The following is a 40,733-nucleotide window of genomic DNA, read 5'->3' on the forward strand; positions in this document are numbered from 1 at the left end:
GGGGTTTTTGGTTTTTCTGGGTTTTTTTTAGTACGGCGAGTTTAATTTCCCCACCCCGCCCCGGGCCCGCCGGGGGGGCCGCGGGGGGGCCGGCGGGGGGGCGGGGCCCCCGCCCCCGCGCCACGGTGGGGGCGTGCAGACGTTCCTCCCGTACCCCGACTTCGCCCGCTCCGCGGCCGTGCTGGACGCGCCCCGGCTGGGCAAGCAGCGGGTGGAGACCCTGCAGGTGCTGCGCGCCCTGGAGCTGCCCGACTACGGCTGGGTGAACCACCCGGCGGTGCGCATGTGGCGCGGGTGCACCCCGGCCCTGGTCTGCTACGGCCTGGCGTGCGTGGACGAGTGGACGCGCCCCGGCCGCGCCGACTCCACCCGCCGGCTGATCGGCGAGTTCGCCCCCGAGGTGGTCGGGCGCCCGCAGGCCGAGCTGGCCGCCGAGGGCCTCATGCCGCCGTGGCTGGGCGACGAGCGCGTGCACCTGAGCCACCGCTCGGCGCTGCTGCGCAAGGACCCGGCGACCTACCGGCCCCTCTTCGGCGACGAGGAGCCCGACGACCTGCCCTACCACTGGCCCGACCCGCCCTCGCTGGAGCCGCGCCCGCGCGCCGGCGGCCGGCTGGTGTGGGTGGTGCGCCCCTCCGGCCCCGAGGCGCTGGCGGAGTTCCTCGCCGACGGCGTGGTCGGGCTGGGCACCGAGTCCGGCATCGACGTCGACGTGCGCCTGGCCGAGGAGGGCACCCCGCTGCGCCGCCTGCTCAAGGAGGTCGCCCCCGGCAAGCGCCCCGGCAAGGACCTGCGCGTGCTCGACACGTTCGTCCACGAGCTGGTGCCCGGCGACGAGGTCGCCCTGCCCGTCGAGCACGAGCGCGCCCTGCTGCTGGGCGAGGTCCTGGGTGAGTACGAGTTCGACGGGCGCAGGGGCGTCACCGCCCGCCACCGCCGGCGGGTGCGCTGGGGCGGGCGCGTGGAGCGCTCGGAGGTGCAGCCGCCGGCGATGCTGCAGGACCCGCGCCGGCTGTTCTGCGTCGACGTCGCCGCGTGAGCACCGCCGCGGGCGGGTAGGGGGCGCTCATGGCCGACACCGCCCTGCTCGACGTCGACGGCACCCTCGTCGACACCAACTACCAGCACTCCCTCGCGTGGTTCCGGGCCTTCCGCCGCTACGACCTGACCGTGCCCGTCTGGCGCATCCACCGCGCCGTCGGGATGGGGGGCGACCAGCTCGTGCCCGCCGTGGCCGGCGACGCCTTCGAGGGCGAGCACGGCGACGACGCGCGCGAAGCGTGGGAGGAGGAGTTCGACCGCCTGCTGCCGGAGGTGCAGCCCTTCGACGGCGCGCGCGACCTGATCGTCGAGCTGGGCCGGCGCGGCTGGGAGGTCGTGCTCGCCTCCTCCGGCGAGGGGCGGCACGTCGACGCCTTCCTGGACCTGCTCGACGCGCGCGAGCTGTGCGAGGCGTGGACGTCCTCCGACGACGCGGAGTCCAGCAAGCCCGCCCCGGACCTGTTCCAGGTGGCGCTGCAGCGCGTCGGGAGCACCTCCGGCGTCGTGCTGGGCGACTCCACGTGGGACGTCGAGGCCGCCGCCCGCGCCGGCCTGCCCGCCGTGGCGCTGCGCACCGGGGGCTACTCGGTGGAGGAGCTGCGCGGGGCCGGGGCGACGTCGGTGCACGACTCGATGCGCGACCTGATCGCCGCGCTGGACACCACCGCGCTGGCCGCGCCCTCCTGAGCGGGCCCACCCCACCGGGCCCACCCCACCGGGCCCACCCGACCGGGCCCCACCCGACCGGGCCCACCCGACCGGGCGCGACGGGCGCCGGGGCCCTTGCCCCGGCGCCGCCCGGCCCGCTACCGTCCCTGCTCGATACGCATCGACGGCGAGCGTGGGGGGAGGTCGGCGTGGCTCGGGTCCCGACCAGCAAGGACGTGGCGCGCATCGCCGGCGTCTCGCAGAGCACCGTCTCGTACGTCATGAGCGGCAAGCGGCCCATCTCGGAGAAGACGCGCCGCCTCGTCGAGGACGCCATGGCGCAGCTGACGTACCAGCCGCACGCCGGTGCGCGCGCGCTGGCCGGGCGGCGCACGAACGTGGTGGCGGCGGTGGTGCCGTTCCGCAGCGCGCCCAGCGCCCACAGCCTCATGGCGTTCGTGGAGGAGATCGCCCTGGCGGCGCGCGCCCACGACTACGACCTGCTCATCGTCACCGCGGACGAGGGCCCCGGCGCGCTGCGGCGCGTGGCCGGCAGCGCGCTGTGCGACGCGGTCGTCGTGATGGAGGTGCGCACGCACGACGAGCGCGTGGAGGTGGCGCGCTCGCTGACGCGCCCGTCGCTGTTCATCGGCTTCCCCGGCGACGCCGAGGGGCTGCACTGCATCGACTTCGACTTCGAGGGCGCCGCGCGCCTGCTGGTGGCCGAGCTCGCCGGCGTCGGCCACCGCGAGGTCGCCGTGCTGGGCTGGGAGCCGGACGCCCAGGAGCGCGGCATCAACTACCTGTCGCGCTTCCGCGGCGCCGCGCAGGAGGAGGCCGACGCCCGCGGGGTGCGGCTGCGCTGGTGCGTGGTGCCGGCGGGGCAGGAGGGCGTCGAGCGCGCGCTGGCCGACGTCCTTGACGGCCGGCGCGCGGGGCCGCCGGGCCTGCTGGCCGCCACCGGCGCGCAGGAGGCGGTCAACGCCCTGGTGCGCCGGGGCCTGGTGCCCGGGCGCGACGTGGACCTCGTGGCCCTGTCCACCGACGCGGAGGCCGAGGCGCAGCAGGTGCCGCTGACGGCGGTGTCCACGCAGCCGCGGGACGTCTCGCGGCGGGCGATGGAGTGGCTGTTCTCCCTGATCGACGACCCCGCCCAGCCCGGCGAGCTGCGCCGGGTGCCGGCGGAGCTGACCCGCCGGCGTTCCGTGCGCACCGGGCCCACCGGGCCCACCGCCGGCTGACCGACCCCTCACCCCCAGCGGGGGAGGTGCACGACCTCCATCGATACGCATCGACGGAGACGCGAGCAGGACCGCACGCCCACGACGCCGTGGGCAGGAGGAGGACGACGTGGCTCGACGAGGAACCGTGCGCGCCGGCATCGCGGCGCTGGCGCTGCTGCCCCTGGCGCTGGGCGCCTGCGGCGGCGGCAGCGGGGGCGGCACCGCCTCCGGCGACCCGAACACCCTGCGGGTGCTCGACTACCACAACGACGAACCGAACAAGACGGTGTGGCAGGGCCTGCTGGACGACTGCGGCACCGAGGTGGGGGTGAGCGTCGAGCGCGAGTCCGTGCCGGGGGAGACCCTCATCTCCAAGGTCCTCCAGCAGAGCTCCTCGCGCACGCTGCCGGACGTCCTCATGCTGGACAACCCCGACCTGCAGCAGATCGCCGCCACGGGGGCGCTGGCCCCGCTGGGCGAGTACGGCGCCAGCACCGAGGGCTACGCGCAGGGCGTCGTGGACGCCTCCACGTACGAGGGCGAGCTGTACGGCCTGCAGCCGGTGACGAACACGATCGCCCTGTTCTACAACGAGGAGGTCTTCCAGGCCGCGGGGCTGCAGCCGCCCACCACGTGGGACGAGCTGAAGACCACCGCGCAGGCGCTCACGCAGGGCGACCAGTACGGCATCGCGTTCTCGGCGATGAACAGCTTCGAGGGGACCTGGCAGTTCCTGCCGTTCATGTGGTCCAACGGCGGCGACGAGCGCGACATCGCCACCCCCGAGAGCGAGCAGGCGCTGCAGCTGTGGGTGGACCTGGTCTCCTCCGGCTCGGCCTCGAAGTCGGTGGTCACCTGGGGCCAGGCCGACGTGGCCGACCAGTTCAAGGCCGGAAACGCGGCGATGATGGTCAACGGCCCGTGGAACTTCGGCTCGCTCGCCGAGAACCCCGACCTGAAGTACGGCATCGTGCCGATCCCCGCCCCCACCGCCGGCGGCACCGTGGTCTCGCCCTTCGGCGGGGAGACGTGGACGGTGCCGCGCACCGGGGACGAGGACAAGCAGGCCAAGGCCGCGGAGTTCGTGCAGTGCCTGAACTCCGACGAGAACATGGTCGCCGCCGCCGTGGGCACGAACACCGTGCCGACCAAGCCGGCCCTGACCGAGCAGGCCGTCTCGCAGGTACCCGCCCTGGCCTCGTTCGCCGAGCAGGTGCCCGACCTGCGCTCGCGCACCGGTGAGCTGGGCGAGGAGTGGCCCGACGCCGCCACGCGCATCTACACCGCCGTGCAGAACGCCCTCGTCGGCGGCATGAGCGCCGCCGACGCCCTGCGGCAGGCCCAGGATGGCTGACGTCCGCGCCGCGGAGCGGGTGGCCGGCCGGCCGGGCGCGGCGGGGACCCCCGCCGCGCCCCGGCGGGCCCGGCGCATCACGCGCACCCGCCTGGTCGAGGCGGCGTTCCTGGCGCCCGCGGTGGTCTACCTGGCCCTCTTCTTCGGCTACCCCGTCGTCAAGAACGTCGTCATGGGGTTCCAGGAGTACGGCGCCTCCACCTTCTACACCGGTGAGGCGCCCTGGGTGGGCCTGGACAACTACGCGGCGGTGCTGTCCTCGGCCGTCTTCGATCGCGCGCTGCTGAACACCGTGCTGTTCACGGCCGGGTCCATCGCGGGGCAGTTCGTGCTGGGGCTGGCCATCGCCGTCTTCTTCCGCCGCAGGTTCCCGCTGTCGGGGTTCCTGCGCTCGCTGATCCTGCTGCCGTGGCTGATCCCCATGATCGCCGCCACCGCGGTGTGGCGCTGGATCCTGGATACCGACCACGGGGTGCTCAACCGGCTGCTGGGCCTGCTGCCGCTGGTCGAGGTGCGCCCGGACTGGCTCACGAGCACCACGCTCGCGCTCGTCGCCGTCATCGGCGTGAACATCTGGCTCGGCATCCCCTTCAACATGACCATCCTGTACGGCGGCCTGCAGGAGATCCCCGACGAGCTGTACGAGGCCGGGGCCCTGGACGGGGCGACCGGGTGGCGCGCGTTCCGCCACATCACCTGGCCGGTGCTGCGGCCGGTGGTCACCGTGGTCCTCGTGCTCGGCGTGGTCTACACGCTGAAGGTGCTCGACGTGATCCTCGGGCTCACCAACGGCGGGCCCGCGAACTCCACCCAGACGATCGCGACGCTGTCGTACGAGGTGTCCTTCCGCCAGTTCGACTTCGGGCAGGGGGCGGCGCTGGGCAACGTCCTGGTCCTGCTCTCGCTGGCCTTCGCCGTGGTCTACCTGCGGATGAACCGCCGCGCCGTGGACGAGTGAGGAGAACCGTGAGCACCGTGAGCACCGCCACGACCCCCGCGCCCACCGGCGCCCCGCCCCGCCGGCGGCCACCGCGCCGGGCGGGCCACACCGCGATCGGCGTGGGCATCGTCGCCGTGATGCTGTTCCCGCTGTACTGGATGCTCAACGTGTCCCTGCAGCCGGCCGGGGGAGCGGTGGCCACCCCGTGGCTGCCGTTCGACCTGACCCTCGACGGCTACGCCACCGCGGTCCGCGAGCAGAGCGGCAACCTCGTCACCAGCCTGCTCGTGGGCCTGGGCAGCGTGGTCTTCAGCCTGCTCGTCGCCACGCCCGCCGCCTACGCGATGGCGCAGTTCCGGCTGCGCTGGGCGACGCCGGTGCTCTTCGCCGTGCTCATCACCCAGATGGTGCCCGGCATCGTGGTGGCCAACGCGCTCTACAGCGCCTACAGCGACCTGGGCCTGCTCAACACGGTCGGCGGGCTGGTCCTGGCCGACTCCGCCGCGGGCGTGCCGTTCTCCATCCTCGTCATGCGCGCCTTCATGGCCGGCATCCCGCCCTCCATCGTGGAGGCGGCGTACGTCGACGGCGCCGGCCACGTGCGCGCGTTCGTGTCCGTGGTGCTGCCCATGGCGCGCAACGCGCTCATCACCGCCGGGCTGTTCACGTTCCTCTTCGCGTGGGGCGACTTCCTGTTCGCCCTGACGCTGACCACCACCGAGGACGTGCGCCCGGTCACCCTGAGCCTGTACACCTACGTGGGGAGCTTCGTGAACGACTGGTCCCCGATCATGGCGACGGCCGTGCTGTCGTCGCTGCCCGCCATCGCCCTGCTGCTCGTCGCCCAGCGCTACGTCGCGACGGGCGTCACCGGCGGGGCCGTCAAGTCCTGAGGGACGAGCCGGACCCGCGAGAAGTCCCGAGGAGGACCCGTGAACAACCCCGTCCGCGTCACCGTCTGGGGCGAGAACCGCCACGAGCAGCTCGAACCGGAGGTCGCGAAGCGCTACCCCGACGGCATGCACGGCGCCGTCGCCCAGGGGCTGGAGGCCCACCTGGGCGAGCGCGCCGTGGTGCGCACCGCCACCCTGGACGAGCCCGAGCACGGCCTCACCGAGGAGGTCCTGCGCACCACCGACGTCCTCACCTGGTGGGGCCACGCCGCCCACGAGGAGGTCTCCGACGAGGTCGTGGAGCGGGTGCACCGCCACGTCCTGGCCGGGATGGGCCTGGTCGTCCTGCACTCCGGCCACTGGTCGAAGATCTTCACCAAGCTCATGGGCACCTCCTGCACGCTGCGCTGGCGCTCCGAGCACGACCGGGAGCTGGTGTGGACGGTGGACCCCACGCACCCCATCGCGCAGGGCGTGCCGCAGCCGCTGATCATCGAGGAGGACGAGATGTACGGGGAGTTCTTCGACGTCCCCGCCCCCGACGAGGTCGTCTTCATCTCCTCCTTCTCCGGCGGGGAGGTGTTCCGCTCCGGCATCACCTACAGGCGCGGCCACGGCAAGGTCTTCTACTTCCGCCCCGGCGACCAGGACTTCCCCACGTACTTCCACGAGGACGTGCGCAGGGTCATCGCCAACGGCGTCGAGTGGGCGCGCACGGTGCGCCCGGAGCGGACCGACCCGGTGCTGCTGCGCTACGACACCGGGGACTTCTCCACCGGCCACGGCTACGGCGGGGCCCTGGGCGAGGACGCCCAGCAGGCGCAGCAGGAGCGGCAGGCGCAGCAGGAGCGGCAGGCGCAGGGGGCCGGCGCGTGAGCGCCCCGTTGCGCGTCGTGCTCGTCGGCGCCGGCGGCATGGGCCGGGCCTGGCTGCGCACGGTCCTCGACGACCCCGACGTCGAGCTGGCCGGCGTCGTCGACCTGGACCTGGACGTGGCCGCGGCCGCCGCGGCCGCGGCCGGGGTGCCGGACGTCCCGCTGGGCCGCGACGCCGTCGAGCTGGCGCGCGCCACCGGCGCGGAGGCGGTCGTCAACGTCACCGTGCCGCGCGCGCACCACCCGGTGACCACCGCGGCGCTGTTCGCGGGCCTGCCGGTGCTGGGGGAGAAGCCCGTCGCGGAGGACGTCGCGCAGGCCCTGTCGCTGGTGGCGGCCGCGGAGGTGAGCGGGCGGCTGTTCGTCGTCAGCCAGTCGCGCCGCTACAACGCGCACCTGCACGCCTTCCGCGAGCAGGCGCGCGTGCTCGGCGAGCTCGGCGTGCTGACCACGGAGTTCTTCAAGGCGCCGCGCTTCGGCGGCTTCCGCGAGGAGATGGACCACCCGCTGCTGCTGGACATGGCCATCCACCCCTTCGACACCGCCCGCTTCCTGCTGGGCGCCGAGCCGGTGTCGGTGTACTGCGAGGAGTTCAACCCGCCGTGGAGCTGGTACGGCGGCGACGCGGCGGCCACCGCGGTCTTCGAGATGACCGGCGGCGTGCGCTACGTCTACACCGGCAGCTGGTGCTCGCCGGGGCAGGAGACGTCCTGGAACGGGGCCTGGCGGCTGTCCGGCGCGGCCGGCACCGCCCGCTGGGACGGCGAGGCGCCCCCCGTGCTGGAGACCACCTCCGGGGCCGAGCCGGCCCCCTCGGCCGACCCCGGCCTGGAGATCGCCGGCTCGCTGCGGGCGTTCGCGCGCGCCCTGCGCACCGGCACCGCCCCCGCCTCGGGGGAGGTGCACGAGAACGTCCTGAGCCTGGCGATGGTCGAGGCCGCGGTGGCCTCGGCCGCCACCGGGGCGCGGGTGCTCGTCGACGACGTCCTGGCCCGCGCCCACGAGCGGGCGCTGGCGGCCGAGCGGCGCGAGGACGTGCGGGCGGTGCTGGCCTCGTGGACCTCGGTGCGCGCGGCGCTGGCCCCGGGCGCCGCGGCGCCCGCCGCGCAGGGCGCCCCGCGCCCGGCCGCCTGAGGAGCCCCTCGCGCCCCGGCCGCGCCCCGGCCCCGCCCCTCGCGGGGGGCCGGGGCGGGAGGGGGGGCCGGGCGGGGACGCGCCCGGGAGGGGTGTACCCGGGAGTGAACCGGGTCAGTACGATCGCGCTGACGACGAGGAGGTCCCGGGTGTCCGACCCTGCAACCAACGAACTGCCCGAGCTGGGCGTGGCCGTCGTCGGCCACTCCTTCATGGGCGCCGTCCACTCCCACGCGTGGCGCACCGTCGACCACGTCGGCGAGCCGCGCTTCCGCACCCGCCGGGTGGCCCTGGCCGGCCGCGACGCCGGCCGCGCCGCCGCCGCGGCCCGCCAGTTCGGCTGGGAGGAGGGCGTGGACGACTGGCGCACCCTCATCGAGCGCGACGACGTCCACGTGGTCGACGTGCTCACCCCCGGCGACAGCCACGCGGAGATCGCCATCGCCGCCCTCGAGGCCGGCAAGCACGTGATCTGCGAGAAGCCGCTGGCCAAGACCGTCGAGGAGGCCGAGCGGATGACCGCCGCGGCCGAGGCGGCCTCGGCGCGCGGCGTGCGCAGCATGGTGGCTTTCAACTACCGCAAGGTCCCCGCGATCGGGCTGGCCCGCCAGCTCGTCGAGACCGGCCGGCTTGGCGAGGTCCGCCAGGTGCGCGCGCTGTACCTGCAGGACTGGATCGTCGACCCGGAGTTCCCGCTGACCTGGCGGCTGCAGAAGGACCGCTCCGGCGCCGGCGCGCTGGGCGACATCGGCTCGCACATCATCGACGCCGCCCAGTTCATCACCGGGCAGAAGCTCGTGGGCGTCAACGGCACGGTGGAGACGTTCGTCAAGCAGCGGCCCGTGGAGGCCGCGCGCACGGGCGCGCAGACGGGCCTGGGCGCGCAGGCCGGCACCGAGTACGGCGAGGTCACCGTGGACGACGCGGCGGTGTTCTTCGGCCGCGGCGACGGCGGCGCCCTGATGACGTTCGAGGCCACCCGCATGGCGCTGGGCCGCAAGAACGGCATGCGCATCGAGGTCAACGGCTCGCGCGGGTCCCTCGCCTTCGACTTCGAGTCGATGAACGAGCTGCACTTCTTCGACGGCGACCTGCCCGCCGCCGAGAACGGCTTCCGCCGCATCCTGGCGACCGAGCCGGAGCACCCGGGGGTGTCGAACTGGTGGCCGGCCGGGCACGGCCTGGGCTACGACCACCCGTTCGTGCACGAGCTGCAGGAGTTCCTCGGTGCCATCGCCGACGGGCGCGACCCCAGCCCCTCCTTCGCCGACGGCCTGCAGGTGCAGAAGGTGCTCGAGGCCGTGCAGCGCAGCGCCGAGAACGCCTCCGCCTACACCGAGATCTGAGGAGCCGACGATGCCTCGTCCCGTGACCCTGTTCACCGGCCAGTGGGCCGACCTGCCCTTCGAGGAGGTGTGCCGGCTCGCCTCCGAGTGGGGTTTCGACGGGCTGGAGATCGCCACGTGGGGCGACCACCTCGACTCCACCCGCGGGGCGGTCGACGACGACTACGTCGCCGAGAAGAAGGCGGTGCTGGAGAAGCACGGCCTGCAGGTGTGGACCATCTCCTGCCACCTCGCCGGCCAGGCGGTGTGCGACCTCATCGACGAGCGGCACAAGGACATCGTGCCCGCGGCCGTGTGGGGCGACGGCGACCCCGAGGGCGTGCGCCAGCGCGCCGCGGAGTACGTCAAGGACACCGCCCGCACCGCGGCCAGGCTGGGCGTGAAGACCGTCACCGGGTTCACCGGCTCCTCGATCTGGCACACGGTGGCGATGTTCCCGCCCACCCCGGAGTCGATGGTGGCGCGCGGCTTCCAGGACTTCGCCGACCGCTGGAACCCCATCCTCGACGTCTTCGACGAGGTGGGCGTGCGCTTCGCCCACGAGGTGCACCCCAGCGAGATCGCCTACGACTACTGGACGACGAAGCGCGCGCTGGAGACCATCGGCCACCGCCCCGCGTTCGGGCTGAACTTCGACCCGAGCCACTTCGTGTGGCAGGACCTCGACACGGTCGGTTTCCTGCGCGACTTCGCCGACCGCATCTACCACGTGCACTGCAAGGACTCCAAGAAGCAGCTCGACGGCCGCGCCGGCCGGCTGGGCTCGCACCTGCCGTGGGCGGACTCGCGCCGCGGCTGGGACTTCGTCTCCGTCGGGCACGGCGACGTGCCGTGGGAGGCGATCTTCCGCCAGCTGAACCAGATCGGCTACGAGGGCCCCACGAGCGTGGAGTGGGAGGACGCCGGCGTGGACCGCCTGCGCGGCGCCCCCGACGCCCTGGCCTTCGTGCGCCGGGTCGGCGAGCTCATCCAGCCGCCCGCCGCGGCCTTCGACGCGGCCTTCAGCTCCAGGAGCTGAACCGCCCCCGGTGACCGCGGGCACCACTCGCGGTCACCGGGCGCAGTCCTGCCACTTCGGTGTGGCGTGGGTCACAGCCACCGTGCGGGCGTTGCGCGGACTGCTTGTGTCGATCCCATGACGACGTCCCCCCGCCGCCACCTCCGCCGCCTGCGCCCCCTGCGCACCGCGGCGGCCGTCCTCCTCGCGGCCGCCCCCGCCGCCCCCGCCGTCGAGCTGCTGCGCTCCCCCGACGCGCCGCCCGCCACCGGTGCCCAGCTCGTCCTCGAGCGCACCAACGCCGCCCGCGCCGACGCCGGCTGCGCGCCGCTGACCGAGAGCGCAGCCGTGACCGCCACCGCGGCCGCCCACAGCGCCGAGATGGCCGCCACCGGGGTGCTCACCCACGTCGGCCTCGACGGCAGCTCGCACCGCGTGCGCCTGGCCGCCGGCGGTGTGCAGGCCCCGCGCACCGCCGAGAACGTCGCGCAGGGCTACGACGCGGCCTCGGTCGTCGACGCCTGGCTGGCCAGCCCCGGCCACCGCGCCAACATCCTCGACTGCACCCTGACCCTGGTGGGCATCGCCGAGGCCGCCGGCACCGACGGCCCCTACTGGACGCAGGTCTTCGCCGGCTCCTGAGCCGGCGCCCGAGGGGCGCCGCGGCGCGGGCCGGGGCATGCTGCCGGTGCGGCCGCGCGCCGCGGGAGCCGGGCGCCGAGGTGCTGCGTCGGACCCGGGGCGCACCCCGCGCGCCGCGGCCGGAGCCTGGGAGGACGACGTCGTGTCGGGAGCGCAGTGGTGGCAGCAGTTCGCCACCCCCCTCGCCGGTGCGCGCCCCGCCGCGCCCGCCGCCCCTCCCGCCGCGCCCGTTCCGTCCACCGCCGCGCCGGCCGCGGCGCCCCCGGTCGTGCGCGCCGCCGCCCGGCCCGCCCGGCGACCGCGGGCACCGCGCGGGCTGCGCGCGCTGCAGGCGCTGAGCGCCGTCCTGGGCCTGCTGCTGCTCGTGCAGCTCGCCCTGCTGGGGTTGCGCGCCGCCGGGGCCACCGAGGTGCTGCTCGGCGCACCCGCCGGCGCCGGCGCCCCCGCGGCGGTGGGCGCGGCGGTGGGTCCGGCCCCCGCGGTGGGCGCCGAGCGGGGCGGCGGCGCCCGCGCGCAGGGGGCCGCCCTGGCCGAGCTGCAGCGGCTGCGCGAGCAGGGCCTGGCCGGGCACGCCCCGCGCGGGCAGTGGGCCGCGCAGCTGGCCGCCAAGAGCGTGGGCACCACCGACGCCGGGCAGCGCGCCGCCAACGGCAGCAGCACCTTCTACGCCGCCGACATCCTCGCCCAGTCCCGGCAGCTGGCCTCGGGCCTGGCCGGGCCGGACGTCTTCGTCCTGGCCAGCACCGACTTCGGCGAGCGCGCCGTCGACGCGCGCGGCAACCCGTTCTGGACGACGTTCGCCGCCGGGCCCTTCGCCGACGCCGGGGACGTGCGCGCCTGGTGCGACAGCGTCTTCGCCGCCGTGCCCGCCGGCGAGCGCGCCAACGCGTGCTTCCCGCGGCAGCTCACCGCCCCCTGAGCCGCCCCCCTGAGCCGCCCCCGGGCCGCCCCCTCACAGCGACAGGCTGGGGTGCAGCTGCGCCACGGTCCAGGTGCGCCGGCGGTGGCAGGCCAGCACCGTCACGCCCAGCGCGAGCACCGCGAAGGCGACCAGGACGGCCGCGTCGAGCAGCACCGGGCCCGCCGGCCCGCCGGCGACGAGGTGGCGCAGGCCGTCGGTGGCGTGGGTCATCGGCAGCCAGGGGTGCACGGCCCCGAAGAAGGCCGGGGAGGTGCCCACCGGGTACGTGCCGCCCGCGGAGGTCAGCTGCAGCACCAGCAGCACCAGCGCCACCAGCCGCCCGGCCCCGCCGAGCAGGGCCACCAGGCACTGGTGCAGCGCCGTGGACGTCACCGCCACCAGGGCCGCGAACGCCACCGTCGCCGCCGGCGCGGGCGAGGAGATCCCCACGCCCAGCAGCAGCACCGCCACGAGCACGACCGCCTGCAGCACCCCCAGCAGCGCCCCGGGCAGCAGCCCGGCCAGCGCGGTGCGCAGCGAGCCGGCCGTGGAGGCCAGCGCCCGCGGCGAGACGGCCCGCAGCACCATGTACGTGACCATGCCGCCCACCCACAGCGAGACGGGCACGAACAGCGGCGCCAGGCCGTCGCTGTAGCGGGGCATGGCGTGCTCGCGCACCCGCTCGGCCACCACCGGGGTGGCCGCCACCTCGGCGCGGCGCCCGGCCTCGGCGGCGGTGGGCGCGGGCACCGCGTCGCGCCCCTCGCGCAGCCGGTCGGCCAGCGCCGCGGCGCCCCCGGCCAGCCGCCCGGTGCCGGCGGCGAGGTCGTCGGCGCCGGTGCGCGCGCGGGAGGCGGCGCCCAGCAGGTCGCCGGCGCCGTCGTCGACGCGGGCGGCGCCCGCGGCCAGCGCGTCGGCGCCGTCGGCGGCCGCGCGCGCCCCCCGCTCGAGGTCGCCGGTGCCGGTGGCCAGCGCGGCGGCGCCGTCGGCGGCCGCGGCGGTGCCGTCGCGCAGGGCGGGGGCGGCCCCGGCCAGCGCGGCCGCGCCGCCGGCGACCTCGGCGGCCCCGTCGGAGACCCGCCGCGCCCCGGCGGCCAGGGCGTCGACCTGCCCGCGCACCCGGTCGGCGGCGGCCGTCAGGTCGGTGCCGGCCAGCGCGGCGCGCAGCTGCTCCAGGCGCGCCACCGCGGCGGCGAGGTCGGCGTCGCCGGGGTCCGCGGCGGCCAGCGCGCGGGCGCGCACCAGCAGCTCGTCGACGGCGGGCAGCGCGGCGGCGGCGTCGGCGCCCAGCTCGTCCACCTGCTGCGCCGCGGCGGCCAGCTCGCCGGTGGCGCCGGCCAGCCCGTCCGCGCCGGCGGCCACGGCGCCGGCGCCCTCGGCCAGCCGGGCGGTCCGCGCGGGCAGGTCCGCGGTGCCCGTGCGCAGCCGCTCCAGGCCGGTGCTCAGGGACGCCGCCCCGGCGGCGGCGCCGCCCGCGCCCTCAGCGAGGTCCGCGGTGCCGCCGGCCAGCTGCGCCGCGCCGGCGCGCAGCGCACCGGTGCCGTCGGCGAGGTCCGCCGCGCCGCCGCCCAGGGCCCCCAGGCCCACCACGAGCGAGCGGGCGCCGTCGTCGGCGGCGCGGGCGCCGTCGGCGAGCTCCCCGGCGCCGTCCGCCGCCTCGCCCAGGGCGTCGTGGACCGGGGTGAAGGAGACGAGCACGCCCTCGACGTAGCCGCGCGTGACGCCGGTGGCCACGTCGGTGCGGATCGAGGCGGTGACGCTGTTGACCACCTGCCCGACGACGTAGTTGCCGGCGTCGTCGGTGGTCACGCTCAGGCGCGCCTGCCGCGGCTCGTCCCCGCCGGCGGAGGCCAGCGCCTGCGAGAAGCCCTCCGGCACGCGCAGCACGGCCGCGTAGGTGCCGTCCTCCAGCCCGCGGCGCGCCCGCTCCTCCGTGGCGCTCTCCCACGTGAAGCCGGCGTCGGCGTCCGGGCCGGTCAGCGTGCGCACCAGGTCCGCGCCGGCGTCCACGGTGCGCGCGGTGCCGTCGGCGCCGGTGACCCGCGCGGGCCGGTCGGCGTCGACGACGGCGGCGCGCAGGTCGCCCAGCCGCCCCACCGGGTCCAGGTTCGCCGCCAGGTACAGCCCGCCGTAGACGAGCGGCACGAGCACGACCGCCACCAGCGCCAGCCGGGTGACCAGCGCGCGGCGGAAGCGGGCCAGCTCCAGGCCGGGCAGGGAGAAGACGGGCATCACAGGTCCTGGAGGTCGAGGAGGACGGTGCCGCCACCGGCGCCGTCGGGCAGGTCGGGGTCGGGCAGGTCGGGGTCGTCGGTGCAGCTGGCCACGACGGTCAGCGGCTCGGGGGAGGTGCGCTGCAGCGCGCCCAGCGCCCGCCACGCGCGGCGGCGGTCGTCCGCGCGGCGCAGGGCGTCGACGTCGTCGACGACGAGCAGGGCGGGCCGGCCCACCAGGGCCAGCACGACGCCCAGCGCCAGGCGCTCCAGCGCGTCGAGGTCGCTGACGAACGCGCGGCGGTGCAGGACGGGCGCGGGCCCGCCGGCCCGCGGGGTTAGCGCCACGACCCGCTCGACGCGCTCGAGCTGCGCCTCGACCTGCGCGCGGGTGGCCCACGGGCGCCACCACGGCTGGTGCAGCACCACGCGCTCGGCGACGTGCTGCTCGACCGTCAGGGCGTCGTCGAGGTCGTTCACGCCGCGCACCTCGGCCAGCGCGGCGCGCCGGCGCACGGCCGCGGCGCGCGCCGGCAACGGCTGGCCGAGCACCCGCAGGGAGCCGGCGGTGGGGCGCATCCGCCCGGCCAGGGTCAGCAGCAGCGAGGTCTTCCCGCTGCCGCCGCCCCCGCGCACCACGAGCAGCGAGCCGGCCGGCACGTCCAGGTCCACGCCGGCGAAGACCTCGCGGCCGCCGCTGCGCAGGCCCAGGCCGCGGGCCCGCACGGCGGCCGCGCCGTCCGGGGCGCCGTCCGGGGCGCTCACCGCGGCACCCCCGCGCCGCCGGCGCGCTCGCCGGGGGCGGGCTCGCCGGAGGGCGCGGAGAACGCCTCCAGCACGGCGGTGACCAGCCGCACCTCGAAGGCGCGGTCCGGGCCGCGCCCGCCCGCCGGCCCGGGGGAGGCGCCGGGGGCGGTGGCGCCCTCGTGGGCGGCCAGGACGGCGCGCGCCAGCTCGCCGGCGCCGGTGGCCGGGCGCCGCCCGGCGCGGGCCAGGCCGTCGGCCAGCAGCGGCGCCAGCCCCTGCAGCAGCCGCTCGCGGGCGCTGGCCAGCACCTCGGCGGCCGCGGGGCTGCGCAGCGCCTGCGCGGAGAACTCCGCGCGCACCGCCCGCCACGGGGCGTCCACCGGCAGCAGCTCCAGCACGCGGGCGACGAGACCGGGCAGCGGGCCGGGACCGGCGGGGTCCCCGGGCACCCCGGACGCCCCGGGCACCGCAGGCACCTCCGGGCCCGCCAGCTGCGCCTGCACGTGCTCGAGCACCCGCGCGGCCCGCCGGGCGTACAGGGCGGCCACCACCTCGTCCATGCTCTGGAAGTTGGAGTAGAAGGCGCCGCGGGTGTAGCCGGCGCGCTCGCACACGCCCTCGACGCTGCTGCGGGCCAGGCCCTGCTCGGCCAGCAGCTCCAGGGCGGCGTCCAGCAGGCGCGCGCGGGTCTGCTCGCGGCGGCGGGTGGTGCGCGGGCCGGCGGTGCGCGGCGGGCTCGCGGCGGCGTCGGTGGTCACCGCGCGAGCCTAGCCCCCGCCGATGCAGAACGTATCCGATGCACCGTGCACGCGACGGGCCGCGCAGGGCCCCGGGGGGCTCCCGCACGTGCAGGACCTGTGCGCACCCGCCCGTTCGGTCCGGGGACGTCGCCGCGTCTGCCTAGGCTGGTCCCGCGCAGCGCGACGGGGGTCGCGCGGGGGTGAGCGGGGGACGAGCACGTGCACGAGCGGGTGGACCGGCCGGCGGAGCAGGACACGGCGCCGGGCCGGCGGCACGGACCCCGGCGGCGCACCCGCGCGCTCGTGGGCCTCGGTGCCGGCGTGGCCGTGCTCGCCGGCGGGTACGCCGCCGCGGCGCTGGCCCTGGGCGGGCAGGCCCCGCGCGGCACCACCGTGCTCGGCGCCGACGTCGGCGGCCTGGACCGCGCCGGCGTCGAGCGCGCGCTGGCCGCCCCGGTGGCCGCCGTGCGCGCGCAGCCGCTGCCCGTGCGCGTCACCGGCGCCGGCGAGGTGGTCGAGGCCACCGTCGACCCCGCCGCCAGCGGCCTGGACGTCGACGTGCCCGCCACCGCCCGCGCCCTGACCGGGCCGGCCTGGCACCCGCGCGACCTGTGGCGCCACGTGGCCGGCGGGCGGGCCGAGCGGCCCGTCACCGACGTCGACCCCGCCGCCCTGCGCGCCGGCCTGCAGCCGCTGGCCGAGCGCGTCGAGCGCCCCGCCGTCGAGGGCGCCGTGGTCTTCGAGGTGCGCCCGGGCGCCGCCGGCGCCCCGCCGGCGGTCGTGCCGGTGCCCACCGAGCCGGCCGCCGGCCGCGCCCTGGACACCGCCGGCGCCGCCGAGGCCCTCGCCGCCGCCTGGCCGGCCGCGCAGCCGGTGCAGGTGCCCGCCCGCGCCGTCGAGCCGCAGCTGGAGCCCGCCGACGTCAGCGCCGCGGTCGAGGAGCTGGCCCGCCCGGCGGTCGCCGCCGACCTCGTCGTCGCCGGCGGCGGGCGCGAGGCGGTGCTCACCCCCGCCGCCCTCGCCCCCGCGCTGGCGGTGCGGGCCGTGGACGGCGAGGCGCGCCTGGTCGCCGACGGCGCCGTGCTGGAGGCCGCCGTGCTGGCCGCCGACCCCGCCTTCGAGGCGCCCCCGCAGGACGCGCGCATCGAGGTCGTCGACGCCCGCCCGCGGGTGGTGCCCTCCGTCGACGGCACCGACGTCGAGCCCGCCGCCCTGGCCGCGGCCGTCACCGACGCCCTCACCGCCCCGCCCGCGAGCGCCCCGCCCGCGAGCGCGCCCGCGGGCCCCGCGCCGGCGCCGCGCCGCGCCGAGGTCCCGCTGGTGGCCGGCGCGCCCGCGCTGAGCACGCGGGAGCTGGAGGAGCTCGGCGTCGTCGAGCAGGTCTCCACCTTCACCACGAACCTCACCGCCGACCGCGGGCGCACCGAGAACATCCGCATCGCCGCCGCCGCGGTGGACGGCACGCTGCTGCGCCCGGGCGAGGAGTTCTCCCTCAACGACACCGTCGGCCAGCGCACCGCCGCGCGCGGGTACAACCGCGCCCCGGTCATCTCGAACGGGCGCCTCGTGGACGACTACGGCGGCGGCGTCTCGCAGCTGTCCACCACGCTGTTCAACGCGGTGTTCTTCGCCGGCCTGGACGAGATCGAGCACAAGCCGCACTCGTTCTACATCTCCCGCTACCCCGAGGGGCGCGAGGCGACGATCGACTGGCGCAGCATCGACAACCGGTTCCGCAACGACTCCGGCCACGGCGTGTTCATCACCGCCGGCATCAGCGGCAACCAGCTGACGGTGTCGATGTACGGCACGAAGCGCTGGGACGTGCGCGCGGAGAAGAGCCCGCGCTTCAACGCGCGCGCCCCGCGCACCGTGTACGACACGGACTCGGACTGCTCGCCGCAGTCGGCCAACCCCGGCTTCGACGTCACCGTCACCCGCGTCATGACGCCGGTGGGCGGCGGTGCCGAGCAGCGCGAGAGCTGGACGACGCGCTACAACGCGCAGAACCGCGTCGTGTGCGGGCCGGACCCGGCCACGGTGCGCCGCGCGTCGCCCTCGCCGTCCGCGTCGCCCTCCCCGTCGGCGTCGCCGGCGCCGAGCGCACCGGCCCCCGCCCCGGCGGCGCCGCCCGCCGGGTGAGCCGCCGGGTGAGCCGGCGGGTCGGCCGCCGGGTGGGCGGTCGGGCGGACCGCCCGGTGCGCGGGGCGGGGTGTTGGATGGCGCGGTGAGCACGCACCGCCTGGACCCGCACCCGGACCTCCTCACCGACGTGTTCGACCCCTCGCGCGCGCCGGTGCTGACCGTGCGGCCCGGCGACGACCTCGTCGTGCGCACCCTGGACTGCAACGGCCACCTCGGGCGCATCACCGGCGGGGAGGACCCGCCGCGCGCGTTCGCCTCGCGGCGCGGGCACTGCCTGGCCGGGCCGATCGCGGTCGAGGGCGCGCGCCCCGGCGACGTGCTGGCGGTGACGTTGCGCTCCCTGCGCACCGACGGCTGGGGCTGGACGGCCGCCGGGACGCCCACCCCCCTCAACGAGCGCCTGGGCACCACCGAGCCCACCCGCCTGCTGTGGGAGGTCGACGACGAGAGCGGCACCGCCGTGGACGCCGACGGCTTCCGGGTGCGCACCGCGCCGTTCCTCGGGGTGGTGGGCACCACGCCCGCCGAGCCGGGGGAGCACTCCACGATCCCGCCGCGCCCGGGCACCGGCGGCAACGTGGACTGCCGCTCCCTGGTGGCGGGCAGCACGCTGTTCCTGCCCGTGCAGGTCGACGGCGCCCTGCTGTGCCTGGGCGACGGGCACGCCGCCCAGGGCGACGGCGAGGTGTGCGGCACCGCCGTGGAGTGCGGGATGACCACGGAGCTGACCGTGGACCTCGTGGCCGAGCCCGCCCTGCCCGGCGTGCACGCCACCACCCCCGAGGGGCGCATCGCGTTCGGCTTCGACGCCGACCTCAACGCCGCCACCGCCGCCGCGCTCGACGCGATGACCACCTGGATCGCCGCCGACCTCGGCGTCGGGCGCACCCGCGCGCTGGCGCTGGCCAGCACCTGCGTGGACCTGCGCGTCACCCAGGTCGCCAACGGCACCTGGGGCGTGCACGCCCTGCTGCCGCACGGCGCGCTGACGCGCGGCTGACCCGCGCCCGGCCCCGCCCGGCCCCGCCCGGCCCGCGCCCGGGGCGCCGGCCCTTCCCCCGCGCCCCGGCGCCTGCCACGCTGCGACCAGCGCCCCCCGCGGGGCCGCCGCGGGCGGCCGGGGGGCGGGACGGAGGTGGTCGCGGTGACGCTCTTCCTGCTCCTCGTCGTGGTGGTCCTCGTCGTCGCGCTCGTGGCCCGCTGGGCCGGCAGCGCGCCCGCCCGGCGCGTGCGGCACGACGACACCGGCGCGTGGGGCGCCGGCTACGGCGCCGCCTGGTGGAGCTCGGACGGCGGCCCCTCCGACGGCGGCGGGTTCGGCGGCGGCTTCGGCGGCGGCGGTGGTGGCGGAGGGGACGGTGGCGGCGGCTGCTGAGCCGGCGCCTCAGCCGAGCAGCGGCTCCGGGCGCGCGCTCGCCCGCCCGCCCGCCGTGCACGGCCCCCCGCCCGCGGGGGTCACTCCTCGGGGGGGACGGGCCACAGGTCCAGGTCGACCCGCAGGCCGGGCAGGGCCCGCTCCAGCTCCGCGCGCAGCCGCTCGCCCTCGTGGGCGTAGCGCTCGCACGAGTGCGGCGAGTCCCACCCGCACAGGTCGGCGGGGTGGTGCTCGTCGAAGTAGGCCTGCCAGCGCAGCAGGCCCGTGCGCAGGGTCTCGTCCAGGCCGAGGTCGTCCAGGTGGGTGGTCGACAGCACGAAGGCGCCCACGTCCGCCGGGGCCCACACGGGCGTCGGTGCCTGGTAGTCGCTCATGAGGCGCAACCGCTCGAACACGACGTCGAGGGTAGGTCCTGCCGGCGCGCCGGCGAACCGGGCGGTCCCGGACCACGGCCGGGCCGCGGGCGCTCAGCGCAGCGTGGTGGTCACCTCCCCGGTGGACGGGCGCAGCACCAGGTGCCCGCGCTCGAAGTCCTGGCGCACCCGGTCGGCGCCGTCCTCGCGCTCGGGACCCACCGGGTAGCCCAGCGGCCCGGCCTCCCAGCCGGAGGCGCCCCACGCCTCCAGCAGGCGCCCGGCCACCCGGTGCGCCCCGGTCGGCTCCGACCAGTACACGGTGCCGTGCTCGAAGCGGCTGAAGCGCCCGCGCCCGTCGGGGGTGGGCAGCTCCCCGCTGACGGGCAGCCCCAGGGGCCCGGCCTCCCAGCCCAGGCGCTCCCACGTGCCGCGGATCGCGCCGAGCACCGCGTGGGCGCCGGTGGCCGGCGACCAGTACACCGAGCCGCGCTGGAAGTGGGTGAAGCGCGCGCGCCCGTCGGGGGTGCCCAGCTCGTCGGTGACCGGGTAGCCCAGCGGGCCGGTCTCCCAGCCCAGGCGCTCCCACGCGTCGCGGACCGCCCCGCGCACCTCGTGCGCGCCGGTGGCCGGCGACCAGTACACCGAGCCGCGCTCGAAGCGGTTGAAGCGGCCCTCGCCGTCGGGGGTGACCCGCTCGTCGGTCAGCGGGTAGCCCAGCGGGCCGGTCTCCCAGCCGGTGCGGGCGAACACGTCGCGGATCGCGCCGTGCACCTCGTGGGCGCCGGTGGCGGGGGAGGCGTGGATCGAGCCGCCCTCGAAGTGCTGGTAGCGCCCGTCGCCGCGCGCGGTGGGCAGCTCGGGGGTGCGCGGCTCGCCGAGCACGCCGCCCTGCCCGCCCAGCGCGGTGTAGCGGCTGCCGATGGGCGTGCAGTCCTCCAGCGAGGGCGCCCCGTGGCTGCCGGTGCGCTGGTCGGTGGCGCTCGTGGTGGAGCAGTCCCACGCCGGGATGCGCCACGGCGGGGTGCAGGTGACCACCCGGCACCACACCGGCCCGGTGCAGCGCACGTCCTGGCTGCACTGCCCGTAGCGGAAGCGGTTGCAGCACACCTTGCGCTGGTCGCACTGACCGGCCGGGCCGCACCCGCACGAGCACGACGTGCAGCCCTCCGCGCAGAACGTGCTGCGCCCGCTGCACCCGCACGAGCAGTAGCTGTGGCAGTCGACGTAGTAGCGCGCCCCGCCGCAGCAGAACCCCGACCCGTCGGACTTCCACCACCCGCCCACCAGGCTGCCCGGCGGGCACCGGTTCACCCCGCCGTTGATGGTGGCGCAGAAGACCGTGTAGCCCGACGAGCAGGTCGAGTCGATCCCGCACACCGCCGCGTACGCGCTGACGGGGCGGGTCAGGAACCCCCACGGGCCCACCGCCACCGCCGAGCCCACCACCGCGGTGCGCGCCAGGAACCCGCGCCGGCTGGTGCGCGCGGCCAGCGCCCCGGCCAGGCGGTCCACGACCGCGCCCAGCCTGCCCGTGCCGCCGCCCACCGGCGGCGCGCCCGCCGCGCTCGTGGCCCCCGCCGTCCCCCCGGCCTGCGCGGCCGTCCCCTCCAGCACCGTCACGACTCCACCCCCGCCTCGAGCACCAGCGTCGCCAGCACCTGCCGCAGCCGCGGCAGCAGCTCCACCCGGCGCGCGTGGCTGCCCAGCACCACGTACAGGCAGAACGCCCGCCCGCCGACCTGGAAGAACCACTGCGCCCCGGACTGCCCCGCGATCGTGCGCTGCAGCTGCGCGGGGTCGAAGTCCGCCGCCGAGGGCCGCGGCAGGCCCCGGTCGGCGAACAGCGCCGTCGAGCACGCCGCCGGGTCGTGCTCGAACAGCGAGACGAACAGGTCCTCCGAGCTCAGCAGCGCGGTCACCCCGCCGCCGAAGTCGCCGCGCTCGCGCGGCAGCGGCACCGTCGCCGCGTGCAGCACCGGGCGCACCCGCGCGCCGGGCGCGTGCTCCTCCCCGCTGCGGCGCGTGATGCGCACCTCCCACCCGGCCGGCGCGTCCACGCCGATGCCATGCGCCTTCAGCTCCACCGCGACCCCCCGCTCGACGCCGAACCGCTGCTCACGCTGTCCTCCTGCTCATGCGGTCGCCAGGGCCGCGACCTGCGCCGCGGCGGCCAGGGCGAGGGCCCCCGAGGTCAGGGCCGCCGCCGCGCGCGCGGTGCGCGCGTGCCGCTCCAGGCGCCGGTGCGCCCGGGTCAGGCGCTGCGGCGTGGTCACCGAGCGCAGCGCCAGCACGGGCAGCGCCCGCACCGCGCCGAACGTCAGCCCCACCGCCGCGCCCGCGAGCGGGCCGCCGGCCAGCACCGCCAGCGCCAGCGCCGCGTACAGCACGGGGGAGGTGACGATGGTGACCACCCCGACGCCGAGCTGGGCGCCGTAGCCGACCCCGTAGACCCAGCCGCGGTAGCGGTGCAGCCAGTCCTCGTCCACCTGCCGCCGCCACGTCGGCAGCTGCGGCAGCCGGCCCGTCTCCACCGCCACCGACACCGCCGCGAACACCGCCAGCAGCGCCGTGGCCGCCAGCGCCGCGGCCCGCCGCTCCAGCGGCAGCAGCGCCCCGGCCAGCCCCAGCAGGGCGCCCAGCGCCAGGCCGCCGGCGGCCGAGCCGGTCAGGTAGGCCGCCACCGTCACCGGCCAGCGGCTCGCGCGTCCCCGCTCGCCGAGCGGGGTGATGCTCGAGAGCATCGACTCGCCTCAAGGCGACCAGGTCGAGCGCAGCGCCGCCACCGTCGCGGTGGGCAGGCCCACCAGCAGCGCCCAGGTGCCCGGGTCCACGCGCGGCCCGCTCAGCCCCGCGCCCGCGGCGCGTCGCCCGGGGCGCTCAGCTCGTCGGCGGTCAGGTCCAGGCTGGGGTGGCCGGGGACGATGCCGGCGGCCAGCAGCTCGCGGTCGGCGCGCGCCTCGCGGTGGGCGCCGTCGCCGGCGTCCTCGCCGTGCGCGCCGTGGTCGTGGCCGTGCGCGTGGTCGTGCCCGTGGTCGTGCCCGTGGCCGTGCTCGTGGCCGCGCCGGGCCAGGGCGCCGTCCCCGGTGGCCTCGCCGACCAGGCGCTCCACCTGCTCCCACGACGTGGCGCTGCCCTCGCCGGAGACCCGGCCGGTGGCGCCGTCGACGAGCACGAAGTACGGCGAGCCGGGCACCTCGTAGCCCTCCCACGCCGAGGTGGACATCACCACGTCCAGCCCGTCCCCGGCCAGGCGGCGCACCGCGCTGGCGCTCTCGCGCTCGGCGCCCTGCGTGAGCACCAGCAGGCGCGCGCCGGCCGGCAGCCCGGCCCCGCCGGCCTCGCGGAAGCGGTCCCAGAACCCGCGGCAGGTCAGGCAGCCGCTGGAAAGGAACGCCAGCAGCGTGCTCGCCCCGGTGCCCACCGCCACCTGCGCGGCGTCGCCGTCGGGCGTGCTGCCGCTGACGTCCGGCGCCCGGGTGCCCGTGACCCCCGCGGGACCGACCACGCCCGGACCCATCCCGAACGGCACGTCCACCGGCCCGGCGCTGCGCGGGGCGGTGTCCTCGCGCCCGGCGCCCAGCGCGTGCAGGGAGCGCAGCACCTCCGCGTGGCTGCGCAGCAGGCCCACCACGAGCAGGCCCAGCAGCGCCACGGCCAGCGCGAGGGCGATCACGACGGCGAGCAGGACGGTGGTCACGAGGCCCTCCCGGGGGCGGTGCGCAGGGGTCGGCGCGCGGCGGCCAGCCGCGGCAGCGCGGTCAGGGACAGCAGGGCCAGCCACGCCACGAGCGCGGTCAGGCCCGCGGCCGCGGCGGCGGCCGGCGCGCCGGCGGCCAGCAGGCCCGCCGCGCCGGTGGCCGCACCGCCCGCGGTGCCGGCGACGGCCGTGCCGGCGCTCGCGGCGGCCAGCAGCGCGGTGACGACCACGTGGGTGCGGGTGGGCGGCAGGTCCGGCTCCCCGAAGCAGCCGCACGAGCTCAGCGGCGCGTCGCGCACCAGCGCCACCACGACGAAGGCGGTGAAGCCCGCGTACGCCGCGGCCACCGCCCACGCCGCGCCGGGGGCCCCGGCCAGCGCCGCCAGCGCCAGGGCCACCTCGCCGGCGCCCAGCAGGCGCACCGCGCCGGTGCCGGCGGGCAGGTGCTGGGCGCGCAGCGCCCGCGCGGTGCCGTCCGGGCGGCGCAGCTTCGCCACCCCCGCCACCAGCAGCAGCGCGCAACCCGCCAGGTGCGGCAGCAGCGTCGCGGTCACAGCGGACACGTTGTGTGACGAGCGGGTGCGCGGTCAAGCGCTTCGGCCACACTGGCGCGCACCACCGGGTCCGAGGGGACCCGCACCGCAGCAGGAGGACCCCGTGCACGACAGCGACCCCACCGCCCCCGGCAGCGTCGCGGCGGGCACCGCGCCCGGCCCGCACGGGCCCGTCGAGGTGCGCACCTACCGCCCGCGCGGCGAGCCGGTCTCGGCGTTCGTGTGGGCGCACGGCGGCGGGTTCGCCGCCGGCGACCTGGACATGCCGGAGTCCGACGCGGTGGCGCGCAGCCTGCAGGACGCCGGCCACCTCGTCGTCGCCGTGGGCTACCGCCTGGCCGGCGAGGGCACCCGCTGGCCGGTGCCCTCCGACGACGTGCTGGCCGCCTGGAGCTGGGGCCGCGAGCTGGCCGCCGCCTCCGGCGTGCCCGCCTCGCGCACCTTCCTCGGCGGCGCCAGCGCCGGCGGCAACCTCGCCGCCGGGGCCGTGCTGCGCCTGCTCGACGTCGGCGGCGACCTGCCCGCCGGGGTGGTGCTGGCCTACCCGACCCTGCACGCGGTGCCGCCGGTGGCCTCCGCGGCCGCCCGGCACGCGGCGGCGACCCTGCCGCCGGGGGAGGAGCGCTGGGAGCCGCCGGCGGTGGCCGAGATGTACACCCGCTACGTCGGCGAGGGCCTGGACTCCGCGCCCGCGGCGGTCACGCCCGGCACCGCCCCGCTGGAGGGCTTCCCGCCCACGTTCGTCCTCGTCAGCGAGGCCGATGGGCTGCGCGGCTCGGCAGAGGAGTTCGCCGCCCGCCTGGTGGGCGTGGGCGTGCCGGTGACGTGCGTGGTCGAGCCCGGCACCCGCCACGGGCACCTGAACCGCCCCGAGGAGCCCGCCTGCGCGGCCAGCCTGCGCCGCGTGGACACCTGGCTGCGCACCGCTCCCGACCTCACCGGCCCGGCCTGAGCGGCGCGGGCGCCCCCGCGGCCCGGGCCCGCCGGGCGCGCTGCGCCGCACGGGTGGGGCGGCGCGCGCGGGGGTGCGCCCGGCGCCGCGGCGGTGCTACCCATCAGGGGTGAGCCGTCGCCTCCTGCTGACCCGATCGCTGCTGCGCGGCGCCTGGCTCGGCGGTGGGCTCAGCGCCGTGGCGCTGAGCTCGCTGTGGGCGCTCGTGGCGCTCGGCGGCGTCGCCGGCCCGGTGCACGAGGTGCCCGCCGCGCTGCTGCCGGTGCCCGTGGCGGCCGCGGTGCCGCTGGGCGCGGCGCTCGGCGCCGCCGCCCGGGTGGGCGCGGCGCTGGTGCTGCTGACCTGGTCGCGCGGGCACCTGCGCGTGCACCCGGCGCGGGTGGTGCTGGCCGCGCTGCTGGCCCGCGACGCGCGACGGCGCCCCGCGCGCTGAGCGCGGGGCGCCGTCCGGGCGTCAGGAGCGGGTCAGCGCCCGGTCACCAGCGGCCGTGCACGTGCTCGGCGACGAGCTCGTCGTAGACCGCGCGCACCGCGCGCTGCTGCTCGTCGGTGGGGGCGGGCAGGTCCGCCGCGGAGGCGTTGCGGCGGGCCTGGTCGCCGTTGCGCGCGCCGGGGATGACGACGCTGACGCCGGGCTGCTCGACGATCCAGCGCAGCGTGAACGCGGCCAGCGGAGCGTCGCCGGCGACCTCGGCGAGCCGGCGCGCGGCCTGCACGCCCACCTCGAAGGGCACGCCCGCGAACGTCTCGCCGATGTCGAACGCCCCGCCCTCGCGGTTGTAGGTGCGGTGGTCGTCCGCGGCGAACGTGGTGCTCTCGTCGTACTTGCCCGACAGCAGCCCGGAGGCCAGCGGCACGCGCACCACCACGCCGACGCCGGCCTCGGCGGCGGCGGGCAGGAACTCCGCGACCGGCTTCAGGCGCAGCGGGTTCAGGATGATCTGCACGCTGGCCACGTGCGGGCGGGCCACGGCGGCCAGGCCCTCGGCCACCGTCTCCACCGACACCCCGTAGGCGGCGGTGCGCCCCTCCTGCACGAGGGTGTCCAGCGCGTCGAAGACCGCGTCGGTGGCGTACACCTGCGACGGCGGGCAGTGCAGCTGCACCAGGTCCAGGGTGTCCACGCCCAGGTTCTCGCGGCTGCGGTCGTTCCAGGCGCGGAAGTTCTCCAGCGAGTACGCCGCCGGCTCGTGCGGCTGCGCCCGCCGGCCCGTCTTCGTCGCCACGGTGACGCCGCTCGCGCCGCTCTCGCGCAGGAACCGGCCCACCAGCTGCTCGCTGCGCCCGTCGCCGTACACGTCGGCGGTGTCCAGGAACGTCACCCCGGCGTCGACGGCGGCGGACAGCGTGCCCAGCGCGTCGTCCTCGTCGACCGAGCCCCAGTCGCTGCCGAGCTGCCAGCAGCCCAGCCCCACCACGCCGACCTGCCGGCCGGTCCTGCCCAACGTCCTCGTCTGCACGCGCCGCACCCTACGCACGCCGCGGACCGGTCGCAGCGCGGGCCCGCCGCCGGGCGGGTGGGCGCGGGCGCCCCCGTGAACCCGCGCCGCCGCCCCGCCGTTGAGGGGGCACGACCGCCGACGGACAGGGGAGCGCCGTGACCACGACCCGCACGAGGGACGACCGACCGTCCGCGCCGGACCCGCGCGGGCGCGCCCGCCGCCGGCCGCGGCGCGCGCTGCTCGCGGCCGTGGTGGCGCTGGCCGTGCTGGCGCTGCTGGCCGTGCTCGTCGGCCCGCGCCTGTACGCGCGGGTGCGCGCCGACGACGCCGCCGCGCCGCTGAGCGCGCCCGCCGCGGCCGGTGCCGCCGCGCCCGCCGCGCCCACCGCGGCGGCCACGGACCCGGCGCTGGAGGGCGCCTGGACGGTGACCGGCGGCACCGCCGGCTACCGCGTCGACGAGGTCCTCAACGGCCAGGACGTCACCGTCACCGGCCGCACCGAGCGCGTCGGCGGGCAGCTGGAGGTGCGCGGCGGGCAGCTGACCGCCGGCACCGTCACCGTCGACCTGGCCAGCGTGAGCACCGACTCCGGCGCCCGCGACGGGCAGTTCCGCCGGCTGCTGGGCGTGGAGGCGGACCCCACCGCCGAGTTCTCGCTGACCGCGCCGGTGCCGCTGGGCGGGCTGGACGTCGGCTCGACGCTGGCGGTGACCCTGCCGGGCACCCTGGCGCTGAACGGGCGGCAGGTGGCGGTGCAGGTGCCCGCGACCGTCGAGCGCACCGCGCCCGGCGCGGTGGACGTCACCGGCGCCGTGCCGGTCACCTGGGCCGACCTGGGCGTGCAGGCCCCCGACCTGGGCTTCGTCTCCGTGGAGGACACCGGCACCGTCGAGTTCGCCGTCACCGCCGCCCCCGCCTGAGCGCACCCCGCCGGGCGCGCCCCCGGCCGTGCCGGCGCGCCCCGCCCTGCCCGTGCCGGTGCGCCGCGCCCGGTCCGCCCGAGCGGCTGCGGCCCGGGCACGCCCGCCGTAGGTTCGTCCCGTGCAACCTGCAGCGGGGGGCGGGGCCGGTCTGCCGCTGCGCGTCCTGGGGCGGCTGCCCGACGGCGTCCTCGTGCTCGACCCGCGCGGCTGGCGCGTCGAGCTCGTCAACGACGCCGGCGCCGCCCTGCTCGGCGTGGACCGCGCCGCGCTGGAGGGCCGCTCGTTCCCCGAGCTGCTGCCGGCGGCCGTCGGCTCCCCCTTCCACGAGCAGCTCGAGCGGGCCCTGGCGGGGGGCGCCGCGGTGGACTGGACCGGGCCGCTGCCCGGCGCCGGCGTCGACGTGCGCCTGCACGCGCGCCCGCTGGGCGAGCACGTGCTGTGCTCCTTCCGCGACGTCAGCCGCGAGCAGGCCCTGCAGGCCGAGCGCGACCGGCTGAACGCCTCGCTCGGGCGCACCGTCGAGCGCGCCACCCACCTGCTGCGCATCTCCGAGGCGCTGACGGTCACCACCAGCGTGCAGGACGTCGCCCGCGTCGTGGTCGACACCGCCCGCACCGTCTTCGGCGCCGCCCACGCGGCCCTGTCCGTCGTGGACACCGAGCGCGCGGTGCTGCGCACCCCGTTCCTGGACGAGCTGGTGCCCGGCGGGGTCCAGCAGTGGCAGGACCTGCCGCTGGACGGGCCCGGCCCGGGCACCGCGGCCCTGCGCGAGCAGCGCCCGCGCTACGCCGACGGCGAGGAGCTGCGCGCGCGCTACCCCGAGCTGCGCGCGCGCTGGGACGCCGCCGACGTGGGGTACCTGGCCACCGTGCCGCTGGTGGCCGGCGGTCACGGCATCGGCCTGGTGACGGCGGTGTGGCCGCCCGGGCAGCGCCTGGGCACCGGCCAGCGCTCGCTGTTCGAGGCGGCCGCCTCCTACGCCACCCAGGCGCTGCAGCGCGCCCTGCTGCTGGCCGAGCGCACCGAGGTGGCGCGCACCCTGCAGCACGCGCTGCTCACCGCGGACCTGCCGCAGCCGCCGGGCCTGCGCCTGGCCGCGCGCTACCTGCCGGCGCGCGTGGACGCGCACGTGGGCGGCGACTGGTACGACGCGCTGGCGCTGCCCGGCGGCACCACGCTGCTCGTCGTCGGCGACGTCACCGGCCACGACGTCGTGGCCGCCGCCGCGATGGGGCAGCTGCGCGTGGCGCTGCGCGCGCTGGCCGTGGACCGCGACGAGTCGCCCTCGCAGCTGCTGGAGCGCCTCGAGGCCGTCGTCGGCGCCCTGGGCGGGGAGCCGATCCTGGCCACCTGCGTGGTCGGGCGCGTGGAGGTCGCCACGGGCGGTGCGGGAGGTGCGGGCGGGGCAGGCGGAGCGGGTGGTGCGGTGCGGCGCGAGCTGCGCTGGGCCAGCGCGGGGCACCCGCCGCCGCTCCTGGTGCACGCCGACGGGCGCGTGGACGTGCTGCGCACGGAGGGCGACGTGCTGCTGGGCGTGGGCGACGGCCACCCGCGCAGCGACCACCGCGCCGAGCTGCCCGACGGCTCGACCCTGCTGCTGTACACCGACGGCCTCGTGGAGCGGCGCGACTCCGACCTGGACGCCGGGGTGGAGCGGCTGCGCGCCGCGGCCGCCGCCGTCACCGGCGCCGAGGACCTCGGCGCCGCGCTCGACGAGCTGCTGGCGCGGGCCGAGCCCGCCGGCGGCGACGACGTGGCCGTGCTCGCGGTGCGCTTCGCCCCGCCCGGCTGAGCGCCGCGCCCCGCGCGGCGCCTACGATCGGCGCTCGTGAGCGAGCAGGACGCGGACGACCCCGGCACCCCCGAGCGCGGCGGGCCGGTGGTCTTCGAGGGCCGCACCGGCACCGCCCACCCGGTCACCACCTACGGCACGCCCGTGCTGCACCGGCGCTGCACCGAGGTCACCGCCTTCGACGACGCCCTCGTGCAGCTCGTCGCCGACATGTTCGCCTCCATGGCCGCCGCCGACGGCGTGGGCCTGGCCGCCAACCAGATCGGCGTGGACGCGCGCGTGTTCGTCGTGGACTGCCCCGACGAGGACGGCGAGCACGTCGTCGCGCACGTGGTCAACCCCGTGCTGCACCTGCCCACCGGCCGCGGGCGGCGCCTGGACCTCGACGACGAGGGGTGCCTGTCGGTGCCGGGGCAGTACGCCGAGCTGGCCCGCCCGGACCGCTCGGAGGTCACCGGCGTGGACGTGCACGGGCGGCCGGTGCGCATCGTCGGCACCGGCCTGCTGGCGCGCTGCCTGCAGCACGAGAGCGACCACCTCGACGGCGTCGTCTACGTCGACCGCCTGCCCGCGGGCGAGCGCGAGGCGGTCCTCGCCGCCGCCGGCCTGCCCGCGGCGGTGCAGCGGTGAGCCGCACCGCCCCGGTCGTGCTGGGCATCGAGACCAGCTGCGACGAGACCGGCGCCGGCCTGGTCTCCGAGGGGGTCCTGCTCGGCGACGCGCTGGCCTCCAGCATGGACGCGCACGCCCGCTTCGGCGGCGTCGTGCCCGAGGTCGCCGCCCGCGCCCACCTGGAGGCGATGGTGCCGGTGGTGCGCCAGGCCCTCGACGCCGCGTCGCTGGACCTCGCCGACGTCGACGCGGTGGCCGTGACCGCCGGGCCGGGGCTGTCCACCGCGGTGCAGGTCGGGCTCGCCTCCGCCAAGGCGCTGGCCTTCGCCCTCGGCAAGCCGCTGTACGGCGTGCACCACCTCGCCGGGCACGCCGCCGTCGACGTCCTCGAGCACGGCCCGCTGCCGGCGCGCTGCGTCGCGCTCGTCGTCTCCGGCGGGCACACCTCCCTGCTGCTGGTGGGCGACCTGGCGCGCGACCCGGTCGTGCACCTGGGCGACACCACCGACGACGCCGCCGGGGAGGCGTTCGACAAGGTCGCGCGCGTGCTGGGCCTGGGCTACCCGGGCGGGCCGGCGATCGACCGCGCCGCCCGCGGCGGCGACCCGCGCGCCATCGCCTTCCCCCGCCCGCTCTCGCGCCCGTCCGACCCGCCGTACGGCTTCTCCTTCTCGGGGCTGAAGACGGCCGTGGCGCGCTGGGTGGAGGCGCGCACCGACGCCGGCGGCGAGGTGCCCGTGGCGGACGTGGCCGCCTCGTTCCAGGAGGCCGTGGCCGACGTGCTGACCCGCAAGGCGGTGGCCGCCTGCCGCGAGCACGGCGTGGACGCGCTGCTGCTCGTGGGCGGCGTGGCGGCCAACACGCGGGTGCGCGCGCTGGCCGAGGAGCGCTGCGCCGCGGCGGGCCTGCAGCTGCGGGTGCCGCCGGTGCGGCTGTGCACCGACAACGGCGCCATGATCGCCGCGGTGGGGGACTTGCTCGTGCGCGCCGGGGCGCCCGCCTCGCCGCTGTCGCTGGCCGCGGACCCCTCCGCGCCGCTGACCGGGGCGCTGCTGGCCGGCCCCTGGGGCTGAGCCCCGCCCGGACCCGCCCGGACCCGCCCGGACCGACCCGCCTCGACCCGCCTCGGCCCGCCTCAGACGCGCGAGGCGCGCTTGGCGTCGTACATGCGCGCGTCGGCCGCCGCCAGCACCTCGTCGGTGCTGGTGCCCGGCCCGCCCAGCGCGGTGCCCGTGCTCACGCCGACGCGCGCGCGGTGCCCGCCCGCCAGGGGGACCTCCGGCACCAGGGCCGCCCGCACGCGCCGCGCGAGGTCGTCGAGGACCTGCGGCCCGGCCCCGCGCGGCACCAGCACCGTGAACTCGTCGCCGCCCTGGCGGGCGACCACCCCGCCCTCGCCGGCGCACGCCTGCAGCCGCTGCGCGACGGCGATGAGCAGCTCGTCGCCGGCGGCGTGCCCGAGGCCGTCGTTGACCGCCTTGAAGCCGTCCAGGTCGCAGAAGACCACGCCGACCTCCGGGCCGGGGGCGTCCCGCAGCGCCGCCTCGAGCCGGGCGGTGAACGCTGCGCGGTTGAGCAGGCCCGTCAGCGCGTCGTGCTCGGCCTCGTGCTGCAGCAGCGCCTGCCGGTGGTGGCGCTCGGTGACGTCGTGCAGGTGGACGACCACCGCGCCGATGGCGTCGTTGCCGGTCTGGTCGCGCAGGGCCGCGGAGAACCAGCGCTCCTCGCCGTCGCGCGCGCGCAGCCGCAGCTCGACCCGCACGCCGCCCTCGCCGCCGGCCAGGCACCGCTCGAAGCGGTCCAGGGCCTCCGCCCGGTCCTCGGGGTGCACCAGCTGCGCGAAGGGCCGGCCCAGCAGGTCCTCGGCGGGCACGCCCCACTCCTGCGGCCCCGACGGGCTGACGTAGGAGATCGTCCCGTCCCGGCGGATCGTGGCGAAGACCTCCCGGGAGTCCTGCACGAGGGCGCGGAACCACGCCTCCGCCGAGCGCAGCTCGGCCAGCAGCGCCCGCCGCCGGTCCTCCACGCGGGCCAGCGCCATCAGCCACAGCAGGGAGGCGGCGGAGGTCAGCACGGCGATGCCGGTGGACGTCGCCGGGGGCACGGAGCTGGGCAGCACCCCGGTGAGCACCAGCGCGTGCTGGGCCACGACCAGCACCGCGCCGGAGGCCGCCACGGGCCGCCACGCGCGCCCCCCCACCTCGTCGACGTGCGGCGCCCCGACGAGCAGGGCGGCCAGCGGCAGCAGGAACGTGGTGCCGCTGCAGGCGGTGATCACGGCGAACAGCGACATCGCCGACGCCACCCGCAGGCCCAGGCGCCCGTGCGGGTCCGGTCCCGACAGCAGCCGCTGGCCGCGGCTCTGCGCCGAGGCGCCCAGCAGCGCGCACGCGCCGACGAACACCCACCCGGGCAGGACCAGCGCGCCCAGCCGCGACAGCAGCAGCGCGACGGGCGCGGCCACCGCCGACACCACGGCCAGCGCCACCAGGGGGTGCACGTCGGGGGCGAAGGGGGTGACGGACCCGGCGGTGCGGGGGTGCGCGGCAGCGCCCTGCACGTCCCACCCCCCGTCCCCGGCGGCCCGGCCCGCGCCGTCGCCCCCCTGCACCCATCGGGAGGCGGCGCCGCGACCTTGACCCGCGGCACCCGCCCGCGCCCCGCCGGCCCCCTCAGGCGCCGTCGCGCGCGGCCAGCTCCTCGCGCAGCCGGCGCACCTGCTCGGCCAGCTCGGCGACGTCCGCGCGGGTGGCCTCGGCCTGCTCGCCGGAGCTCTCGCGCACCTCGTCGAGGAACCACGTCGCCAGGGAGCCGGTGACCACCCCGGCCAGCGCGATGCCGCACAGCATCAGCCCCACCGCCACGACCCGCCCGGTGGTGGTGACGGGGGAGTAGTCGCCGTAGCCGACGGTGGTGATCGTCGTGGCCACCCACCACAGCGCGTCGGCGAAGGTGGTGATGCTCGCGCCCGGCGCGGCCCGCTCGGCCTCCAGCACCGCGCAGGCGGCGCAGAAGCCCACCAGGACGGTCGAGGCCGCCACGTACGCGCCCACCCGCCCGCGCAGCCGCGTGCCGGCCCGGCGGTGCAGCACCTGCAGCACCTGCACCAGGCGCAGCAGCCGCAGCGGCTGCAGCATCGGCAGCACCAGCAGCAGCAGGTCCAGCGGGTGGGTGCGCAGGAAGGTGCCCGTGCGCGGGCTGAGCACCAGGCGCGCCGCGTAGTCGGCGGCGAAGGCCACCCACGTCAGCGCCGTGGTCGCCCGGCACGCCGCGCGCAGCTGCGCGGACAGCTCCGGGTGCAGGACCGGCAGCGCGTAGGCCGCCAGCCAGGCGGCGGCCACCAGCACCGACAGCCGGTCGCTGCGGTCGGCGTAGGCGGCGTAGCGGTCCTCGCGGCGGGTCGGCAGGGGCGTGCTCACCCCGGCTCACTACCGGCGCGCGGGGGCGGCTGTCCACCGCGGGGCCCGGCGGGCACGGCGCGGGCACCACCCGGGCACCACGTCCGCACCCCGTTCGTTCACGGCCCGAACGCACGACCCCCACCCGACGGGAGCGAGACGACCGGTGGCCATCGACTACTCCAAGAAGCGCGGCGAGCCCGAGCAGCAGCCCGAGCAGCCCCGGCAGCCCTCCGGCGGGCTCTCGCTGAGCAAGGTGACGCTGACCAAGGCCGCCCCGAAGGTGTCCCTGACCAAGGGCGCCGGCGGCGGCGGGGTCGTCGACGTGCGCCTGGCGTGGAACGCGCGCCCGGCGCAGGCCGCCCCCTCCGGCGGGTTCCTGTCCAAGCTGCGCCAAGCGGCCACCGGCTCCGGCGGCGGCATCGACCTCGACCTCGGGGCGCTGTACGAGTTCGCCGACGGCTCCAAGGGCGTCGTGCAGGCCCTGGGCAACGCCTTCCGCGACCGCGGCCCGGGCGAGCCGCTGGTGTGGCTGGACGGCGACGACCGCACCGGCGGCGGCGGGGAGAACCTGCACGTCGACCTGCGCGACCCCGCCCGCATCAAGCGCGTGCTGGTCTTCGCCTTCATCTACGAGGGCGTGCCCAACTGGGCCGCCGCCGACGGCGTCGTGACCCTCAAGCCCGTCGGCGGCCCCGAGGTCGAGGTGCGCCTGGACGAGCACGACGACCGCTCGCCCATGTGCGCGATCGCCCAGATCGTCTCCGACGGGCGCGAGGTCTCCGTGCAGCGCGAGGTGCGCTACGTGCAGGGCGGGCAGCAGGCGCTGGACGAGGCGTACGGCTGGGGCATGCGCTGGCAGACCGGGCGCAAGTGACCCGCCGCCGCTGAGCGCCCGCGCCGCCCCTGCCGCGGGCCCTCAGGCCCGCGGCAGGGGCAGCTCCAGCACGGTGCGCCCGGCGTCGTCGACCACCTCGAAGGCCGCCGCGTCCGCGCGCAGCACCGCCGCCTGCATGTCGCACGTCAGCTCGCGCGCGCCGACGCCGAGGAACTCCCCGGCGGGGCTGCGGGTGCCGTCCACGGTGCGCACCAGCGCCCGGTAGGTGCGCCCCTGCTCGAAGCCGGCCGCCTCGAAGGTGACCTCCACGCCCCAGGTGTGCGGCACGACGACCGCGGGGCCGGCGGGCGTCAGCTGCCCGGCCACCACGGTCAGCGGCAGCCGCTCGATCACCACCCCCGGCGGGGCCGGGGCCGGGGCCGGTGCCGCGACGGGCGGGGCGTCCGGGCGCGCGAGCGCGTAGGTGGCGCCGCCGGCCAGGACCGCCGCCGCGGCGGCGGAGGCCAGCGGCACCAGCACCGCGCGCCGGCGCGAGCGCCTGGCCTCGCGGCGCTCGCGCGCCTCGCGCAGCACCGACTCCCCGCGCACGGCGTCGAGCACCCGCTCGCCCAGCTCGCGCGGCGGCGCCGGCGGCCCGGGCAGGCGCGCGGGGTCCACCAGCCGCAGGTCGCCGGCCAGCGGGGCCAGCTCCGCCAGCTCCGCGCGGCAGGCGGCGCAGCCGTCCAGGTGCGCCTCCAGGCGCACCCGGTCCTGCGGCGGCAGCAGCCCCAGCGCGTGCAGGCCGAGCATCTCGCGCAGTTCGCGGTGCGCCCCGGCGTCGCTCACGGCTGCACCCCCATCTCGTCCATCGCCACCCGCAGCGCCTTCAGGCCGTAGAACACCCGGCTGCGCACGGTGCCCACCGGCACGCCCAGCTCCGCGGCCACCTCGCCCGGCGGGCGGTCCTTCAGGTACGTCTCGACGATCGCGGTGCGGTGCTCGGCGGACAGGCGCCGCAGCGCCTCCTCCACCACCCAGCCGCGCAGCAGCCGTTCACCGGGGTCCTCCACCGGCTGCCCGGCGCCGTCACCGGCCGCGTCGGCCACGTCCGCCACGAGCGCACCCTGCCAGGGCCGGGCCCCGGCGGCGCGCACGTGGTCCAGCACGGCGTTGCGCGCGATGGCGAACAGCCACACCCGCAGGCTCGCCAGCGCCGGGTCGTAGCGGTCCGCCGCGCGCCAGGCGCGCAGGAAGGTCTCCTGCACGACGTCCTGCGCGGCGGCGGCGTCGCCCAGGCTGCGCAGCGCGAAGCGGTGCAGCTCGGCGCCGTGGGCGGCGTAGGCGCGCGCGACGTCCGCCTCCGCGCGCAGCCCCTCCGCGCCGGCGCCGGCGTCGGGGCGCGCCGCGGTGCGCTCGCGCCGTCCGTGCCGCAGTGCCACCGCGCCTCCCCGTCCGTCCCGCGGCCCGCGCCGCGCCGTGCCGTGCCGTGCCGTGCCGTGCTGTGCTGTGCCGTGCTCCGCCTGCCCCGCCCCGCGGGTGGCCCGGCAGCGCCCCTCCGCGCCGCCGGACCACCCTGCTCCACCCCTGCTGCGCCCCTCCTGCGGAGCGCCGGGGTCAGCGCAGCTGCAGCGCCAGGTCCGTGACGGGGGCACCGACGCGGCCGGTGGCCGTGGCCTTCCCGGTGAGGACGTCGACCCGGTGCACGGTGGAGCGGCCGGCGGCCCCACCGGTGCCCGGCACCACCGCGTAGCCGGTGGTGCCGGCGATGTCGAAGCCGGCGTCGCCGGTCACGTCCACGCCGAGGGCGCCGGTGGCGGACAGCGTGCCCGCGTTGGCCGGCGCCTGCACCGCGACCTGGTCGGTGGCGGCGTTCAGCACGAACAGCGTCGTCGCGGTGGCCGCGTCGAGGTCGTTGTTGGTGTAGGCGGCGCCGACGACGCCGGTGGTGGTGCCCGCCGCCGGCGGCGAGCTCAGCGGGGTGTCGGCGACGGTGGCCGCCCCCGGGGTGGCGAACGGCTGGCGCAGGTTCTGCCCGGTGTCGCTGACCACGCGCAGGGCGTTGGCGGCCGGGTTGAAGTCCACGCCGAAGGCGGTGCCCTCCAGCGGCACGCTCAGGCGCAGGGCCAGCTGCGCGGTGCCGCGGCGCGCGTCGAGGACGTACACGCCGCCGCGGTCGCCCACGCCGTACACCTGCCCGTCCTGCACGCGCGCGTCGATGCCGACGAGCTCGGTGTCCTCCTGCAGGCCCGTCAGCGGGGCGCTGCGGCGCACGTCGCCGGGGCGGTCGACGGAGAAGGTGACGAGCTGGGTGCCGTCGACGAGGCCGACGGCGCGCAGGTCGCGGCCGCGCTCGGCGCCGCCGCGGCGGTCGTCGGCCGAGGCGGCGGCGGTGGGGACGAGGACGGCGGCGGCGACGGCGGCGGCGACGGCGGTTCGGGTGCGCACGGTGTTCCTCCTGGGGTCGTGCCCGGCCTCCGCGCCGGGCTCGCCCGTGCTTACGCGGCCCGCGCCGCCCGCGTTCACCGCCCGGCCGGCCTTCCTGCGGCGCGACGGGCGGGGGGACGGCGGGCGATAGCGTGGACGCCCGTGACCACCGCGGCCCGGACCTCGCGCAGCACCTCCTCCGGCCCGGCGGTGGCGATGGTCCTCGGCGCGGCCGCCAGCGTGCAGGTCGGCGCGACCGCCGCCAGCGCGATGTTCGAGGCGGTGGGCGCCGTCGGCGCGGCTGCGCTGCGCCTGCTGCTGGCCGCCGCGGTCATGGCGCTGCTGGTGCGCCCGCGCGCCTGGCGCTGGACCCGGCGCCAGCTGGGCCTGTCGGCCGCCTTCGGCGCCGTGCTGGCCGCGATGAACACCTCCTTCTACGCGGCCCTGACGCACGTGCCCCTCGGGGTGGCCGTCACGTGCGAGTTCCTCGGGCCGCTGACGCTCTCGGCGGTGCTCACCCGCCGGCGCCGCGACCTCGTCTGGGTGGCGCTGGCGCTGGCCGGCGTGCTGCTGCTGGGCCTGGGCGGGGACGGGGAGGGCAGCCGGCTGGAGCCCGTCGGCGTGCTGCTGGCGCTGCTGGCCGGGGCGTTCTGGGCCGGGTACGTGCTGCTGAGCGCGCGGGTGGGCGCCGCCGTGCCCGGCCAGGGCGGCCTGGCCGTGGCCAGCGTGGTCGCCGGGGCGCTGGTGCTGCCGCTGGGCGCGGCCGGCGCCGGCGCGGACCTGCTGCACGGGCACGTGCTGGCGCTGGGGCTGGTCGCGGCGCTGATGTCCTCGGTGCTGCCGTACTCGCTGGAGCTGGTGGCGCTGCGCCGCCTGCCCGAGCGCACGTTCGGGGTGCTGCTGAGCCTGGAGCCGGCGATCGCCGCGCTCGTGGGCTGGCTGCTGCTCTCGCAGGCCCTGCCGGCGACGTCCGTGCTGGCGATCGCGGTGGTGGTCGTCGCCAGCGCCGGGGCCACCGCCACCGGCGAGCGCGGGCACGTCCCCGCCGATCCCGAACCGCTCGCCCACGCGCGCGGGCGGGACGGCTAACCTCCACAGCAGCCGCGACCGGCGGCCGCACCGCACGTTTGTCGAGGAGGACGACGATGACCACCACCGAGGGTCCCGCCGTGCAGACGGTCGCCCCCGACCCGGAGTTCGCCGCCGGGGCCGTCGCCGGGGCCGACCTCTACGAGCGCGCCGCCGCCGACCGCCTCGGCTTCTGGGCCGAGCAGGCCCGCGCGCACGTCACCTGGGACACCGACTTCGAGCAGGTGCTCGACTGGTCGGCCGCCCCGTCCGCGAAGTGGTTCGTCGGCGGGCGGCTCAACGTCGCGGTGAACTGCGTGGACCGCCACGTCGAGGCCGGCCTGGGCGAGCGCGTGGCGATCCACTTCGAGGGCGAGCCGGGCGACTCCACCTCCGTCACGTACGCGCAGCTGCAGGAGCAGGTCTCCCGCGCCGCGAACGCGCTGGCCGCCCTGGGCGTCGGCCCCGGCGACCGCGTGGCGATCTACCTGCCGATGCTCGTGGAGTCGGTCGTGGCGATGCTGGCGTGCGCGCGCCTGGGCGCGCCGCACTCGGTGGTCTTCGGCGGCTTCTCCGCGGACGCGCTGCACTCGCGCATCGTCGACGCCGAGGCGAAGGTCGTCATCACCTGCGACGGCAGCTACCGGCGCGGCAAGCCCACCACCCTCAAGCCCGCCGTGGACGCCGCGCTGGCCAAGGGCGCCCCGAGCGTGACGAACGTGCTCGTCGTGCGCCGCAACGGCGAGGCCGTGGACTTCACCGACGGCCGCGACGTGTGGTGGCACGAGGCGCTGGCGGCGGCGAGCCCCGTGCACGAGGCGCAGGCCTTCGACGCCGAGCAGCCGCTGTTCATCCTGTACACCTCCGGCACCACCGGGAAGCCCAAGGGCATCCTGCACACCTCCGGCGGCTACCTCGTGCAGACCGCCTACACCTTCCGCAACGTCTTCGACGTGCGCCCCGAGCGCGACGTGTACTGGTGCACCGCCGACGTCGGCTGGGTCACCGGCCACAGCTACGTCGTCTACGGCCCGCTGGCCAACGGCGCCACGCAGGTCGTCTACGAGGGCACCCCCGACACCCCCGACAAGGACCGCTGGTGGTCCCTCGTCGAGAAGCACGGCGTGACGGTCCTGTACACCGCGCCCACCGCGATCCGCACCTGCATGAAGTGGGGCGAGGAGTACCCCGCCCGCCACGACCTGTCCTCCCTGCGCGTGCTGGGCAGCGTGGGGGAGAACATCAACCCCGAGGCGTGGAACTGGTACCGCCGCGTCATCGGCGGCGGGCGCACCCCGATCGCCGACACCTGGTGGCAGACCGAGACCGGCGGGCACATGATCGCCCCGCTGCCGGGCGTGACGACCCTCAAGCCCGGCAGCGCGCAGGTGCCCGTGCCGGGGATCTCCGTCGAGGTCGTCGACGACGCCGGCGAGCCCGTCGGGCACGGGCAGGCCGGCTACCTCGTGGTCACCGAGCCGTGGCCGGCGATGCTGCGCGGCATCTGGGGCGACGAGCAGCGCTTCAAGGACACCTACTGGGCGCGCTTCCCGGGCCGCTACTTCGCCGGCGACGGCGCCAAGCGCGACGAGGACGGCGACATCTGGCTGCTCGGGCGCGTCGACGACGTCATGAACGTCTCCGGGCACCGCCTGTCCACCGCCGAGATCGAGTCCGCGCTCGTCTCGCACCCGGCCGTGGCCGAGGCCGCCGTCGTCGGCGCCACCGACGAGACCACCGGGCAGGCCGTCGTCGCGTTCGTCATCCTGCGCGGCGGGCACGAGCAGGGCCCGGACACGGTCGCGCAGCTGCGCGACCACGTCGGCAAGGAGATCGGCCCCATCGCCAAGCCGAAGTCGATCATGGTGGTGGCCGAGCTGCCGAAGACCCGCTCCGGCAAGATCATGCGGCGCCTGCTGCGCGACGTCGCCGAGAACCGCCCCACCGGCGACGTCACCACCCTCACCGACTCCTCGGTGATGGACACCATCCGCACCGGCATGGCCACCCCCGCCGGCGAGTAGCCGGCGCGTGGCCCACGCGTGGCCCACGCGTGGCCCACGCGTGGCCGGCGGGTGGCCGCCGCGCGCACGCACAGCACCTCCACCGCACCCGCCCCGGGTCCCGTCCCGGGGCGGGCGCGCGTGCGGCACCCTCGGGGGCGTGCTGCGAGCCGCTCCCCGCCACCGCGCCGCCGACGCGGTCACCGCCGTGCTGACCCTGTCGGTGGCCGCCGGCGCCACCGTCGTCGCCGCCCCGGGCTGGTTCGGCCTGGCCGGCGAGCGCCCCCTCGTCTGGCTGGTGCCCTTCCGCGTGCCGCTGGGCCTGGGCCTGGCCGGTGCGGCGGGCCTGACCGCGCTGGTCGGGCTGACCGGGCGGCGGCGCCGTCGCGCCCTGCCCGCCGCGGCGGTGCTGGCCGTGGTGGCCGCCGCCTCCCTGACCGCCACCGCCCAGCGCGGCCTGGCCGCCGGGGAGCTGCCGCCGGCGCGCGAGGGCGACGTGACGGTGCTGGCCGCGAACGTGCTGCACGCGCGGGCCGACCGCGCCGCCGTCGCGGACCTGGCCGTGCGCACCGGCGCGCAGGTGCTCTCCCTGCCGGAGTCCACCGCCGAGTACGCGCGCGAGGTCGCCGAGCGGGTGCAGGCCTCCTCCGGCCGGCGCCTGCAGGTCTTCTTCAGCCCCGACGGCGGCGACGGCGAGGAGGGCACCGCCCTGCTCGTGGACGAGGCGCTGGGGGAGTACCGCGCCACGGACGACTTCGCCGGTTCGACCACCGCGGTGACCACCGCCGTGCCCGTCTCCGGGGAGGGGCCACCGCTGGCCGCCGCGCACACCGCCGCCCCCGTGCCCCACCGGATGGCCGCGTGGCGGCGCGAGGTGCCCGCGGTGGCGCAGTGGTGCGCGCGCACCCCCGGCGCCCTGCTGGCCGGGGACCTCAACGCCACGCTGGACCACCCGGGGATGCGCCTGCCGGGGACGTGCGTGGACGCGGGCGCGGCCACCGGCACCGGTGCGCGCGGCACCTGGCCCTCGGGCGCGCCCGCCGCGCTGGGCGCCACCATCGACCACGCCCTGGCCGACGGCGCCGCCTGGCGCGCGGTGGGCAGCGCCGTGCGCGACGTGGCCGGCAGCGACCACCGCGCCCTCGTGGTGCGCTGGCGCCCCGCCCGGGCGGCCTGACCCGCCCGTGCGCGCGCCGCCGCGGCCGTCACGCTCGGTGGTGCGCGCGCCGCCGCCGGCCCGGTGCGGTGCTCCGGTCGGTGGACGTTCGACCGGCTCGCCGACGATCTCCGCGAACAGCCCCCCGGAAGGGGGGCACTGGCCCTAGGGTCTGCACCGGTCGTCGCTCGTCCCCCCGTGCCTGACGGCCCCGGGGGGGGGGGGGGGGGGGGGGGGGGGGGGGGGGGGGGGGGGGGGGGGGGGGGGGGGGGGGGGGGCGGGGGGGGGGGGGGGGCGGGGGGGGCGGGTGTTTATTGAGTTTCTC

Annotated in this window: 40 protein-coding genes; 25 read left to right on the forward strand and 15 right to left on the reverse strand. The window is 78.0% G+C overall.

Features of this window, described 5'->3' with window-relative positions:
- Nucleotides 1–133 precede the first annotated feature (133 nt).
- The 12 genes from ACRYMN_RS15370 (at nucleotide 134) to ACRYMN_RS15425 (ending at nucleotide 12,012) form a co-directional block, all read left to right on the forward strand.
- Nucleotides 134–1,039 carry an MSMEG_6728 family protein gene (locus ACRYMN_RS15370; protein WP_432496827.1) on the forward strand — a complete coding sequence of 302 codons (906 nt, stop codon included), beginning with the start codon at nucleotides 134–136 and terminating at the stop codon, nucleotides 1,037–1,039.
- A gap of 29 nt (nucleotides 1,040–1,068) precedes the next feature.
- A complete protein-coding gene (locus ACRYMN_RS15375) occupies nucleotides 1,069–1,728 on the forward strand; it encodes an HAD family hydrolase (RefSeq protein WP_432496829.1) in 660 nt (219 codons plus the stop codon).
- A 170-nt stretch (nucleotides 1,729–1,898) separates the two neighbouring features.
- Nucleotides 1,899–2,930, forward strand: a complete 1,032-nt coding sequence (locus tag ACRYMN_RS15380; RefSeq protein ID WP_432496831.1) for a LacI family DNA-binding transcriptional regulator — start codon at nucleotides 1,899–1,901, stop codon at nucleotides 2,928–2,930.
- A gap of 109 nt (nucleotides 2,931–3,039) precedes the next feature.
- Nucleotides 3,040–4,266 (forward strand): sugar ABC transporter substrate-binding protein, encoded by a 1,227-nt coding sequence (locus ACRYMN_RS15385; RefSeq protein WP_432496833.1) that lies wholly within the window; start codon nucleotides 3,040–3,042, stop codon nucleotides 4,264–4,266.
- A complete protein-coding gene (locus ACRYMN_RS15390; protein WP_432496835.1) occupies nucleotides 4,259–5,224 on the forward strand; it encodes a carbohydrate ABC transporter permease in 966 nt (321 codons plus the stop codon). Before ACRYMN_RS15385 ends, ACRYMN_RS15390 begins: the two co-directional genes overlap by 8 nt.
- Before the next feature lie 8 nt (nucleotides 5,225–5,232).
- Nucleotides 5,233–6,099, forward strand: a complete 867-nt coding sequence (locus ACRYMN_RS15395) for a carbohydrate ABC transporter permease (RefSeq protein WP_432496837.1) — start codon at nucleotides 5,233–5,235, stop codon at nucleotides 6,097–6,099.
- Nucleotides 6,100–6,138: 39 nt separating this feature from the next.
- Nucleotides 6,139–6,975, forward strand: coding sequence for a ThuA domain-containing protein (locus ACRYMN_RS15400; RefSeq protein WP_432496839.1), 837 nt, complete (start codon nucleotides 6,139–6,141; stop codon nucleotides 6,973–6,975).
- Nucleotides 6,972–8,108, forward strand: a complete 1,137-nt coding sequence (locus tag ACRYMN_RS15405; RefSeq protein WP_432496841.1) for a Gfo/Idh/MocA family protein — start codon at nucleotides 6,972–6,974, stop codon at nucleotides 8,106–8,108. The genes ACRYMN_RS15400 and ACRYMN_RS15405 overlap by 4 nt, the downstream gene beginning before the upstream one ends.
- A gap of 149 nt (nucleotides 8,109–8,257) precedes the next feature.
- Nucleotides 8,258–9,454: a Gfo/Idh/MocA family protein gene (locus ACRYMN_RS15410; RefSeq protein WP_432496844.1), complete on the forward strand. Its 1,197-nt coding sequence runs from the start codon at nucleotides 8,258–8,260 to the stop codon at nucleotides 9,452–9,454.
- Nucleotides 9,455–9,464: 10 nt separating this feature from the next.
- A complete protein-coding gene (locus ACRYMN_RS15415) occupies nucleotides 9,465–10,472 on the forward strand; it encodes a sugar phosphate isomerase/epimerase family protein (protein ID WP_432496846.1) in 1,008 nt (335 codons plus the stop codon).
- A gap of 117 nt (nucleotides 10,473–10,589) precedes the next feature.
- Complete coding sequence (locus ACRYMN_RS15420; RefSeq protein ID WP_432496849.1) at nucleotides 10,590–11,093, forward strand: CAP domain-containing protein; 504 nt, start codon at nucleotides 10,590–10,592, stop codon at nucleotides 11,091–11,093.
- Nucleotides 11,094–11,235: 142 nt separating this feature from the next.
- Nucleotides 11,236–12,012 carry a hypothetical protein gene (locus ACRYMN_RS15425; protein WP_432496851.1) on the forward strand — a complete coding sequence of 259 codons (777 nt, stop codon included), beginning with the start codon at nucleotides 11,236–11,238 and terminating at the stop codon, nucleotides 12,010–12,012.
- A 33-nt stretch (nucleotides 12,013–12,045) separates the two neighbouring features.
- On the opposite strand, the gene ACRYMN_RS15430 is transcribed toward ACRYMN_RS15425, so the two are convergent.
- From ACRYMN_RS15430 to ACRYMN_RS15440, 3 genes are read right to left on the reverse strand one after another with little or no spacing between them, the layout of a single operon-like run.
- A complete protein-coding gene (locus tag ACRYMN_RS15430; protein ID WP_432496853.1) occupies nucleotides 12,046–14,226 on the reverse strand; it encodes a YhgE/Pip family protein in 2,181 nt (726 codons plus the stop codon).
- Entirely contained in the window at nucleotides 14,226–14,972 is a 747-nt protein-coding gene (locus ACRYMN_RS15435; protein WP_432496856.1) for an ABC transporter ATP-binding protein, read from the reverse strand. Before ACRYMN_RS15435 ends, ACRYMN_RS15430 begins: the two co-directional genes overlap by 1 nt.
- Nucleotides 14,969–15,712, reverse strand: coding sequence for a TetR/AcrR family transcriptional regulator (locus ACRYMN_RS15440; protein WP_432496858.1), 744 nt, complete (start codon nucleotides 15,710–15,712; stop codon nucleotides 14,969–14,971). Before ACRYMN_RS15440 ends, ACRYMN_RS15435 begins: the two co-directional genes overlap by 4 nt.
- A gap of 201 nt (nucleotides 15,713–15,913) precedes the next feature.
- Here ACRYMN_RS15440 and ACRYMN_RS15445 point away from each other — a divergent pair, with 201 nt between their 5' ends.
- The 3 genes from ACRYMN_RS15445 (at nucleotide 15,914) to ACRYMN_RS15455 (ending at nucleotide 19,214) form a co-directional block, all read left to right on the forward strand.
- Nucleotides 15,914–17,836 carry a VanW family protein gene (locus ACRYMN_RS15445; protein ID WP_432496860.1) on the forward strand — a complete coding sequence of 641 codons (1,923 nt, stop codon included), beginning with the start codon at nucleotides 15,914–15,916 and terminating at the stop codon, nucleotides 17,834–17,836.
- Nucleotides 17,837–17,921: 85 nt separating this feature from the next.
- The gene (locus tag ACRYMN_RS15450; protein ID WP_432496863.1) at nucleotides 17,922–18,839 is read left to right on the forward strand and encodes an acetamidase/formamidase family protein; all 918 of its coding nucleotides are present in this window, start codon (nucleotides 17,922–17,924) and stop codon (nucleotides 18,837–18,839) included.
- 144 nt (nucleotides 18,840–18,983) lie between these two features.
- Nucleotides 18,984–19,214 (forward strand): hypothetical protein, encoded by a 231-nt coding sequence (locus tag ACRYMN_RS15455; RefSeq protein WP_432496866.1) that lies wholly within the window; start codon nucleotides 18,984–18,986, stop codon nucleotides 19,212–19,214.
- 80 nt (nucleotides 19,215–19,294) lie between these two features.
- Here ACRYMN_RS15455 and ACRYMN_RS15460 read toward each other — a convergent pair whose 3' ends face one another.
- The 6 genes from ACRYMN_RS15460 to ACRYMN_RS15485 all read right to left on the reverse strand — a co-directional run bounded on the left by ACRYMN_RS15460 (nucleotide 19,295) and on the right by ACRYMN_RS15485 (nucleotide 23,821).
- Entirely contained in the window at nucleotides 19,295–19,609 is a 315-nt protein-coding gene (locus ACRYMN_RS15460) for a hypothetical protein (protein ID WP_432496868.1), read from the reverse strand.
- A 72-nt stretch (nucleotides 19,610–19,681) separates the two neighbouring features.
- The gene (locus ACRYMN_RS15465) at nucleotides 19,682–21,190 is read right to left on the reverse strand and encodes an LGFP repeat-containing protein (protein WP_432496870.1); all 1,509 of its coding nucleotides are present in this window, start codon (nucleotides 21,188–21,190) and stop codon (nucleotides 19,682–19,684) included.
- Nucleotides 21,187–21,654 carry a hypothetical protein gene (locus ACRYMN_RS15470; protein ID WP_432496873.1) on the reverse strand — a complete coding sequence of 156 codons (468 nt, stop codon included), beginning with the start codon at nucleotides 21,652–21,654 and terminating at the stop codon, nucleotides 21,187–21,189. The genes ACRYMN_RS15465 and ACRYMN_RS15470 overlap by 4 nt, the downstream gene beginning before the upstream one ends.
- Before the next feature lie 48 nt (nucleotides 21,655–21,702).
- A complete protein-coding gene (locus ACRYMN_RS15475; protein WP_432496876.1) occupies nucleotides 21,703–22,311 on the reverse strand; it encodes an urease accessory protein UreH domain-containing protein in 609 nt (202 codons plus the stop codon).
- 101 nt (nucleotides 22,312–22,412) lie between these two features.
- On the reverse strand, nucleotides 22,413–23,267 hold the full coding sequence (locus ACRYMN_RS15480; RefSeq protein WP_432496878.1) for a hypothetical protein: 855 nt from the start codon (nucleotides 23,265–23,267) through the stop codon (nucleotides 22,413–22,415).
- Nucleotides 23,264–23,821, reverse strand: coding sequence for a MauE/DoxX family redox-associated membrane protein (locus tag ACRYMN_RS15485; protein ID WP_432496880.1), 558 nt, complete (start codon nucleotides 23,819–23,821; stop codon nucleotides 23,264–23,266). Before ACRYMN_RS15485 ends, ACRYMN_RS15480 begins: the two co-directional genes overlap by 4 nt.
- A 103-nt stretch (nucleotides 23,822–23,924) precedes the next feature.
- On the opposite strand from ACRYMN_RS15485, the gene ACRYMN_RS15490 reads away from it, so the two are divergent.
- Together ACRYMN_RS15490 and ACRYMN_RS15495 are read left to right on the forward strand one after the other, a co-directional pair.
- A complete protein-coding gene (locus ACRYMN_RS15490; protein ID WP_432496883.1) occupies nucleotides 23,925–24,773 on the forward strand; it encodes an alpha/beta hydrolase in 849 nt (282 codons plus the stop codon).
- 109 nt (nucleotides 24,774–24,882) lie between these two features.
- Entirely contained in the window at nucleotides 24,883–25,206 is a 324-nt protein-coding gene (locus ACRYMN_RS15495; RefSeq protein WP_432496886.1) for a hypothetical protein, read from the forward strand.
- A 43-nt stretch (nucleotides 25,207–25,249) separates the two neighbouring features.
- Here ACRYMN_RS15495 and ACRYMN_RS15500 read toward each other — a convergent pair whose 3' ends face one another.
- Nucleotides 25,250–26,233, reverse strand: coding sequence for an aldo/keto reductase (locus ACRYMN_RS15500; protein ID WP_432496888.1), 984 nt, complete (start codon nucleotides 26,231–26,233; stop codon nucleotides 25,250–25,252).
- Between the two features lie 137 nt (nucleotides 26,234–26,370).
- Between ACRYMN_RS15500 and ACRYMN_RS15505 the strand changes: the two genes are divergently transcribed.
- The 4 genes from ACRYMN_RS15505 to tsaD all read left to right on the forward strand — a co-directional run bounded on the left by ACRYMN_RS15505 (nucleotide 26,371) and on the right by tsaD (nucleotide 30,615).
- Nucleotides 26,371–27,135 (forward strand): YceI family protein, encoded by a 765-nt coding sequence (locus ACRYMN_RS15505; RefSeq protein WP_432496891.1) that lies wholly within the window; start codon nucleotides 26,371–26,373, stop codon nucleotides 27,133–27,135.
- 121 nt (nucleotides 27,136–27,256) lie between these two features.
- Nucleotides 27,257–28,930: a PP2C family protein-serine/threonine phosphatase gene (locus ACRYMN_RS15510; protein ID WP_432496894.1), complete on the forward strand. Its 1,674-nt coding sequence runs from the start codon at nucleotides 27,257–27,259 to the stop codon at nucleotides 28,928–28,930.
- Nucleotides 28,931–29,017: 87 nt separating this feature from the next.
- The gene (gene def / locus ACRYMN_RS15515) at nucleotides 29,018–29,560 is read left to right on the forward strand and encodes a peptide deformylase (RefSeq protein WP_432496921.1); all 543 of its coding nucleotides are present in this window, start codon (nucleotides 29,018–29,020) and stop codon (nucleotides 29,558–29,560) included.
- Complete coding sequence (gene tsaD, locus ACRYMN_RS15520; protein WP_432496897.1) at nucleotides 29,557–30,615, forward strand: tRNA (adenosine(37)-N6)-threonylcarbamoyltransferase complex transferase subunit TsaD; 1,059 nt, start codon at nucleotides 29,557–29,559, stop codon at nucleotides 30,613–30,615. The genes def and tsaD overlap by 4 nt, the downstream gene beginning before the upstream one ends.
- Before the next feature lie 62 nt (nucleotides 30,616–30,677).
- On the opposite strand, the gene ACRYMN_RS15525 is transcribed toward tsaD, so the two are convergent.
- The gene (locus ACRYMN_RS15525; RefSeq protein ID WP_432496899.1) at nucleotides 30,678–32,102 is read right to left on the reverse strand and encodes a diguanylate cyclase domain-containing protein; all 1,425 of its coding nucleotides are present in this window, start codon (nucleotides 32,100–32,102) and stop codon (nucleotides 30,678–30,680) included.
- Between the two features lie 112 nt (nucleotides 32,103–32,214).
- Complete coding sequence (locus ACRYMN_RS15530) at nucleotides 32,215–32,961, reverse strand: potassium channel family protein (protein ID WP_432496901.1); 747 nt, start codon at nucleotides 32,959–32,961, stop codon at nucleotides 32,215–32,217.
- Nucleotides 32,962–33,106: 145 nt separating this feature from the next.
- Here ACRYMN_RS15530 and ACRYMN_RS15535 point away from each other — a divergent pair, with 145 nt between their 5' ends.
- Nucleotides 33,107–33,817 (forward strand): TerD family protein, encoded by a 711-nt coding sequence (locus ACRYMN_RS15535; protein WP_432496903.1) that lies wholly within the window; start codon nucleotides 33,107–33,109, stop codon nucleotides 33,815–33,817.
- A 42-nt stretch (nucleotides 33,818–33,859) separates the two neighbouring features.
- Here ACRYMN_RS15535 and ACRYMN_RS15540 read toward each other — a convergent pair whose 3' ends face one another.
- The 3 genes from ACRYMN_RS15540 to ACRYMN_RS15550 all read right to left on the reverse strand — a co-directional run bounded on the left by ACRYMN_RS15540 (nucleotide 33,860) and on the right by ACRYMN_RS15550 (nucleotide 36,202).
- Complete coding sequence (locus tag ACRYMN_RS15540; RefSeq protein ID WP_432496905.1) at nucleotides 33,860–34,603, reverse strand: anti-sigma factor family protein; 744 nt, start codon at nucleotides 34,601–34,603, stop codon at nucleotides 33,860–33,862.
- On the reverse strand, nucleotides 34,600–35,196 hold the full coding sequence (locus tag ACRYMN_RS15545) for a sigma-70 family RNA polymerase sigma factor (RefSeq protein WP_432496907.1): 597 nt from the start codon (nucleotides 35,194–35,196) through the stop codon (nucleotides 34,600–34,602). Before ACRYMN_RS15545 ends, ACRYMN_RS15540 begins: the two co-directional genes overlap by 4 nt.
- Nucleotides 35,197–35,371: 175 nt before the next feature.
- Nucleotides 35,372–36,202 carry a DUF4394 domain-containing protein gene (locus tag ACRYMN_RS15550; protein ID WP_432496910.1) on the reverse strand — a complete coding sequence of 277 codons (831 nt, stop codon included), beginning with the start codon at nucleotides 36,200–36,202 and terminating at the stop codon, nucleotides 35,372–35,374.
- Nucleotides 36,203–36,343: 141 nt separating this feature from the next.
- Here ACRYMN_RS15550 and ACRYMN_RS15555 point away from each other — a divergent pair, with 141 nt between their 5' ends.
- From ACRYMN_RS15555 to ACRYMN_RS15565, 3 genes are all read left to right on the forward strand, one after another.
- Nucleotides 36,344–37,270, forward strand: coding sequence for an EamA family transporter (locus ACRYMN_RS15555; RefSeq protein WP_432496913.1), 927 nt, complete (start codon nucleotides 36,344–36,346; stop codon nucleotides 37,268–37,270).
- Nucleotides 37,271–37,326: 56 nt separating this feature from the next.
- The gene (gene acs, locus ACRYMN_RS15560; RefSeq protein ID WP_432496915.1) at nucleotides 37,327–39,273 is read left to right on the forward strand and encodes an acetate--CoA ligase; all 1,947 of its coding nucleotides are present in this window, start codon (nucleotides 37,327–37,329) and stop codon (nucleotides 39,271–39,273) included.
- A gap of 139 nt (nucleotides 39,274–39,412) precedes the next feature.
- Entirely contained in the window at nucleotides 39,413–40,429 is a 1,017-nt protein-coding gene (locus ACRYMN_RS15565; protein ID WP_432496918.1) for an endonuclease/exonuclease/phosphatase family protein, read from the forward strand.
- Nucleotides 40,430–40,733: the final 304 nt, after the last annotated feature.

It is taken from the genome of Kineococcus gypseus, assembly GCF_050871305.1.
Classification (GTDB): domain Bacteria; phylum Actinomycetota; class Actinomycetes; order Actinomycetales; family Kineococcaceae; genus Kineococcus; species Kineococcus gypseus.

Excerpts from the sequence above, each read along its gene's own strand:
- ACRYMN_RS15475 (WP_432496876.1), bottom strand. The coding sequence starts at position 22,311 with ATGCTCTCGAGCATCACCCCGCTCGGCGAGCGGGGACGCGCGAGCCGC.
- ACRYMN_RS15420 (WP_432496849.1), top strand. The coding sequence starts at position 10,590 with ATGACGACGTCCCCCCGCCGCCACCTCCGCCGCCTGCGCCCCCTGCGC.
- ACRYMN_RS15415 (WP_432496846.1), top strand. The coding sequence starts at position 9,465 with ATGCCTCGTCCCGTGACCCTGTTCACCGGCCAGTGGGCCGACCTGCCC.
- ACRYMN_RS15390 (WP_432496835.1), top strand. The coding sequence starts at position 4,259 with ATGGCTGACGTCCGCGCCGCGGAGCGGGTGGCCGGCCGGCCGGGCGCG.
- acs (WP_432496915.1), top strand. The coding sequence starts at position 37,327 with ATGACCACCACCGAGGGTCCCGCCGTGCAGACGGTCGCCCCCGACCCG.
- ACRYMN_RS15430 (WP_432496853.1), bottom strand. The coding sequence starts at position 14,226 with ATGCCCGTCTTCTCCCTGCCCGGCCTGGAGCTGGCCCGCTTCCGCCGC.
- ACRYMN_RS15375 (WP_432496829.1), top strand. The coding sequence starts at position 1,069 with ATGGCCGACACCGCCCTGCTCGACGTCGACGGCACCCTCGTCGACACC.